The organism is Gordonia rhizosphera NBRC 16068 (genome assembly GCF_000298195.1).
GTDB classification, from domain to species: Bacteria; Actinomycetota; Actinomycetes; order Mycobacteriales; family Mycobacteriaceae; genus Gordonia; species Gordonia rhizosphera.
The window spans coordinates 1-45,062 of sequence record NZ_BAHC01000127.1 but is presented as its reverse complement, the minus strand read 5'-3'; the positions used below and the strand labels follow the sequence as shown (position 1 = coordinate 45,062).

Below are 45,062 nucleotides of genomic sequence, written 5' to 3'. Positions count from 1 at the left end.
GATCGCGCGACTTCGTGACTTTTCCTGGTGGCTCAGTTCCGGTCTTGGGCACCTTCGACGACGTCATCCAGGCTGTGCAGAAGTCGGATGCGACCACTGTCGCGGTAACTTCAGCAGAAGCGCTCGGTCACGCCGCCATGCAGAACCTCTCATGGGACCTCGAAGGCATGGACGTCGACATGCTGATCGCTCCCGGTGTCAACGACGTGGCCGGGCCCCGGATGATGGTGCGTCCCGTGGCCGGACTGCCCCTCCTGCACATTGACAAGCCACGATATGAAGGCGCCAACCAGTTCTTGAAGGCGGCCGTCGACCGCATGGGAGCGGCAGTGGCGTTGCTAGTGCTCCTTCCGGTGTTCGTAGTAGTTGCAACAGCTATCAAGGTCGATTCGCCCGGCCCGGTCTTCTACCGCGCGACCCGCGTCGGCTTGAATAACTCCGGCTTCCGTATGTGGAAATTCCGGTCTATGGCGCAAGGCGCCGACTCGCTGAGGACAAGCCTCCAGCATCGTAACGAGGGTGCGGGCATCTTGTTCAAGATCCGCGACGATCCCCGAGTGACGCGGGTGGGTGCATTCATCCGCAGGTACAGCATCGATGAGTTGCCTCAGCTATTCAACGTATTGACCGGCGAGATGAGTTTGGTGGGGCCTCGTCCGCCGCTCCCCGAAGAGGTCGGCCAGTACGACGGTCGAGTTGCTCGGCGGATGCTCGTCAAGCCTGGGATGACCGGACTGTGGCAAGTATCCGGGCGTTCTGACCTCTCGTGGGAGGAGTCCGTGCGACTCGACCTCTCGTATGTCGAGAATTGGTCGATAATGCAGGATCTGGTCATTCTGTGGCGCACGGTGAAGGCTGTGGTGGCCAAGGAGGGCGCTTACTGATGAGGACCGTCGGCCGGCTCGAGCATCCACGCGCCATGATCCCGGCGCATGCTGTTGAACTCGGGCAAAACGTTCTCGGTATTGACGTCGAGCAGATTGAGCACAGGCAACAACGGATTGCCGGAAAACTCCGAAGCTCGAAACCCGGAAGTTGTTCTGGTCTGGCGGAAGGTATACGACTCCAAGAATCGCCGCGGCGCGAGGATTTTCGAGATTGCCCAAGAGTTTGCTTGGTGCCTGCCATTGAATATTGCGACCGCACAGACATTGTCCGAGTACTCCTGGAATGAGTGAGAGGATATGGCACTCGATCCAGAGAAACCGGGCAGGCGTCGTTCGACGGCGCAACTTGTCTGATGGCCGGGTGGGGTCGAATTCGACTTTCTAGCATGGTGCTGGTTGGAACCAACGAGTATGACTCGTCAATAGGCACGTCCCTTTGCGTGTATGTGCAGCGCAACGACTAGGAAAAACAGAGGCGAGGATACAATGAAAAAAGCCTTGATTACGGGGATTACAGGTCAGGACGGCTCATATCTAGCTGAGTTACTCCTGTCCAAAGGCTACGAAGTTCACGGGCTGATTCGTCGCTCCTCATCGTTCAACACTTCGCGAATCGACCATTTGTACGTCGACCCTCACCAAGCGGATGCGCGATTGTTCTTGCACTACGGAGACCTGAGCGACGGTGCACGCCTAGTGACATTGGTGTCGTCGATTGAACCCGACGAAGTCTACAACCTGGCAGCTCAGTCGCATGTCCGGGTGAGCTTTGATGAGCCCGAGCATACTGGTAACACCACTGGCATCGGCGCGATCAGGTTGCTCGAAGCGGTGCGCCTGGCTGGCGTGAAGTGCCGTTTCTACCAGGCCTCGAGTTCGGAGATGTTCGGTGCGTCACCACCACCACAGAACGAGGAGACGTTGTTCTACCCGCGGTCACCGTACGGAGCCGCGAAGGTGTATGCATACTGGGTCACTCGCAATTACCGTGAGGCATACGGCATGTATGCGGTCAACGGGATCCTGTTCAACCACGAATCACCTCGGCGCGGTGAGACGTTCGTAACACGCAAGATCACGCGTGCGGCAGCGCGGATTAAGGCCGGGCTTGAGCAGCACGTGTACATGGGCAACCTCGATGCCGTTCGTGACTGGGGCTACGCACCTGAATACGTCGAGGGAATGTGGCGGATGCTTCAAGCCGATGAGCCGGACGACTATGTTCTGGCAACTGGCGGTAACCATTCCGTGCGCGACTTCCTGGTGGCCGCCTTCGAGCACGCAGGCTTGGATTGGGAGGAACATGTTCGCTTCGATGAGCGATACCTCCGTCCGACCGAAGTCGACGCACTGATCGGAGATGCTAGCAAGGCGGAGCGCATTCTCGGATGGCGTCCCACCGTGATGGCGCCCGGTCTTGCTCGGATTATGGTAGACGCCGACATCGCAGCTCTGGAGTGTGAAGGCAAACCATGGATCGACAGGCCGGCTCACGCGGACTGGGCCGCGTAAGGCGGGACGAGCGAGATGGATGAGACTGTTTGTCGAGTCGGACCGCTGGACAGGTCCGCGACGACCTACATTGCGGGACACCGCGGCCTTGTTGGTTCGGCGCTTTGGCGACTCTTTGAGAAGGAAGGCTTCTCCAGGCTTGCCGGCCGATCAAGTGCAGAACTAGACCTGACCGATCGTGCTGCGGTTTTTGACTTCTTTGAGGAGTTGCAGCCCGAAGTCGTCATCCTTGCGGCCGCCAAGGTTGGCGGGATCCTGGCCAACAGCACATACCCGGTCGACTTCCTCTCGCAGAACCTGCAAATCCAAACGAATGTCCTCGATGCTGCAGTCGCACAGCGAGTGCCGCGACTCCTCTTCCTCGGATCTTCGTGCATCTACCCGAAGCATGCTGAGCAACCCATTCGCGAAGACTCGCTGCTAACTGGTCCACTCGAACAGACTAACGACGCATACGCGATTGCAAAGATCACCGGAATCCTTACCGTTCAGGCCGTGCGGCGGCAGTATGGACTGCCGTGGATTTCCGCAATGCCTACTAACCTGTACGGCCCCGGTGACAACTTCTCGCCAACCGGTTCACATGTGTTGCCAGCGCTCATCCAGCGATATGATCAGGCACTCCGAAATAAGGCGGACCACGTCACCAACTGGGGGACCGGAACGCCCAGACGCGAGTTTCTCCACGTGGACGACATGGCGACAGCGTGTCTGCATCTCCTTAACTATTTCGACGGCCCACAGCAGGTCAATGTAGGAACGGGGGAAGATCATACCCTGAGCGAAATCGCCAGTCTGGTCGCCACCTCAGTCGGTTACACGGGCACGACAAGATGGGACACGAGCAAGCCAGACGGCACTCCCCAGAAGTTGCTGGACGTCTCGACGATCAGGGCAAGCGGCTGGATACCTACATGGTCGTTGTCTGAAGGGATATCGGACACCATCGAGTGGTACAGAGCGAACCAGTCGGTCATTAGACGTTGACAAGAAATAAATGCTCTCCGAGCATGCGGCCTCGGCGAGGCCGCATGCGATGCGAGATTGTGAGTCCCGGAGATGCTCCAGACCGTTTGAAACCAATACCACCTCGATGGAAAAGGAGGCTGAATCCATGACCCGCGTTTGGCGAAGCGCTCTTCAATCTAATTCCCCGCTAAACTCAGAGCGTGCACTCTCAGATGCAGATCGCACTCAAAATTCGACTTGTGCAGGCAGTATTGGCCCGGTCCGATTTCAGATGACCGATCTTCAATCTGCAGCAAAGTCTATTCTGGAAAAATGCGGTACCACGCCTGGGTATCCGATTCGATTGATCAACGCCTACTCGATATCATGTGCTGTTCGAGATCCGGAATACATGGCGGCAATGGCGGGTTATGGTCAGAATTATGCCGACGGTCTACCGCTTGCGTGCTACCTCAGCTGGACGGCAGATGGGAGACCACGAGCTAATCTCCGAGTACGCGGTCCTTCGCTCTTCGAGGCTGTACTTGAGGCAAGCCAGGGGACTGGAATTAGTCATTTCTTTTTAGGTGGATCACCAAGAACGTTGAATAAGCTCGAACAGAAAATCAAACAGCAATATCCCAATATATTAGCCGCCGGATACTATTCCCCTGGCATTTCCGAATTAGATGACGGGTTTATAGAGGAATGTCTCGAGGCGGTCAGACCTCATCCTGCGGACATCGTGTGGGTAGGTCTTGGGACGCCTAAACAGGATTTCATCTCCGCGATCTTATCGGAGCGAGTTGGGGCCACGTGTATCGGTATCGGGGCAGCTTTTGATTTTGTAGCCGAAACAACACCTCAAGCGCCGAAAGTCATTCAAGCCTCTGGTTTCGAATGGGCTTACAGACTGGCGACCGAACCCAGACGCCTCTGGCGCCGATACACGTTCGGGAGTTTTTACTTCCTAAGTTTTGTCGCACGCGATCTTGCAGCGAGGTTCCGGGTTGCGGAGACGAACGTGAATTCAGCTCACGGTAACAAGACTAAGACCTGAATCAGTGAGAGTGTACGGAAGGAGGTGGCCGGTATGTTCTTTGTAGTCACACCCGCCTTGAACTACGGACGATTTATTGCTGACTCGATCGACAGCGTACGTATGCAGGGAGTTCCAGCACGCCATCACATACAGGACGCTTGCAGTACCGATATTACGAACGAAGTAGTAGCACGTCACAGTTGGACTGGGCTGACAGTTGTGTCGGAAAATGACAACGGACAGTCCGACGCCGTAAACAGGGGAATGAGGCACCTCGGGTCTGAGAGAGTGATTTCATGGCTAAATGCCGACGAATACTACTTGCCATTTGCATTTCAGCGAGTGCAGAAGATCTTTGAGGACAACCCTGAAATAGACGTCGTTTATGGAGACTCCATTCACACTGACGCCAACGGTATCCCAATTAGATTAGTCGCGCAACACCGTTTCTCGCCGTTCGTCCTACGAACCTATGGACCGTATATTCAATCCGCATCAACTTTCTTCCGACGCGAGCTTTATGAAGAGGGACTTCTCGCCCTAGACGAAAATCTAAAGCAGGTAATGGATTTGAGCCTATATATCAAGCTAGCCGATCATGGGGCACGTTTCAGGTATTGCCGCACACCTCTGTCGGCGTTCCGACTGCATACCGGTCAGGTTACAGTCCGAAATGGCCGCGAGGTCGAGGACCTGGAGCGTGCCAAGATCGCTGGGGTGCGAAATTCCGGTACCCTGCGACTCGCCGGGCGAATAACACATGGAACCTTGAAAACGCTTAACGCCGGAATCCTGCGCGAGCGGAAGTTTCAAAGACAATATGTCCAGAAGCCCTCCAAGACTAGCGACGTGTTTGGAACAGGCGAATGACTGGTCAAATTGCAAACATAAGAGTTGCATTATTTGCGTTCGCATGCTCGCCTTCAGAGGGATCAGAACCAGGTGTTGGTTGGGAATGGCTGAAAGTCCTTTCGGAATTCGCCGATGTTGACCTCTATGTCGGACATAGCTCGACAGATTCAGATCTTGTTCGAGAAGTTGGGCGGCTCAACCATTCGATACAAATAAAGTGGGTATCTACCCCGTTTGATCGATTTGGCTACCGAAAAAGTCTGATCTACTTACAGTACGCATGGTGGCTTATCTCGCTTAGCGTGCACGTAGCTAGACACAAAGAAAATTACGATGTAGTACACCATGTCACTTATGCAAGTGATTGGTTACCGATGCCAGTTGTGAGGGGTGTACCGACTATATGGGGACCCGTGGGTGGTGCCACTTACACTCCTTCAGAACTCAAGAGATATCTCACCCTGCGGGGTAGCATCGCCGACTCGATGCGTCGTGTTATCGGAACTGGCCTTCGTTGCACCTTGACTCGGCCGACCATCAGGAGGGCTACGGTGGTCCTAGCGCTCAATTATGACACCAAGCGTGAACTTTTGAGGCTTGGCGCCCGCCGTGTCATTGTTATGCCGAATGCCATCATTAATTTTCCTGACCGAGTCGAGAGCGTTGGCATACGCTCGCCCAGTACGGTTCGAGACGGCGTATTGAATGCCATCTGGGCTGGGCGCATGCTCGACTGGAAAGGTGCGTGCATCGCAGTCGAGGCGGTTGCGGCAAACGCTATCAATGGCGGTTGGCTACTGGATCTGTACGGGGATGGACCTGAGAGGGAGCGGATTTCACGATTGATAGCGAGGCGTAACTTGCAGGGGTCGGCAACCATTCACCAACCTCTCGCCCGCGATGAGTTTGTGAAGTGTTTGGCGACTTACGACGTGCTCTTGTTCACAAGTCTGCATGACAGTTGCGGTTGGGTTGCGGCTGAGGCAGCTGCACTCGGTAAACCGGTGTTAGCGTTCGCGCATGGAGGTGCTCAGATTGTCGCCAGTTCCAACTTCCACGCTATAGATCCTTCAGATCCTTTGAAATCTATTAATCAAACGATGGCTGATATTTCGAACATAAGCGAAAACGATCGGGGCATTCGTATCGATTGGTCGTCCGATCGGATTGGCGCTGATATACGTGCCATATATGCCGAGGTGTTAAGTGACGATTCTACAAACCAGAAGTTTGTGGAACGAGAACGGCATCAAAATGATTAGGCATCACGGTAATCGAACCAGACCCCGGAGACTGCTTAGTGAGTGAGAAATTGTTGTGGCCTTCACCTCCAGGCAGTCCGCAATTCGGGTCTGGATCTGCCGATCGCAACGGCACTGCCTCTCACTTATCAGACTCTTCACTAGGCCAAGGGCAGGCGGGCCGGCTTAAGACCTTCGGAATATGCACTGGAGTCTGTGTAGCGATAGCGGGATCTTTCGTTACATACAGCCTGGGGTCTTTGCAGTGGTATGCGGCCGCGGTCGTCATGAGTGTGGTCACACTCTGGGTTCAGCGACCTTATGCGCGTCGCAAGCTGACAAGCTATCAGGTTCTAGGGATCCTGATCGTGGTGGGTTTTCTCGGATCTCTGTATGGTCGGGTCCTAGATGGGAATACTGCAAATTCTTTAGCCCTATTTGCGCCTGCGATAATCGTCGCTGTCGATTCCGTCTCACGTTGGAGCTTCGACACCTCTCGCGTGTTCGTTGCGTTCAAGGCAGCTGGAGTCGTATACGCAGTTTGCGTTATTGCGGTTCTTGGCTTTGGATTTGGACTTGCTGAAGCGGAGCATTTCAGGCACGAGAGCGCATATTTCCTCGCGCTGGGAATCGCGGGCGCGTTTGTCACTCGGGATGTTATCACCGGAGTCCTGATGGTTGTCGCTGGTTGGCTTTGCTTCGATGCGTATCCAGCGCTTACCTATGTCTTCGTGGCGATAGTCGTGGCATGCGTCCTTAGTCTTCATTATCTAAATCGCCGATTGGCGCGTGTCTTGGCAGCGATTTATGTCGTTGTCGGGCTGCTCGCTTTCGCGTTTAGGCGGATGATTTTGGCTGCTTCGTCGTCGTATTATGGCGACGTAGGAAAGGGGGACAATACACAGACTCGAGAAGTGCTCTATCGGATGGGGAGAGCTAGGGTGGCTGAGAGCCCGTGGTTTGGTTCGCTGTTTCGCGACAATATCGCTGTTCGACCGCCTGACGGCCTCACCGGTGAGTTCAAGCTGGTCCCCCTGCACGATGACTACTTGCAGCTTGCCGTCGGTGGTGGGTGGGTATTCTCGATTCTATTTGTAGGTGCAGTCTTGGTCGTAGCGGCGAGGGCAATGCTCTGGTCTATGGAGTTGAGCCCTCGGGATCCGAGACGTATGACAGTGACAGTCTGCTGCTCGGGTTTGTTGGCTATGCTCGTGACTGCAATGTTTAATCCGGTATTGTTTGTCGCCTATAATGGTTTGATATTTGGACTACTATTGATCACAATTAGGAATTTGCCTCCCGGCCAGTTCTTTGGCGTATCTTCCGAGATCGTATGAGCGCACTTCGAGCTGCTTTTCGTGTCCGCGGATCCTTTTGGGGAATCGCGGACCAGGGTGCCTACTCGGGTAATAGTTTCTTGCTCTCGATTGCCGTTGGGTACTCGTCTTCACCGTCGGAGTTTGGTGCATTCGCTATCGGTTTTTCCGTTTTTACTGTCGTTATTACAGTTTCTCGTTCGCTTCTTGTCATGCCTTATGTCCTCGAGTATCGAGCATCGACCGATAAAGGGTTGGCTGAGGGCGCCGTCGGATATCGGTGCGCTTTGAGTGCCGCCCTCGCATTTAGCTCTATATCTTTGGTCTTCGTATGGATTTCTTCATTGGTTCTGCCCGGCGATCTCTCGTCTGCCTTTGAGGTCCTCGCGGTCACCTGTTACGTTGTTGTGATTTACGACTTTTTCCGGTACACGACGTTGGTTCGATTTGGTACATACCGCATGTTCTGGATGGATTTCTTATGGTTGTGCGCCTTTGCAGTTTGCGTAGGGCTAGTGGGGCTCACGGATTCGAGTTCGATGGTTGTCGTCTTCCTTCTTTGGCCATTGACGAGCCTGGTGGGAGTTCTTGTTAGTCCGCGCGCAATATGGCTGCCTGGCCGCCTCCCATTGCGGTTTGTCTCCACTTGGCGTGAAAGGTATTGGGGGCACGGTCGAAATCTGGTGGGAGAGGCTCTTGTGACTAGCGGATCGCAAAGTCTCGTTGTGCTGCTATTATCAAGTCTATCGTCGGTGGGTTTCGCGGGCTCTATGCGTGGTGCTCAAGTCATACTCGGGCCAGTTGTGGTTGTGGAACAGGGCTTGCTTGCTTCAATCTTGCCAAAAGTGCTTGAGTGTCAGGAGTATGGAAAGTATGTGCGCATACGGGTGATGTCGATCGTGTTTTCAGCAATAATGTTCTTGGGCGTTATGATTTATTGTCTTATACTCTGTGTCGTTCCGTCCGAGTGGGTTGCCTCCCTACTCGGTGGCGTTTGGGATATTGGTAGGCAGTTTCTTATACCGATGTCATTATTGCAAGCATTTTCGGGGATTTCGCTGGGCGCGACGTTGGCTTTCAGAGGTTTGCGGAATTCGTCTAAGACGGTGGTGGTAAGATCGATTCTGGCGCCAGTTCCGTTTATTTTCAGTGTTCCGGCCCTGGTTTTGTGGGGTGAGACGGCCGCTATCTGGGCGCTTGTGTTTTCTGGGGCTCTCGGTGGAGTTTTTCTATGGGCCGTGTTCTTCTATGTTCGGGCGGACCTTGAGTCGGCAGCTTCAAGGGTTGGTACGGAGGTTCTTGACTGATGGATGATCGACACTCTCGCCAGCGGTTCATTGGTATGCTATTGCGCATCTTCGGTATGAAGTTCTCGGCAAATTCAGTCGCGCTTCAACTGTTTGGGGAGGTACTTTGGGTGCCGCTTCGCGATCCCGTAGATTGGAAGTAATTTGAACGCAACGCCCTATTCGCACCGGTCGATGGCGGCTGGTGAACGTGATATCGCTCATGAGTTGTGGTCTGTGATCCACCACCGATGGTGGTTGGTTGTACTCCTCTCCCTTCTGGGTGGTGCACTCGCGCTGTCCGCGAGTTTGATGCGGACCCCGGTGTATGCGGCGACCGCAACCCTGTACGTCACCGCTAATACAGGCCCTGGGGGAGCGCTTGAGGCATATCAGGGTTCGCTTGCCTCGCAACAGCGGGTTGAATCATATACTAAATTGGTCGAATCGGACGCGGTTCTGAATCGGGCTATTGCTGGTTCTGGTTTGCGTATTTCGGTGGATGAGGCGCGGTCCATGCTTGCGGCTTATACTACACCGGAAACTGTTCTTCTATCTATTTCTGCAAATAGTCCCGATGGCGATGGTGCGGTGGAGTTGGCGGATTCGGTAGCGGCGTCACTAGTGGACTACGTTAACACTCTTGAGACGCCGCCCGGTGGGGGTGAAGCTTCCGCTCGGTTGACGATTGTTTCGCCGGCTACTCTGAGTGAAGGTCCTATATCTCCGCGGATTACTCGGTCTACAGGTCTGGGATTCGTGTTTGGGGCGCTCGTTGGGTTGGCAGTGTGTTTTGGCTGGGAACGTTTTGATAACCGCGTTCGCTCTAAGGAGGATCTTGGGTTTGCTCTTGGATCGCCAGTGGTGGGTTCCGTGCCTGCTGATGAATCGGTTGGCAACGGGGGAGTTCTTGAATTTTCTGATAGTGGGACGGCGGCTACCGAGGCCTACAGAAAACTGCGGACAAATTTGGCTTTTGTGAATGTCGATAGTGAATTCAGTTTGTTGGGAGTCACAAGCCCTCGTCCGGGTGATGGAAAAACGTCGACCTCGTTGAATCTGGCAGCGTCGTTTGCTGAACTCGGACAGCGCGTAGTAGTCGTTGATTGCGACCTTCGTCGTCCCACTGTGGCGTTGCGAGTTGGAGCAAATGGCGGTGTTGGACTTGCGGACGTGCTCTCGGGTAGTGCAAGTCTGGTTGATGTCATTCAGCGTGACCGTATTCGGGATTTCGATCTGCTGGCTAGCGGACCGCCGGTACCGAATCCTTCGCAACTGCTGGCCTCTGAGAAGATGGGCAGAGTTCTTTCGGAGTTGCGTGAGCACTACGATTTAGTGATTTGTGATACACCGCCTGTACTCCTTGTTGCAGACGCATGTGTGGTCGGGCAGCGAGTTGACGGTTTGATTGTTGTTGCCCGCGCAGGCCGTACCTCGAGGAAGGACGTTGCTGACGTTGGCAGTCAGCTGAGTTCGGCAGGTGTGAGAGTTCTCGGTAGTGTGCTAAATAGAGTACCGGTCAATCCTGCTGAATATGGGTACGCGGGATACTCCGGCCGTGGGTATTCAGGTGACGGTATTCGGGCGCATTCTGATTTGGGCCAATTTGAGACGACCACTGAGCGTTGACGAGTCTGTTATGAAAAGGCGAGTTTTCTTAGCAGGAGGTTTGGGTACGCTTGTGATTCTGCTAGCGGTGGGAATATGGCTCTATTTTTCGGCAAGTCAGTTGCGTTCCGACTTAGCGTCTGCTCAAGCTAACGTGGTCGAAGCACAAAGGAGCCTTCTTTCTGGGGACGCTAGCTCAGCAAAGACGAGCGCGAACGGAGCGCGGGTCCAAGCACAAGTCGCGTCGGATCGCGTCCATGGTGTGGTCTGGTCTGTAGTTGCATCAATTCCATGGCTGGGGAGTCCATTGAAGTCTGCTCAGGAGATGGCTGACGCGGTCGATGATCTCGCAACGGAGGTACTTGTGCCGTCGACAGAACTGGCTTCTGTGTTTGGTTCTGGTGGAGCAGACACCGAGGGAACCGTCAGACGGTTGAATGCGATGCAGCACTCCCTTGAGGACCTGGCGGTGAGTTCGCGTCAGATCGCTGCGGAGATTGATGCAATCGCACCTAGCTGGTTCGGACCGGTCGCCGATGCACATGCCGAACTGCACTCAAAGGCCAGTCGGGCTGCCGAAATGCTTGGCAATGCTGACATTGCTGCCCGTCTCGTTCCGGACATGGTGGGCATTTCGGGCGGCCGTAGCTATTTCCTCGCAATTCAGACACCTTCTGAAGCGCGGGCCACCGGTGGCCTGCTCGGAGCATTCGCGATCGTTGATGCGCGTAATGGGCGTGTCAGCACACCGACGCTAGGCCAGAATGCAGAGCTGGAAAATCCGCGCGTTCGGCAGGTCAACTTGGGCTCTGAGTTCAACGACCTCTATACTTGGACTCACGCCTACACCGACAACCGCAACAATAATATCAGTCCGAGTTTCCCGGACGCTGCGCGTATCTGGATTGCCAACTGGAAGCACCAGACCGGTCAGCTGCTCGACGGTGCCATCGCTATCGATCCGATCGCGCTGAGTTACGTTCTCGACGTCACTGGGCCCGTGACCCTGCCGGATGGTGAGAAGATCACTGCCGACAATGTAGTACCGATCACCCTGTCCACGTCCTATGAGCGCTTTGCCGGCGACAACGCGGAGCGCAAGGCGTATCTGCAGACTATCGCCAAAGCGACCGTCGAACAGATATCCAACACGACGGCCAGCACCGGCGCGCTGCTGGAGGCGCTCGGTCATGGTGTTTCTGATCGTCGGATCATGATCTACAGCACCCGACCCGAGGAGCAAGAACTCCTCGAGAGCACCGACCTCGGTCACCAGCTACCCGACAGCATGGCGTCGTTGGCTGATGTCACAATCGGCAACGTTGCCGGCAACAAGATCGATTACTACCTGAAACGTGAAATCAGCTACGCCGCTGACGCATGCACGGGAGAAACACGAGGTAGCACGGTGACGGTTAAGCTGACCAACACCCTGACCGACCTGTCGCTCCCGAAGTACGTGATCGGTTCGATGGGTGCCCCCAGCGCAGACCTGCCACTCGGCACGAACTTCGCGAACGTGCAGTTCACTCTGACCAAAGGTGCAAACGTGCTGGACCTTACCGTCAACGGTGGCCCGGAGTTCTATTGGGAGGGATCGTTGCAAGGGCATCCGGTTGCGGTGACCCAAGTTCGCATACCCGCTGGAAAAAGCGTCGAGGTAAAACTCAGACTCAACGAACCTACATCGGCGCACGGCGATGTGCAGGTGCCGATTCAACCGCTCGTCGACACACCCACGGTCAACGTGGACGTGCCGACCTGCGGGGACGAGAAGTGAGTTCTTTTGATGAGTGTGCAATCGGAGGCTGAGGGATCTCGATACGCTTCGGGCTCGGTGCGCTCGCACGACGCTACTCGATCGGCGGGTGATGACGCTTTGGGCTCGCTGCGCTCGCGCGAAGCTACTCGATCGACGGGTGGCGACGCTTTGGGCAGGCTGCGCTCGCGCGAAGCTACTCGATCGACGGTGTTTCCCCTCAACGCGGCCCAGCGCTCCCTGTTGAACACCCAGGTCGCCCTGCCGGGACTACCGCTCAACATTGCGCAATACACCGAGCTGGTCGGGCCTGTCGACATCCCGATCTTCCTCAACGTGGTCGGCAACTACGTAGGTGACCTGCGGGCCTTTCAGGTGGAGTTCGCTCGGATCAACAACGAGGTTGTCGGGGTCTACCGGCCGGAACTGTCGAATGCCCCCGACTACGTCGACCTTCGCGGAGAACCCAACCCGGACGCGCGTGCCCACGAACTGATGGTCGACGACTACTCGTCGCCACGTGATCCCCTCACCGACCGACTCACCGTCGGGTACCTCTTCCACGTCGCCGACGAGCGGTTCCTGTTCTACATCCGCACCCACCACCTCACCGCGGATGGGGTGTCGGCGAAGGGTGGAATCGTCGGTGCCCTCGATGCGTATACCGTGGCCATCGCGGGCCAGGAGGTTGAGCCGCCGACACTGACGCCGTTCGAGGCGTCGGCCGATGCGGACCGGGACTACCGCAACTCGAGCCGTTTCGGTACAGACCGGGACCACTGGCGCGCCGCGCTGGCGGGTATGCCGATCCCTGCCTCGCTGGCCCACCGCTCGGGGCCTCCTGCAGCGGTCGCCCGATCGGAGTCCGCGTGTATCCCCGAGCCCACCCTTCTCGCGCTGAATACAGCGGCCAGGCAGGCGTCAACAACCGTGCCCGCCCTGGTGGCCACCGCATTTGCGGTGTACATGTCTCGTGTCACGGCCAGCGACGACGTCATCATCAACCTTCCCGTCGCCGCCCGCACCACCGCAGCGCTCCGTCGAACCTCGCTGCCGGTGTCCAACGTGGTGCCCTTGCGTACCCGTGTCGGGCCGACGGTTACGGTCGCTGAGGCGTTGCGCAGCACCCAGTCGGCGATGATGGGTGCACTGCGGCACCAGCGCTACCGGTATGAAGACATCCGCTCGGACCTGGCCGCCTCCGACAGCTCCGCACTCGGTACGAGCCAGTTGGGGTATCGGGGCCTCGCCGGCCCGATGCTCAACATCATGCTGTTCGACCGCGAATTCCGTTGCGGTGACGCCACCGCCACCTTTCACGTGCTCACCACCAGCCCCGTCGACGATCTCTCCGTCAATATCTATCCGTCCGCCGGCAGCGGTGATCCCGGACTCGTCGTCGATATCGAGGCCAACCCCAACCGCTACGATGGCGCAGAAGTGGCCGAGCACCACCGCCAACTCCTGGCGATGCTGCATACCTACGCCGACGCGCTGCTCACGAGGCCGGACAGCGTCGTCGACGAACTTCCGCTGGTTGTGCCGCAGCCGCCGCTGCCGACCGTGGCCGCCGTGCCGCGGACGCTCGTGGAGTTCCTGGATGATGCGGTTGCCCAGCACCCGGACTCTGCAGCCCTTGACGGGGCCGCAACGGGTCACGACATCCGGTTGACCTTCCGCGAACTCGACTTGCGAGCAAGCGAACTCGCGGACCGGCTCGGTGGGCTTGGTGCCCAGCCGGGCACTGTGGTGGCCATCATGGTGGGTCGCGGGGCCGATCAGATGTTCGCGTGGTGGGCCGTCGCCCGCACCGGCGCCACCATTCTGTTGATCGATCCCACCCAACCCCAGGCGCGGATCGACCGCATTCTCGCGGCGGCCGATCCCGTGGTCACGGTGGCCCGCGATGTTGCCGGCGTCAGTGGCGGGCGCACGGTGCTGACGCTCGAGGAGTTGTCCCGACTCGAGCCGACGGCGTTTGATCACGCACGACCCCACCTCGACGAACCTGCCTACCTCGTCTTCACCTCAGGCACCACCGGCGAACCCAAGGGCATCCCCGTCCCGCATCGAGGACTCAGCACCCTCGTCGAGGCGCTGCGTGAACCGTTCGGCGGCAACGACTCCGGGGGGCGACTGATCGGCCTCGCCTCGCCGATGTTCGACGCGGTCCATACCGAACTCCTCGCCAGTGTGACCCTCGGGTTGTGTATGGTGCCCGCGCCCGGCCCGACCCCGCACCTCGGTGACGTCCTCGCCGCTTCCGACATCACTCACATGATGGCGACGCCGTCGATCCTCGCGACGATCCCGACGGATCAACTGCCCGAGCGGGTCATCTCTACGGGGGAGGCACTACCCTCGGCGCTCGCCGCACGACTGACCGCGACGCACTCGGCCTACAATCTGTACGGTCCCGCCGAGTTCACCTTGTACGCGGTGACCGCGACCCTCGTGCCGGGCACTTCGTCGGAGCGTCAGGTCCCGATCGGACTCCCGAATCCCGGCGCCACCGTTTTGGTGCTCGATCACCGGTTGCGGCCCGTTCCGTCCGGCGTGATCGGTGAGCTCTATCTGGCCGGTCCCCAGATCGCGCTCGGCTACCTCGGTCAGACCGCAAGTACCGCAGACCATTTCGTCGCCAACCCTTGGGGCAATGGTGCCAGGATGTACCGCACCGGTGACCTGGGACGCATCGATGCCGCCGACGGATCGCTTCACTACCACGGCCGCAATGACCACCAGTTCTCCATCCGCGGTGTCCGCGTCGAACCAGCCGAGATCGAACGGGCCGGCGCTGACATCGCCGGGGTGGTCGAGGCGGTGGCGGTGCTCACCGACACGGAATTCGGCAAGGTGATCGACCTCGGGGTCACAGTCGCGGACGGTGGCGACCGCGCGTCGATCCCGCACGCCATCCGACGTCACCTCACCATGGCCCTGCCGCCGGTCATGTGGCCGCGGCGCATCGTCGTCCTCGATGCCATGCCGCTCGGCGGGACCGGGAAACTCGATCGCACCGCTGCGCGGACCGCGATCGAGAACGCACCCGACGAGCCAGCCGTGTATGTTGCGCCGCAGGACGATCTGCAACAAGCGGTTGCGGACGTGGTGAGCGACATCCTTGACGTCCGGAACCCGTCCATGACCGCCGGGTTGCTAGAGCTGGGCGCGACGTCGCTGTCGTTGCTGCACATCGCCGCTCAGCTGGGTGCCCGCGAGCACGTCGAAATCCGGCTCAATGACCTCGGCGTCGCGGCCACCCTCGCGGAGATCGCCGACGTGGTGCGCTTGGCCCGGCATCTCGCGCCGGCACAGGACATCCTGCACCGGGCCACCTTCCGGCCCACCCGCGCCCAGCGGGAGATCTGGCTGCTCAATCGCGTTGAACCCGCCTCGCCTGTCTACCATTTGCCGGTCCGGCTCACGATCGCTCCTGGCATCACCGCCGACACCGTGCGTTTGGCACTCCTTGACGTTGCAGTCAGGCACGAGGCCCTGCACACGGTGTTCCCCGCGGATGCCGAAGGCGAGCCCGTCGGACGTGTTCTCCCCGTCGAGCAGGTGACCTCCAGTCCGCCGATCAGCCTGGCCCGGCTCGACGAGGCTGGCGTTCGGGCCGCGGTGACCGCGCCGTTCGACCTCACGACTGCACCGCCGTGGCGGGCGGTTCTCGACGAGACCCTTCGAGACGCTCGCAAGCTCGCTCCTCAGGGATCAGGGGGTGCTCGCAAGCTCGCTCCTCAGGGATCAGGGGATGCTCGCAAGCTCGCTCCTCAGGGATCGGGGGGCATGACCATGGTGCTGGTCGGCCACCACGTGGCGCTGGACGCATGGTCGGTGCCGATCCTGCTCGCCGACTTCGCGACCGCGGTGCGGGCTCGCCGCGCCGGCGTCGAGCCACGATGGTCACATTCTGCGGCCCCGTTCTCGGGAGCGGTTGCCGACGACCCAGATCGGTTTGGGGGAGGGGAGTATTGGGCCGAGATTCTCGACGACGCACCTGAGCATCTCGCCCTGCCCGAACCCGCGATTCCAGGGACAACCGGACTGACCGCAGGACAGGCCGCCTACCTCGACCGCAGCATCGGCGCCGAGGTGACCCGGGCCGCGACTCAACGCGCCGGTAGCCTGGGCGTCACCCTGCATAGCGTGCTGCACGTCGCTCTCGCCGCTACGCTGGCGCAGTTCACGGGATCCGACGACACCGTCATCGCCGTTCCAATCGCCGGACGCGCCACCACCGATGCACTTGCCCAGGTGGGCATGTTCGTCCAGACCGTCCCGCTGCGGTCGACCGGCGTGCTTGATCAGACCGTCGCCGACGCGGTCGTTTCATCGACGACCGCGCTTGCCGACGCTGTCCGGCACGGTGAATCGGCACCTGCCACACTGCCCGACGTCATCCTCGCTTACACCCCCGACCGCACCGCGATCGCATCCGGGGACCCCATCGTGGCAAGTGAGCCGTTGCGGACCGGAGTCGCCCGCACCTCCCTCGAGTTCACGGTGACAGATGACGGCGCCGACGGCCTGCAGGTCGGCCTGACCGTCGCGGAATATCGCGTGGATATCCTCGGTGCGGCAAAGATTCTCGACGCCTTTGTCGAGACAATCGGGAATCTGGCCCGCGCCGAGAAGACCTGTGTTGTCGGCGACCGTCTGCCCGCAGTCGAGGCACCTGCTCCGTCGCCCCGGCGAACACAGTCCATCGATCCGATTCGCGCGCTCCTCGAACGGGCCGCCGCATGTCCGGACTCGGCGGCGGTGCTCGACGGGGACACGCGAATCACGTACGGCGAGTTGGTTGTCCGGTCTCGTCAGGTAGCCGACGAGCTGAGGGCTCAGGGCGTGCGGTACGGCGACCGCGTCGCGTTGATGATGGGCCGCAGCGCCGACACCGTCGTCGCGATGGTCAGTGTGCTGCTGGCCGAGGCCGCCTATGTGCCGATCGACCCGACCTACCCGCAGACGCGTATTGACACGCTGCTCGCCGACACCTCAGCCGCCGCGATCATCCTCGATGATCTCGTCGTCACCGTCGGTCCCGGTCTGGGCATGGGAGGCGGCCCGGTGCCCGGCGGCGCCTACGTGATCCACACCTCCGGTTCCACCGGTACGCCGAAGGGAGTGGTGATCACCCGCGACAACCTCGCCGCGATGCTTGGTGCGGGCCTGGATGTCGTCGCGGCGGGAAAGACCGACGTCTGGAGTTGGGCGCACTCCTATGCCTTCGACTTCTCGGTGTGGGAGATCTTCGGCGCGTTGGCGTCCGGTGGCGCCATCGCGGTCCTCGACCAAGCGACCGTCCGAGACCCCGCGGCGTTCGTCGCGGCGGCGGATGCACACGGCGTCACGATCCTCTCGCAGACCCCGACGTCCTTCAGTCGGTTCATCGACCCGCTCGTCCGCCGGCACATCCGCGGGGATGAATCGGCTGTGGCGGCCACGTCGCTGCGTTGCGTCGTCTTTGGCGGCGAGGCGCTGGACCCTGCGTCGCTGCGTTCCTGGGCCCACCAGAACCCCGGCGTGCGACTGATCAACATGTACGGGATCACCGAGACCACTGTGCATCTCACCTGGAGTGACGTCGACGTCGATGACGAACGCAGCATCATCGGCGTCCCACTCGACGGCATCGGCCTGCACGTGCTCGACGACCGCGGCCAGCCGGTACCGGTCGGCGGGCGTGGCGAACTGTGGGTGTCCGGGTCGCAGGTGTCGTCGGGCTACCTGCGCTCGCCGGAGCTGACTGCGGAACGCTTCGTCTCTCAACCGGATGGCACTCGCCGCTACCGGACCGGCGACATCGTGCGACGTATCGGTTCCGATCAGCTCGCCTACCTCGGGCGCGCGGACGACCAGGTGCAGATCCGCGGTCACCGCGTCGATCCGGCCGAGGTCGCGGCTGCGTTGCACGATATCGACGGGGTGAGCGACGTGCGGGTGGTCGTCGAGTCGGGTGCGCGGCGTGGGGACGAACGGCTGGTTGCGTTCGTCTTAGCGGGTGATGAGATGGTCGGGGAGACGCAACTGCTCGGTGAGTGTGCGTCGCGGCTGCCCGCGTATGCGGTGCCTTCGCGGGTTGGTGTGGTGACGCGGTGGCCCATGACCGATACCGGGAAGCTGGATCGCAGGGAGCTGTTGGCAGGGTTGTCGGCTGAGAGTGTGGTGTCGCGGCCGTTGTCCTCGGCCGAAGAGGTGGTGGCGACCGCGGTGCGGGCGGTCGTCGGTTCCGAGGTGCCGCTGACGCCCGAGACGAATTTCTTTGCCGTTGGTGGTAACTCGTTGTCGGCGGCGCGGCTCGCGGCCCGGCTCGGAGAGCACGGTGTCACGGTGGCGGGCGTGTTCGAGTATCCGACCGTGGAGGGGCTCGCCGCGCTGTTGGACGACATTCCGGCAGCCCGTGAAGGGCTGCCGTCACTGAGTGTGTGGCGGGCGGAGTCTGAGTGGCTCGCGCTGACACCCGAGCAGCAAGATCTGTGGCTGCGCTGGCGGGCGGACCCGGAGTTCACCGGCTATCTGCTCCCTGCAGCGATCCCGGTGCCGCCGGGTACTTCTATGCGGGATGCGGTTTCTGCGGTGGCCGGCCGGCACCAGGCGCTGCGGACGTCGTTCCCGCTTCATGACGGGCTGCCGTATCAACGGCTGTGGTCCCACGAGGAGGTCTCGTCGGTTCTGTCCCGGACAGGGCTCGATGAGGTCGACGTCGTGGGAGACCTTGGTGCGGCGCTTGGGGATCTGGCGACGCCGATCGACCTGGCAGCGGATCTGCCGTGGCGGATGCGTCTGGTCCAGACGGCCGATGATGCGCGGTGGCTGCTCGTCGTCGCGCATCACATCGCGATCGATGGCGAGTCTTTGGAGATTCTGCGGGCAGACTTCGCGGCGGTGCTCGCCGGTGCATCGGCTGAGGAGGGCGGCTCGAGGATCGATTACCGGCAGTATTCGCTGTGGCGCAACGCGATGCTCGAACGGCGTCGCGCGGAGTTGGCGGTATATTGGGCCGGTGTGTTCGCAAAACCGGTTGCGCCGTTGAGTCTTCCGGAGATGGACTTGCGGGCTCGCGGCACTGGACGGGTGAATCGGGTCGACGTAGCGCTGTCCAAGGCAGACACCGCGGGGCTCGACGCGCTTGCGGTGGATGCACGGTCGACGCCGTTCATCATCGTCCATGCGGTGCTGGCCGCCGTGCTGGCGCGGCAGGCAGGCGCGGAATCGGTCGTCGTCGGGGCGGCGCAGTCCGGTCGGCTCGATGCGCGGCTCGCCGGTGTTGCGGGGCTGTTCGCGCGGGCGGTCCCGCTGCGCAACGACATCGACCTCGAGCTCCCGTTCCGGGATCTGCTCTCGCAGATCACCACCGCCGATGTCGGCGCCTTCGCGCACGCCGACCTGCCGCTGGCCGAGATCGCCGCTCTCGCCGACCCCGGCCGGATCGGTGCCGGACGATCGCTCTTTGAGGTGGCGCTCGGCGAGGTTCAGGAGTCGGTGGGCCTCGGGCAACAGCTGGTGCCGCCGCCACGTCCGCTGTTCGGGCTCGATGTTTCCGTGTTCCGTTCGGGTGGACGTCTGCATCTGGCGGCGAGTTGCGTCGACGACGTGGCCGGTGCCGAGCGGCTTGCCGGGTTGGTAGCTGCCGTGGAGGCATTGCTGGTGGCCGTTGTCGAGGCGCCGGAGCAGCCGACCGTGGCGCATCTGGTGTCCTCGGTGGAGTCGGGTGTCGAGACTGCTGGAGTTGAGACGCTGTATGAGCTTCTGGCTTCGGGTTTGACCCGGTTTGTGGGCCAACCGGCGGTTGTCGACGTCGCCCACCGGTTCCCGGGCTTCGATGCTGCGCTGAGTGGTGCCGACGTCGATCAGCTGTCGACCATGCTCGCGCGGCGCATTATCGGCGCGGGTGCGGGCCCTGGAGACGTTGTTGCGCTGCATCTTCCGCGGTCGGTTTTCGGGGTTGTCGGGACCCTGGCGGTCGCCAAGAGCGGCGCGGCGTTCGTCAACGTAGACCCCGCAGACCCGGTGGAACGGCGGCGGACAGTGTTGGCGAGCGCGCGGCCGACGGTGGTGTTGACCCTGTCCGCGGATTTGGTGCCGGTTTCGGCGGGGGCCGCGGTAGTCGAGGTGGATCATCAGCCACTCGGTTCGGAGGCTTACGGGGTCGGGGTCTTCGATGTTGCCGAGCGTGTGCGCCCGCTGTCCGTCGACGACGTCGCCTACCTGGCCTTCACCTCGGGGAGCACTGGAACCCCGAAGGGCGTCGAGGTCACCCACCGCGGGTTGCGGGGGTGGGCGCGGGAGACTGCGCGGCGACTCAGACTAGGCCTCGGGGATCGGGCGATGCACACTTACGCCACCGGATTCGACGCACACCTGATGGGATTGGTGCCGGTGTGGGTGGCAGGCAGCACCATCGTCGTGTGCCCGCCCGCGGTGCTGGCCGGTGACGAGTTGCGACAGTCCGTGGTCGACAGTGATGTCGACGTGCTGCTGACCACGCCCTCGGTGCTCGGCACCCTTCGTGTTGGTGAGGTTCCTGCGGTGCGGCGTGTCGTCATCGGTGGGGAGGCACCCGGGCCCGGACTCGTCCCCGAGTGGGCGTCGTCGGCTGCGGTCACCAACGAATACGGTCCCACCGAGGCGACGGTTGCCTGTTCGAGCGCAGAACTTCGGGCTGACGATGTTGTTGGTGTCGGAACAGCGCTGCCAGGTGTGGAAATGCTTGTGCTGGATGCCAAGTTGCGGCCGGTGGCGGACTACACGGTCGGGGAGTTGTACCTGGCCGGGGCCGGGCTGGCACGCGGATATCGGGATGCTCCGGGCGTGACTTCATCGGCGTTCGTTGCCCATCCCTCCCGTTCCGGTGTGCGGATGTATCGCACTGGCGACATCGTGCACCGTCGGTCGGACGGGTCGCTCGTGATCCATGGACGCATTGATGACCAGCTCAAGGTGCGCGGTGTCCGGGTGGAACCTGGGGAGATCGACGGCGCGTTGTCGAGGGTGGCGGGGGTTGTTGCGTCGGTGACCGGGTTGCGGCGTACCCCGGCGGGCGAGAACGTGCTGGTGTCGTGGGTGGTCGTTGCTGATTCCGCTCCGTCCTCGGAAGAGATTCGGGTAGGACTCGCGGACCTGTTGCCGCGCAGTCTGATCCCGGCATCGATCGTCGTCGTCGAGGGTCTGCCGATCGGGCCGAACGGCAAGGTCCACTTTGCTTCTCTGCCTGACCCGTTGGCCTTGCCGCCCGCAGGTGGCGGTGCCTTGGGGACTGAGACGGAACGTCTGGTCGCCGATGTCTGGGCCGATGTGCTAGACGTGCCCATGGGCGCCATCGGCGCGGATACCGACTTCTTCGCGCTCGGCGGCACGTCGCTGTCAGCAACACGGGCCGTGGCGCGGCTGTCGGAGCAGACGGGCCGCGACGTGCCGCTGCGGGTGATGTTCGAAGCGCGGTCGGTGCGCGGTGTTGCCTCCTTTGTCGACTCCGTTCCCAGCGGCGTGGCCGGCCCTGTGCCGCAGCATCTGCCGGTGCCGGATAGGCTTCCTCTGTCGTATGCGCAGCGCCGCATGTGGATTCATCATCGGTACGACCCGTCGTCGACCGCGTATCACATTCCGGTGGTGCTGCGTATCGTCGGGGCGCTCGACGTCGACCGGCTGCGACGGGCCGTCGACGCGGTGGTCGCCGCGCACGACAGCCTGCAGATGACCTACCCTGACACCGAAGCCGGGCCGGTGCAGCGGGAGGCCTCGAGGTTGCCGGGGTTGGCCATCCGGCCGGATTGCTCGGAGGCCGCTGTTGCTGAGTTCGCTGCGGCGCCGTTTGAACTGACCATTGAGACTGGCTTCCGCGCAGCGCTGTTCGGTGCCGGTGATGAGCGAGTGCTGGCGCTGGTGTTCCATCACGTCGCCGTTGACGGGTGGTCGATGCGGGTTCTGCTCCAGGATCTGGTGTCTGCCTATCGCGGCGATGATTTGCCTACTGACGAGCTGACCTATGCCGACTTCACCCAGTGGCAGATCGCACGTCTCGGGGACCCCGACGATCCGTCGAGCCGCTACATGAACGACGTCGGATACTGGACCCGGGTGCTGGGGGGCGTGGGCGAGCCGCTGCGGTTGCCCGGGCGGCGTGAACGTGTGGCTCCGGGTGATCGTGGGGGTCGAGTTGCGCGGCACGTCGATGCGGATGTGGCCGCTTCGGTGGCGCAGGCGGCGGAGTCGGCATCGTCGACCGTGCTGCAGGTCGTGCATGCGGCTCTCGCCTCAGTACTGGGCCAGTGGGCGGGGCAGTTGGATCTCGTTGTTGGGACGCCGGTGTACGGACGCACTGCGTCGCAATGGGAATCGGTGGTCGGGATGTTCGTCAACACCGTCGCGCTGCGGACTCGACTGGACCCAAGGATGTCGATCCGCGAGGCGGTCGCCCACGTGCGCGACGTGTCGCTGGAGGCCGCTGAGCACAGCGACATCCCATACGAGTCAGTCGCGCGTGCAGCGCGGCCGGACGCGCAAGGCGGCGACGACCCACTGATCTCGGTGCTGCTAGTCAACCAGGATGTGCTGGGTTCGGTGAGTGGGCAGTTCTCGATGCACGCACCGGGCGGGGCGGGATCGGTGGTGGTGGAGATCGTCGGCGACTGCGGCGTTGTCGACGCGAAGTATGACGTCGAGGTCGTGTTGTCGGGGTGCGCCGACGGACTGAACATCTCGATGGTGCACTCCGCGTATGTGCCCGCCGATGTTGCCGAGGCGCTGCTCGGGGACGTCGTCGAGTTGCTCACTGCTGCGGCAGCGGGGCTGGATGTGCCGTTCCCGGCGGTTGGCCGGGACGCCGTCGGCGGGAATTCAGGTGCCGTCGGCGAAGCTCTTGTCGGTGTCCTCGGGGATCGGGGTGCTGCCGGTGAGGTCGTGGGTGCTGTCGGCGGGGTGACGGCGGAGCGAGTGGCGGTGGTGATGGCGGATGTGCTCGCGCTGAACCCAGCGTTCGTCACCGTCGATGACGACTTCTTCACGCTCGGCGGAACGTCGCTGTCGGCGACGCGGGTGGCGACCGTCCTCGGGTCATTGCTTGGGGTGCAGGTTCCGGCGAGACTCCTGTTCGACTATCCGATACCGAAACAGCTTGCTCCCGCGCTGTCGGCGTCCGCCGGATCGCAGGCGGAATTGCCGGCGCTGGAGAGCTTCCCCGACGACACCGTCGACCTCCCGCTGGCGCCGACCCAACGGCGGCTCTGGACGCACTCGATGATGTTCCCGCAGGCGGCAACCTACGTGGTGCCCGTGGTGATACCGATCGACGACACGCGCGAACTGGCCGTAAGCGTCGAGGACGTGGAACGCGCCATCGTTGAACTCGTGTCAGCACATCCGGTGTTGCGAACCCGATACGTCGACTCCGTTGGCGGGCCGCGGCAGATTGTCGAGACGGCTACGCCATCGATCATTCGGCTGCCTGGCAGCGAGGCCACATACGCGCGCGCCGCCGATGTGATGGCGACGCCGTTCGACCTCGGCTCCGAGCCGCCGATCAGGTTCATCATCCTGGTAGACGAGTCGAATGCCCCCGTCTCGGTTGCGCTGATCGCCCATCACATCGCGGTCGACGGTGAGTCAGCGGACCTCCTGCGTCGCGACCTTGGCCGACTGCTCGCCGGCGCCGGACCTGTCGCACCCGGGATCGGCTACGCGCAGGCCGTACGATGGCTCGATGCCTCCGCCGGTACACGGCATGACGCCGAGTTGGACTACTGGCGTGAGGCTCTCGCCGGCTACCCCGGTGTGCTCGAACTCGCACCCCGCCGGGCACAACGCAGCACTCTTCGGACAGCGCATCGTCGAATCCGGCTGCCCGAGAGCGCTGTTGAAGGTATTCACGACGCCATGCGCAGGTATCGCGTCACGGAATTCCATGTGCTGCATGCCGCGGTCGCGCTGGCGCTGTCGGCGCAGGCCGGCACCAATGACGTCGTGGTCGCGTCGCCGGTGTCGCTGCGACGCGACCGCCGGCTGGCGGATGTCCCCGGGATGATGGTGTCCACCGTCGCGCTGCGGACACGATTCGACTCTGGTATGTCGGTCGGCGGATTCGTCGAGTCGGTCCGCGCCGCCGACGTGGCGGCGCAAGACCACTCGTTGGTTCCGTTCGATGACGTCGTTGCGGCGCTGGGACTGCCGCGCATCCCCGCCCGGCAACCGCTCGCGCAGGTGTCGTTCGTGGTGGCCGATCCGTTGCCGTCCGATGTTGCCTTCGACGACATCGAGATTCCCTCTTCCGATAGCGAATTCGATCTCCAGATCGCCGCGGCACTGGTCGGCGGCCAATGGTCGTTTGATCTCGTCTACGCGGCTGAGTTGTTCGACGAATCCCTCATCGATCGACTCGGAGAACGTATCTCGCGCGCTGTGGAGATTGTCTCTGATGGGCATGTCTCGCGGGTCTCTGCCATGTCACTGCTGACCGAGGACGAGCGCTGCGCCGTCGAGCGCCTGTCGGCGATGCCGGGAACCGATGCGCCCGAGGAACTCCGACTGAACCTGCCGGGCGACCTCGTATCGGCCGGTGCTCCGCTCCGCGGCGTCGGTCTGCGGATTCTGGACGGACGACTGCAATCGGTCCCGCCCGGGGTCGTCGGTGAGCTGTATGTGCGCGCAACGGCTCTCGCCGTGGGCGTGCCGGGTGATGCCACGGTGACCGCGGCCCGATTCGTGGCCGGCCCGGGCGGAGAACGGTGGTATCGCACCGGCGGTCTCGCGCGCCTCGTCCCTGATGGAGTGGTCTATGTCGGTCGCACGGATCATCAGGTGACGCTGCGAGGACAGCGGTTAGAACTCGGCGAGGTGGACACGATGCTCCGCCGGTCGGGCGCGTTGCAGGCGGCGACGGTCCTGCGGTCAGGGCCTGCCGGGGCGTCGCTGGTGTCCTTTGTGGTGCTCGATGATGCGGTATCGGTGGACGACCTGATGGGAGCATGTCGTCGGGAGCTCGTGCGGCAGCGGGTGCCGGCACGGATCGTCGAGGTCGAGGAGATCCCCTGGACCGCGTCGGGCACCGTCGATGAGGGTCGGCTGCCGGAGGTCGAGTGGTCGTCGCGCCGGCGGCCCGAGACCGAGACGGAGGCCGCGGTGATCGCGGCCTTTCGCGACGTCCTCGGCGTTCGGGTCGGCCTGGACGATGACTTCTTCGCATTGGGCGGCAACTCACTGGCGCTCATCCGGCTGCAACAGGCCGTGCACCGGCGGACCGGTGTGTCGGTGCAGATGGGTGCGATGTTGCTGTCGCCGACCCCCGCCGAGGTGGCGCGGGCAGTGGAGACGGCGGCTCCCGGCGACGGCGACTGGCTCATCGAGCATGTCGTCGAGATGTCGGCGCCGGGCTCCGAGGACCGGCCGCTGCTCTGGTGTATTCACCCGGCGAGCGGGCTAGCGGTCGACTACCGCACGCTCGCCACCGAATTGCCGGATGTCCGCGTGATGGGCGTACAGATGCCCGACCTGCGTGGGCGCGCGGTATCAGTGGGTGACGTGGCCGCGGCCCACGTGGAGGCCATCCGCGCCGGACAGGCTGACGGCCCGCACCGGTTGTGCGGGTGGTCGGCCGGTGGGGTACTCGCGCACGAGATCGCTGGGCAGCTGGAGGCCGCCGGGGAACGTGTGGAGCTGCTGGTGATGCTCGACGCGCGCCGGTCCGAGGAGTTCGCCGACCTCGCTGACGAGGAACTGGCGGATCTCGATGACAATACTGTCGGGGAGTGGCTGGGCGTGGGATCGGCGGAACTGCGCGACATCAGCGGCACGATCGAGGTGCATCGTCGGGCGATCGAGCAGGTTATCGCGTCGTTCCGGCATCATCGAGGCGGTGTGGTGGCAGCCGACCGGGTGGTCTGCTTCGTGGCCGAGGACAATCCAGTGCGTGACGGCTGGGATCGATCGGTAGAGGGTGCAGTGCTGAATGTCGACGTGGCCGCCCGGCACGTCGACTTCGGCCAACCGGAGGTGATGGCGTGGATCGGGCGCCGGTTGAAGGAGATGTGGTGAGCGAGCCGCTCAGAATCCTGTTCGTCTGTACGGGCAACATTTGCCGATCGCCGATGGCGGAGCGGATCTGTGCCGGGATCGCCGCGGCGACGGGAGTGTCCGTCGAGGTGGCCAGCGCGGGCGTGGGTGCGCTGAACGGGCAGCAGATGCATCCGTACGCTGTCGACGTGCTGCGGGAACACCGCTATGACCCCGACGGGTTCGAGTCGCGGTACCTCCGTCCGTCGATGGTGTCGGATGCCGATCTGGTGCTGTGCCTCGCGCGCGAACATCGGGCGAAGGTGCAGCAGGCGGTACCGGTGCGGTGGAAGCGGGCGTTCACGCTGGTCGAGTTCGCGGAGTTGTCGTCAGTAGGCTCGCTTGACGACATCCTGGGTGCGCGCGGCCGCGTCGACACCAACGCAGAATGGCTCGACATCGCCGACCCGATCGGGCATCCGCGGGAGGATTTCGAGCGGGTGTACGCCGAGGTCGAGCCGCAAGTGCAGCGGTTGGTGGAATGGGTGGCTGTCGCAACGACTGACTAGTAGAATGTCGCATCTAAACGACCGGGTATAAGTGCCGAAGTTTGATTCGGGCGTCGGTGGTGGTGAACCGCCAGTCGACTTGGCGTTCGTCGGTGTTGGTGGCCTGGGTCCAGGCGTCGAGTTCGGTGTTGAGGGACTCGAGGTCGGCGATGCGCCGGCTGAGGCATTGTTTGGTGAGGCAGGATAGTTCGATCTCGGCGATGTTGAGCCAGGAGCCGTGTTTGGGGGTGTGGTGGATGTCGAGGCGGCTGGCCAGCTGGTAGGCCTTGTCCGGTGCGAAGGCCTCATACAGCGAGGCGATGGCATGGGTGTTGAGGTTGTCCATGACCAGCACGACCTTCTCGGCGTCGGGGTAGTCGACGGTCAGCAGGTGCTCGATGCCTCGAGCCCAGTCCAGCCGGGTGCGGGTGTTCTCGGCATAGGCGCGTCGCCACCCTTGTAGGGGTTCGGCCCAGATGAAGATCGAGCAGGTGCCGCACCGAACGTACTCGGAGTCCTCGCGGGCGATTCGGCCGGGCGCACAGGGGGTTCCCGGACGGGCGTCGTCGAGCAGTTGCAGTGGTTTTTCGTCCATCACCACCACCGGATAGCGCGGGTCATAGGGGCGGGCGTAGACGGCCAGGACGTCTTCCATCGCGGCGACGAATGCGGCGTTGGCCTTGGGTGGGATCGTCCAACACTGCTTCAGGTGGGGTTTGAGAGCCCCCTTTTTAAGACCCGCCCGATCGTGGAGTGATCCATCGGCGGCATCCCCTCGGTCAGGGCCACGTGTTTCTCCAACAAGCGCAACGTCCACCGTGACCGGCCCTCGGGTGGCTCGGTGCACGCCAGCGCGATCAACCGGGCTTCCACGTCGCCGGTGATCTTCGGCTCGATCGGCGGGGTGGCCCGCTTCTTGCGGGTGATCACCTCGTCGATGTTTCCGCCGGCGGCATCGAATTGCTTGGCGACCAAATACACTGTGCCCTCAGAGGTTCCGACACGTTCGGCGATCACCCGACGATCCGAGACCGTCCCCTGGGTCTCATCCAATGCCAGCAAGATCCGCGCCCGCACGATCATCCGGGCAGGGCGGGTTCCCGAGCGGACCACCCTGGTCAACTCGGCCCGATCCTTCTCCGTCAGCGAGACCGTGAACTGCTTGGGACGCGGCATGATCGTCACTCCTCTGGTCGATTATCAACCAGAAACAGCCGATCACAAATACCAATCAAATTAAAGGCGACACGCCACTAGAAGGTCCACCCGTTCCGTCGTACGTAGTCAAAGAACTTGATCGTCGACGCGTTGTGCTCATCGGCGATGTCGGGGCTTCTGGTTCTTGTCTTCGGTACCGGGCCCTTTGCGATCGTTTGCTCGAAGGGGATCGATGCGGTGCAGGCACTGTTGGAACACACGTGCAGAATCCGTCGAACGACCGACGGTCATTTTGCCCGCATGCGCTCGGCAAGGGTCGGGATGCCGTTGCCGGTCAGACGGGCCAGAGCATCGGGGCGTGCGGCCATTGCCATCACCAGTTCGATGGTGGGTCCGCTCACCTCCGGGCTGGCGCCGTGCTGAAGGTGCCATCGGTGGCTCTCAGAGTGAACCCCTGTGCCATGTCCTTGGACGGCACCGTGAAGTTCTTGCCCACGAAACACCCGGCGAGGTACTCGGTGGTCTCGAGGTCGGGTGTGGTGTCGATGCCCAACGGCACGCGGATGTCCATGCCGTGCACGATCACCTCACCCAGCCACGCCCAGGTCGGCTTCGACGGCTGGATCGACATCTCGGTGGCGTCCTGGAAATTGGTCAACGTCTCGTGCGGAGTCGTCCCGCGATACTCGGCCAGGCATCGCGCGTTGTGGCGGTCGAAGTTGAACCGGGCGCCGAGCACACTGCGGATCCAGCGCAGCCGGCCGGTGTTCGCGGCGGCCGTCAGGTGCGCCACGACATCCTCGACCGTCCACTCGCCGCAGAGCGACGGCGTCGCCCACGCCGCATCGTCAAGATCGGCGAGGTCGTCGGCCAGTCGACGCCGCTCGGTGTGGATCGCTGCCCACACGTGCTCATCGGACCACTCCTGCACCAACCGGTTCTCACTCATCCGCGCCTCCTCGAAACCTTGCCGGCTACTTCGACTCTGATTGTTGTTGTCGAGAATCATCGGTGCGCGGTCGAGTGGTGCTTCCCATTCAGTAAATGACCATGTTCAGTATTGTTGAACATGGTCTTCTACTGAACAGGCAGCTCTTTCGGAACCGGTTCCTCTTCCACGACACCGCAAAAGGCTCCGTGCACGCCGGACTTCCCAGGTGCGCCTGGACCTCATCTGCCACCACACCGGGTGATCGGCCAGACCCGGTGAGGCAGTGCGTTCGCTCACCGGGGTCCTTTGTCAGACTCTTCTCACGGTTTCCTCAGGAAAGTCGAGGACCGTGGGTACATGGAGGTCTTGTCCATCGCACTCATCGCCGCGACCGTGTGGGGCGTGGTGTCAGTGGTGGTCGGGCTGGTCATCGGCAGGATGATCGCGGTGCGGGATCGGCTCGAGGCGCCGCGGGCCGACGAACTCGTCATGGGTGGCAACGAACCGGGGCGGCCGCCGGAAATCTAGGCCGAGGTGCTCTGTCGTCGGCAGGATCAGATCGTCGGCAGCATCAGGCACCCGCGCAGCCGTCGTCGGCGGGGAAACAAATGGCCCATTTGTCATGGCTCGTTGGCAGGGCACCTGGGTGCCTCAGCGCCGCCGCACCCGCGCGGGCAGGCCGTCCAGACATCGTCGGGGCCTTCCGTGCCCTTCTCCCGTTCTCAGGCGACCAGAGGAACCCGATGGTCGCCTGGCACGTCCGAAGTACTGCGAGCGGACACCGCCCATAGGTGTTCGCGGTGTACGATTTTGGGGTTCAAGGTGTACATTCACCTCATGTCGAAGTCCACAGATGATCAGGTTGCAATGCTGGCCCGGGCTTTCGTCACGCGTCTGAACGACCGTCTGCGACGAGCGGAGCGCGCAGGAGTCGACCTGACGTCGGCACTCGACGATCCCGACGCCCTTGCTGATCGGATGATCGCGGCGTTGCCGCTCGGCGACCCCTTTGACGCACTGATCGGGCCGTTCTACGACATGCAGGGCGTGATCGCCTTCGTGGGAATTACCAAGACCGCCATCGTCAAAAGGCTGCGGACCGGTCGGCTGATAGGTTGTCAGCTCGCGGATGCCAGTCGTACCTGGGTGTTCCCGGCATGGCAGTTCGGCGGTGACGCCAGATTGATCGACGGGATGGCGGACGTGTGGGCGGTACTGACCGTGCATGCGGACCTCTGGACTGCCGCGGCGTGGATGCGCAGTCCCAACCGAGGTCTCGATGGTCAAACCCCGGTCAGCTGGCTGACCGAGGGGCGCCGAATCGAGGATGTCGTCGACGCGGCCCGCCGTGTCTCCGCGCGGTGGGGTGCATGAACCGTCAACGCCCCTATCAGAAGCCGCCCACGGGGCCGCTCGAGAGGTTTCCGGTTACTACGGTTGGGACCGACGTCGATCTCTATCGGTGCCATCGGGCGTCGCGTGGTCCGTGGTGGTTCAGTGGTAGCGGAGAGGGGAGGTTCGATCTCGCCCCGCCGCGCGGATCCTGCTACGTCGGGCTGAGCGAAGCAGCCGCCATACGCGTGGCGATCGGGCCCGAACTCGTCGAGTTCGGTTACCTCACTGCGGAATTCGCTGGCGATCGCCAAGTGTCGCGACTGCGGCCACCGCGTTCCCGCGACGTCGCCGATCTCACTTCGCCGGGAAGCGTAGATTTCGGGGTGACCCGAGAGCTGTGCACCATGACGCCCTACGAGGTCCCTCAACAGTGGGCCACGGCGTTGGCGGGCATCGCCGAGGGCATCTGCTACGAGACCCGATTCAGCACCGACCCAGATGCAACAGCAGTGGCCCTCTTCGGTGCGATGGGTGATCCGGGTTGGCCACCACCAGGTAGTCGGGATTCCGTCGGTCTGTCAGTTGCCGCGCGTCGGTGCGGTGTCGAGGTCCGGCAGCCGCCGTCATCGGTGACCATCGTGGCGCCGCCCACCTGACTGACACGACGACGGCGCATGTCCGTCCCGGGTAATGGCGGCCGCGGCCCGATCAGGCGGGGCCGAAGCGGTTGCGCAGTGCCCGACGATCCACCTTGCCGGGTCCTCGCGTGGGCAGCTGGTCGATCTCGATGACCTCTCTCGGCGCCGCGTAGCGGTCGAGGCGCTCAATCACCCCAGCTTTGATGCGTTCGGCGTCGACTCTCCTTGTGCCCGAAGGGACGACGAAGGCCACGACCTTCTCACCCAGCCGGTCATCGGGGAGCCCCACGACGGCGCATTCGGCGACCGCCGGGTCGTCGATGATCACGGCCTCCACCACCTGCGGAACGATGGTGAGTCCGCCGCTGCTGATGGCCTCGTCGGCGCGGCCGATGATGGACAGCACGCCGTGCTTGTCGACGCGGCCGAGGTCGTCGGTGCGGAACCAGCCTGGGTCCGCGAACGCGGGGTGGTCGGGCAGGTTGCGGTAGCCGTAGGCGACCATCGGGCCGCCGAGACGCACGCGTCCGACACCGTCGGGATTGGCGTCTTCGATGTCGATGACCACGCCGTCGAGCGGGATGCCGTCGTAGACGCAACCGCCGGCGGTCTCGCTCATGCCGTAGGTGCGGATGATCGGGACGCTGGCGTCGATGGCCTTGTGCAGCAAGGGGACCGGGGTGGCGGCACCGCCGACGAGCAGCGCGTCGGCCCCGGCCAGCGCGGCGGTGGCGCGCGGGGAGTCGAGGACCTTGATCAGCTGGGTGGGCACCAGGGAGGTGTAGCGGCGCGGACCGTCGAGGGCGTCGAGGGCGTCGGCGAAGGCATCCGGGTCGAAGCCGTCGCGGACATCGAGCACGGCGGGAGTGAAGCCGGCGGCCAACGCGCGCAGCAGGACTTGGAGCCCCGCGATGTGGTGCGGGGCGAGGGCGAGTAGCCAGTTGCCCGGGCCGCCGAGGTGCAGTGAGGTGGCCTGGGCGGAGGCGCTGAGGGTCGTCGGCGTGTGCTGGGCACCCTTGGGGATACCGGTGGTGCCCGAGGTCGAGATCACCAGGGAGATGTCGTCGTCGATGGGGTCGCCGACGCCGAGGGCGCCGATCAGGAGCTCCGCGGCCTGCGGGTCGTCGGGGACGGGGACGTAGGCGTTGGTGCCGTCGAGGATCTTGGCCAGCTCGGCGCGGCGATCGAGGAGCTCGGGGCCGGCGGGGAGTAAAAGCGCGTCTAAGGTCTTCAGGACGCGTCACCCCATCTCTGATGTCCGGACGACCAGGTCGTGGAAGGGATTGTATGTGGTGCGCGTAGCCTCGGGCGTCCAGGTCAGAGCGGCTGATCCGGGGTGTGACCGAACGCTCGTTCTGTACGGTATGGGATACCCGTCACCTGTGGAACAATCCGCTCATGACATCGATGACCCTGGGCATGCCGATCAATTACGCGGGGGACTTCCTCGAGACCATCAACAATCTCGCCGATTTCGAGTCCGTCGGAGTGGAGCGGGTCTCGGTGCCAGAGGCCTACAGCTTCGACGCGGTCAGCCAGCTCGGGTACATCGCGGCCAAGACCGAGAAGATGGAGCTGCAGACGGCGATCCTGCCGATGTATTCGCGTACGCCGTCGAATCTGGCGATGACCGCGGCCGGCCTGGACTACATCAGTGGGGGTCGCTGCGTGCTGGGCATCGGGGCGTCGGGTCCGCAGGTCATCGAGGGATTCCACGGGGTCAAGTACGACTACCCGCTCGGCCGGGCCCGCGAGCATGTGGAGATCTGCCGGATGATCTGGCGCCGCGAGAAGACCGACTACCGCGGCAAGCACTACACGATGCCGCTGACCAAGGAGGACGGCGGCACCGGGCTGGGTAAGGCGCTGAAGATCATCAACCATCCGGTCCGCGACCGCATCCCGATGCTGCTGGCGGCGATCGGCCCGAAGAATACGGAACTGGCGGCCGAACTTTTCGAGGAGTTCCAGCCGTTCCTGTTCCATCCCGAATACGTCGGCGTGGCGTTCGGTGATGCGCTGGCCGCCGGCAAGGCCAAACGCGATCCGTCGTTGCCGCCGCTGAAGATCGTGGTGATGGCATCCGCGCTCATCTCCGAAGACCCTCAGGAGATCGAGAAGGCGATGCAGGGGGTGCGTGATCACGCCGCCTTGTACATCGGCGGCATGGGGGCGCGCGGGAAGAACTTCTACAACTCGCTCGCGGTCCGCTACGGCTACGCCGACGAGGCCAAGCTGATCCAGGACCTCTACCTCGACGGGAAGAAGGCCGAGGCGGCGGCCGCGGTGCCCGACGACCTGGTGGACGCGATGTCGCTGATCGGCTCAAAGTCACACGTCGCCGAGAGGGTGGAGGCGTTCGAGAAGGCGGGGGTCGGGGTGCTGCTGGCCGCGCCGGTGGCGGCCACGCACAAGGAGCGGGTGGAGGATATGGAGCAGTTGCGGGGGATTGTCGGGGCGTGAACGGCTCGTTGAGCGGGTCTCGCAGCTGAAAGCGACTGCCCTCAGTATCTTCTCCGCGACCCTCGAGCACCACCAGATGCAGAGCGTTTGGTAGCTCCAAGTCCCGTGTCAGGGGGATGGTGGCGGTTGTTGTTGCATGCGCGATTCGAAGGCTGATGGAATCTTGTCAGGATGTGCCGACCGGTGCGTTCGAGCCGGAGAAAGAACGGTACCGCCTTGGGTGACGCGCGAAGTGTGAGCGGAGAGTTTCGGCATAGCCTCATGTGGCGCGTTTTCGCCGCGGGGGGCGGAATGGTCGCGTCCTTTCTGCTGACCGTGGTCATTGTGCGCGGCCTCGATTACCAGGACGCCGCGGTCTTCTTCGCCATTCTGGCCGCGCTGTCGATTGGTCCGCTCATAGGGCGGCTAGGGCTCGGCGCAAATGTCATCAGGCTGATCCCTGCAGAACCTGTTGCGCAGAGGCGCCGGACGATCGCGGGCACGCACCTTTTGGCCACCGCGATGCTATCGCTGATCACCGCTCCGGTTATCGCACTGGTCGGGTGTAGTGCGCTTATCGGGGATGGCGGATTTCTGCCCGTGTATCTACTGGCCAGTGCGCTGATCGCGGTCGAGTCGGTCAGGCTCATGTTGAGCGACATCTTTGCTGCCAACGGCCGTGTGTTGGCATCGGTGGCGACGATGCACTACGTCCGGTCGATCTTGGCTCTGATGGTGATTGCAGGGATCATTTATGTCGCCCGCAGCGAGTCCCTGGTCGGTGTCCTCGTGGCCTATCTTGCCGTCGCCGGGATCCAGTTCGTGATAGCCCTCGCCTATGCGCGATCCGAGATCGCCATGCCTCCGATGGGGGAGGGGGTGGCGATGGTACGTGAGGCACTCGGGCACGGGATCCGGCTGTTCGGTGTGGATGTGTCCGAATTCATGATTCTCCAGGGCACGATCTGGCTTGCCACCGCAATTCTGTCGCCACTTCTGGCTACGCAATATGCACTCGCGGTGACTCTGGGCATGCAGGTCGTGCTGTTGAACAATCTGACGTTGCTGGCTGTGGTGCCGCCCGCGGCGCGACTGTGGGCGAGCGGCGCGAAAGCCGAAGTCGTGCGACTGCTGTCGAATGCTGCGACGCTCGGGACCACAGTGGCTGTCGCGCTTGTTGTATTCATAGCCATACTCGGGCCCATGGCGATCACCTTCGCCTATGGAGCCGATATGCGGCCGACTGCGACGATGCTTCTTGTGATTGCGATCGCTGGAGCAGTTCAGTCCTGCTTCCAGGTCAGTTCCGCATTGTTGATCGTCACAGGACAGATTACCCAGGCAGCGCGCGTCGCGCTGGCGGTGCTCGGCGTCTCGGTGCCCGCCGTCGTGGCCGCAGTTTGGTGGGGGGGACCTTTCGTCCTGTCGCTCATCACAGCGATCAGTATTGTGGTGATGTACGCCAGCCAGTACGTAAACGCCAAACTGTGTTTGGGGGTCGCGCCGCACGCTGATTGGCGCCCAGTGCGGGCTACCAAAGAACTGCTCGCCGATACCTTCGTAGAGCGGACAGACGCGGCGGAATCGAGCTAATGACCGAAGACACGAGGTTGACCGGCGTGCCGGACCGCAGGCCCCCTGGATCGACTCGACGGAGCGGCAGCTCTTCATCGAGCGATGCTTCCGAACCACGTGCGGCTTGGCTCTCGCCCGTGGTTGTCACGTTGTTTGTCGCGGCGATCGCGATCACGCCCACTTTCTTCGTCACCGACGTCGAGTTCCGGGCACTCTGGCGAACTCCGAAATCGGTCACCTCCGACACCCTGCTGCTCTTCGCCTGCGGGGCGTTGGCGTTGGCGTTCGGCGCACTGGTTTCGTCGTCCGCAGGAACCCCGCGGAGACTCGCGCGTCCGTGGCCGGCCCTCGATGACCGATCAACCTCGATCTTGCGTCGGGCGAGTACGGTGCTGACCTCGTTGACGATGCTTGGCTACGTCGGTTTCGTCATAGTCATCGTGCGCGAGGGTATTTCACCCCAGCGGCTGTTCTCTGGTTCCGAGGATGTTCGATCCCAGATCGGAACGATTCCCGGCGTTACCACCTTCACCGAGTTCGGTATTGCCGCCGTGGTAGCCGCCAGTGTCCTGCTGGCAAACCGCTTCTCCAGGGTCGAGCTGCTCAAGCTGCTGACCGTCGTGGCACTCGGCGTCGTCCGTGCCTTCGTCAACAGTGAACGTCTAGCGATGCTGGAGCTGGTGGTTCCTATCGTCGTGGTCATCGCTGCCAAGCTCGCGAGCGAGCCCGGCATCCGCCGCCGCATCGCCCAGCTGATCCCTGTCGTGTTCCTATCCATGCTCGTTGTACTCTTCGGGGTTTTCGAGTACTTCCGGTCGTGGAGTTGGTATCGCGCGCATGGGTCGACGTCGTTCCCCCACTTCGTCGTTACCCGGCTGGCAGGCTACTACGCCACTTCGATGAACAACGGTCACCTCAATCTGACCCACATGGATTGGCCAAACCGGCTTCCCTTCGGCACGTTGACAGGTTTCTGGTTGGCGCCAGGAGTTCAGAACCTGAACCTCTATGAGCGGTTGGGCGGGCATCCTGTGCCAACCAGCGATATGGTCCTCCTACAGTTCGGTAACCCGGAGTTCAACAGTGAGAGTGGCTATTCTGCGGCATTCCTGGATTACGGTCACATCGGGGGCATCATCTATTTCCTGCTCGCAGGGCTTGTCGTCGGACTCCTTTACCGCGGATTCCGCAGCGCGAGGCCCTTCGGGCTGATGCTTTATCCGGTGGCCTTCATTGGATTGCTCGAGATGCCGCGGTACATGTACTGGTCCTACGGGCGGGTGGTCTACCCGTGGATCGCCCTAGGGGTGATCATCTTTCTGTTGTCGCGTCGACGGTCTGAGGTGGCGACATGAGGCCAACAGTGTCGCTGACCTCGCGCACTGTCCGGCTTCGGTTGACGGCACTGGTCGCCGCTCTCGCCGCGACCTATATCGGAATCAGTGGTTACATTCGCTCGGGTATAGGGACGGCGGCCGAGGACAGTACGCATTCGTTGCAGGCCCAACTCGACGGGTTGAAGCCCGGTGGCGTTCTCCGGCTGACGCCGCAGGACTATTACCATTCTGGCGTTCTCAAGGTGCGGGTGCCCGACGTGCACATCGATGGCAACGGTGCGACCCTGCATGCCACAAATGACGCGTCATCGTCGGTTCAACTCGAGGCTGCCGGAGTCCGCCTCACGAACATCATCCTGACAGCGCCAACACAGGGCAAGCGGTGGTCAGCGCGGGAGCAACACAAGCTCGTTATGTCCGGCACCGGCGACTCGGTGCAGAATGTAACGATCATTGGTTCCGCCGCGGCCGGGATCTTCGTCGACGGCGCGCAGGATTTCAGCATCCGTGATGTCTCTGTCAGCCACACGCGTGCCGATGGAATCCACATTACGAACGGCGCCGCGCGGGGTGTGGTGCAAGGCGTGCGTACCGAGTTGACCGGCGACGACGCGGTCGCCGTAGTCTCCTACCTCGCCGACGGTCACGTTTGCAGCGACATCCGGATCAGCGGTGTGACGGTGGAAGGCACTCGATGGGGGCGCGGAATCAGCGTGGTCGGCGGCCGGGGTGTGTCGATCAGTGACTTTGCCGTGTCGAGGACGGACTCGGCGGGGGTCTACATCGCCAGCGAGGGAGCCCCCTACTTCACAGCGTCGGTGGACGACGTGAGCGTGGCCAATGGCAGTATCAGCCGCGCCAACACCAATCCTGCCGTTGTCCAGGGGGCTGTACTCGTCTACTCCGGAAACGCCATGGCCGTTGTGCAGAATGTGCACATGTCCAACTTGAGGATCGCCTACACACCAGCAACCGCCCAGCGCGACGTCGCAATCGTCACCAGCGCGGGTGGCCGTGTCGAGGGTGTGTCATTAAGGGACTTTGATATCACGGGCTCGGTGGCGGCTCCGCTGTATTCGACAGCGGGCACCGGGGCCTATGTTGCGTCTGGATGGAGCCGCAACGGCCTTGGGATCGAAGTTCGTTGACCGGCCGTGTGAGGCCGGGGCAGGTGCACATCAACGGCAAGTGGCTCGAGCAGAATCTTTCCGGAACACAACGATATGCGACCGAGATGGTCCGAAAGATCGCGGAGACCGGTGGCCTAGACCTGGTATTGCACGTGCCCAAAGGGGCCCAACCACCTGAGTGGGCTGCTGCCTCCGGGATGAAGATCAGGTACGCGCCTGTCCATGGCTTCGTGTTTGAGCAGCTCTATCTTCCGGTGGTGACCATTGGCCGTACGCTTCTGAACTTTGCGGGGCCTGCGCCACTCGTGAAGCGCCGTCAGTACGTCACAATGCACGACGCCACCCCATTCCGGTATCCACAGACTTACCGCCGGACGTATGTATGGTTCTACTTCGTCTTGTACTTCGTCCTCGGTCGCACCGCGCAGCAACTGATCACGGTGTCGAACTTCAGCGCCCGCGATCTTGCGGATGTCCTGCGCCTTCGCCGCGACCGTTTCCTCGTTGCCGAATGTGCCGCGGACGCCTTGGTGAACGTATCTCCCAGCCCGCCGGACCTGAGCCTCCCCGATCGCTATTACCTTGTGGTCGGGACGCAGGCACGTCATAAGAATCTCGGGGCACCGATCCAGTCGGTAGCAGAGTCTGGACGCGATGTGGTCGTCGTCGGAGTCGCCGCCGGTGGGCGAGTCTACAGCCAGACCTCGTCGCTCGAACGCCACGCCATCGTGCCGGGGCGCTTGAGCGACGCCGAACTCGTATGGCTTTATCGGAACGCGCAGGCCTTGATCTTTCCTTCCAAGTACGAAGGTTTCGGGCTGCCCCCTCTCGAAGCCCAGGTTCTCGGATGTCCAGTTGTTTGCTCCAGAGCAGCCTCGCTTCCCGAGGTCTGCGGCGACGGCGCGCTGTTTTTCGATCCCGACGACCCTGAGTCACTCCTGGCCGAACTCGAGGCGATCGAGACAAAGCCCGGGCTCGTCGAATCGCTTCGGCGCCGCGGCACGGTCAATGCAGGGAGATTCTCGTGGCAGACATCGGCGTCCCGTATCGTCACCAATCTGCGCGACGGTTGAGTCATGAGTGCGGAACTCGACGACCAAATCGGTTCCCTCCCGCGAACCCTCATTGACGCCGGTCTGTGAATGCGCCGATGCCACTGTCTGCCGGGTCAGACGGTACAGGCGGTGTCAAAGACCTGATATCTCACCTGCACGAAGGTGCCAGTCCCTTGCGCATCCACAACTCGGCGGCGCCGCTCGGACTAACGCGTACGAGGTTGAATCTGCTGGACAGTTCCGCGAGTGTGGCGCGAGTTTCGGGACTCGACAGTGTCTCAGCTGTCGCGCGACTGCGGCCGTAGAGCACGATCGCGTCCAACGGAAGCCCCGCGTCGAGTGCGCGACTGATATCAAATGTCGGTGGCACCGCATCTATCGACGAGCCGGCCGGAACGAACTCGTTGGCGCGTACGAGTCCCTCCTTGAAGCCCCACAAGTAGAAGGGGTACCAGCCAGCCTCATTACCCATCTGGAGAGACTCCCGGTCGCGCGACAGGGTCCCTGTCTGTTCCGCCATCGGCTGCATGCCCCGTGCTGACAGATCCTCTCCCACCGACAGGTTGAGCTGGAGAAATCGTGAACGCTCCGGTAGGCATGCTGCAAGGGTGTTGATTTCGGTCAGCTGATCGGACACCGTGAGCATCGGCGGTATCCGAGAAATCGGCAGGATTGCGGCCATCGCCGCTGTAATGGTGAGGCTGGAAATCCAGACCTTGTGCCCGACACCAGTCAGCTGAGGGGACTCCGCACACAGCCACAGCCCTGCGAACACCCATGCGAACAGTGTGAGGCGCTCATTGGTGAAGCCCGAGCCCAACGTTGTCTTTGATGGTGCGACGATCGCTATCAGTGCCCATACCGCAGCGCTCACCAGCAAGCCGTCGTATTTCGAAATAGCGACGGGGCGGTGGGCTCTTCGCCGAATCACCATCACTGCCGCCGCGACCAGTGCCATCGCCACCAAAAGACTGACGACGACCTCGATACTGGAGTAGTACACGATTGCACCAGCCGCACTCAGCAGAATCCTCATGGTCCACAAAGGGCCGAAGCTCGTTGACGCAGATTCCTGGCCCCTGGTACTGAAAAGCCAATAGAGCGTCAAAGCGACCGGAATGGCAAAGGGGGCAATGAGGTACCGGAACGAGTACTTCAGCGATTGTAGGATCGATGAGCCATCAGAAATGCGCGCGACAACCATTATACTCAGAATCGAGGCCATCCCTATTCCTGCGGGGCCAAGGTGGGTGAGCCATGTAATGGTCAACAGAGTCGCGAGAAGCAAACGTGGAGGTCGTGTCGGGTTGGCCAGAACAACAGCAATCGCGAAAAGCATCACGTCTGTGGCCCATACGAAGCCGACGAAACCCAGCATGAAGATGGAGCTCATCTGGAAAGGGAGCAAGACGACGCCCACGACAACCGGCCGTCCGATGGCTCGCATGAGGGCGACCACGCCCCAGGCGAAGCCGAACAGACCAAGGACTGCAACCAAGCGCAATGACACATCTGCAGAAAGATAAGACGTCAGTAATGCGAGTAATGCCTCGACGGTCGTGTTCGGGGACAAGGACTGCCATTCGAGCAGATTTGGAAACCAGCCATTGATGAGGCCTCGCAAAGCGGTTGAACTGTCAATGTGAAGACCGCCGTCCTGGAGAACCAGATTGTTCGGAATCAGTACCACAATTACGGGGATCATTGCGATCATCCAGAAGATCGTGGTACCGATCCAAGCTTTGGAGAGCTTCATGCACGAATCGTGCCAGATACAGGTCATCCACGGTATTCGAAGCGGGACGAGCAGCGCGGGCCACACATTCCGGGCGCCGCCCTGCAGTTCAGAGCTCCGTGACGCAGACGGCCCGTGCCACAGAAATTGCGGGTCGCCGAGGTCGTGCGGGAGGACTTCTCGCTGTGCGGGCCGATTGGCGGCCGCACGGGTTGAACCAGTCCGGTCGTGGTTGGGAGGATTCCGTGCGAGGATGAGGTTCGCGGTTCGGGGCGAAGGCCCCTCGACGACGGGCTGGGGTACCGACATGAGACCGACGCGGGTGGCGCGCACAGTCCGGGGTCAAGCTCGGTTGGCCACTGTGGCTGTGGCAACGCTCGTCCTGGTGATGGGCGGAATCGCGTGTAATCGGCCGGCGACCGGTGCCCCGGCAGAGGACACCACCGCTTCTCTGCAGGCGCAATTCGACGCCTTGAAGCCAGGGGGCGTGCTCACACTCGAGCCGAAGGTCTACCACCATTCGGGTGTGTTGAGGATCCGTGTGCCCAATGTGCGTGTTGACGGGGACGGTGCGACGCTGGTCGCTACCAACGACGCGAGTTCGGCCGTTCAGATTCAGGCCAATGGTGTTCAGATCCGTGATGTCACGCTGTCTGCAGGTACTCAAGGCGATCGTTGGTCTGGGATTGATCAGCACAAGCTGGTTCTCGCAGGAGCGGGAGACTCGGTGCAGAACGTGAAGATTGTCGGCTCCGCCGCGGCGGGGATCTTTGTCGACGGTGCGCGGGACTTCGGTATCCGCGACGTCACCATCAGTCAGACGCGCGCCGACGGTATCCACGTAACCAACGGAAGTGCTCGTGGCGTGATCAGCGGAGTCAAGACCGACCGGACCGGCGACGACGCTGTTGCGGTCGTGTCATATCTCGCCGATCGTAGACAATCCAGTGACATCAGAATCAGCAGGGTGGACGTCAACGGGACCCGTTGGGGACGCGGGATCAGTGTGGTCGGTGGGCGCTCGGTGTCCATCCGTGACTTCCACGTGGCCAGTACCAACTCGGCAGGGATCTACATTGCAAACGAGGGAGCTCCGTACTCCACCACATCGGTCGACTCGGTGACGGTTTCGAACGGACGCGTTGTCGGGGCCAACACGAATCCGGGCATCGTTCAGGGCGCAATGCTCATCTTCTCCGGCGGACCCGGTCTCCACACCTGGGGTGTGCGGGTCTCAGGCGTCACGATCGCCGCCACACCTAGTTCCGCACGTCGCGATGTCGGCATCCTGGCCAGCGGCGGCGGCTCGGTCGGTGGGGTGGCACTACGGAACATCAGGATCACCGGTTCGTCTGGATCACCGCTTTACACCAATGTCCCGCGAAGCTCGTACACGACGTCCGGCTGGACGATTGATGGCCGCGCGATAGACGTCCGTTGATCGACAGGCCCAAGCCCGACAGGAGTTGGAGATGGTTGGGGCAACCTCGCTCGGTCATGCAGCGGTACGCAGGCGAAATGGCCAGTAGGATCGCCACCTCCCGTACAGTCGACCTCGTGCTTCACGTTTCTCGCGGCGCGACACCGCCAGAACGGGTACCCGCCCGCGCCGTAGATGTCTGGCAGGTGTCTCTTGCCCGGATCGTGTTCGAGCAACTCCATCTACCGGAGGTAGCGCTGGGCGGGGACCTTGCTTGAAGCCAACGAAGACCGGCCAGGGCTCGCGGACTCGCTTCGACGCGACCGGGTGAGCAACGCAGAACGTTTCCTCTCGGCGATATCCGCATCTCGAGTCGTGGACGGGCTCCGCGATGGGTGAATCACATCCGACAAGGAACCTGGCGGAACTCGATCAGACCGGCCCGCGGTCGACTGAACCAAGGGTCGCCCTGATTCACTACTGGCTGGTCACGATGCGCGGCGGCGAGAAGGTTCTCGAATCGCTTTGCCGGATGTTCCCGAGTGCCGACATCTTCACGCACGTCTACAACCCGAACGCGGTATCGGACGTCATTCGACGGCACAAGGTGACGACAACTGGCATCTCCAAACTGCCGAGCCCGCGCACTCGCTACAAGTCGTACCTACCGCTCATGCCATATGCGCTGGAGCAGCTCGACCTCCGAGCGTACGACCTCATCATCAGCAGCGAATCCGGTCCGTCAAAGGGCATAATCCCGCCGGGTACGGCACGTCATGTGTGCTACTGCCATTCGCCGATGCGCTACGTCTGGAACATGTACCAGGACTATCGGGAACAAGCGGGGCCCGTCAAGCGGGCTGTGATGGGTCCCTTCAGCCATTACGTGCGCAACTGGGACGCAGTCTCGGCGATGAGGGTCGATGACTTTATCGCGAACTCGGACAATGTGCGCCAGCGGATCTCCCGATACTATCGGCGCGAAGCGCAGGTCGTGCATCCCCCGGTGAGTGTCGACGACTTCGCGCCGGTTACCGGCTCCGAAGTGGGCGAGCATTACCTGATGGTGGGTGAGCTCGTGCGCTACAAACGCCCAGACCTGGCAGTCGAAGCTTTCAACCGTATGCGGCGTCCTCTCGTGGTGATCGGTGGTGGCGAGATGTTGGGCGAGATCAAGAGACTGGCTGGGCCGACTGTCACCGTACTCGGGACGCAGAGCTTCGAGAGTCTCCGATACCACTATGCGCACTGCCGGGGCCTGATCTTCCCTGGCGAGGAAGATTTCGGCATTGTCCCGGTCGAGGCGATGGCGAGTGGCCGTCCTGTTCTGGCTCTCAGACGCGGTGGAGCGCTCGAGACAGTCGTTGACGGTCTATCCGGTCTGTTCTTCGACGATCAGAATGTTGACGCCATCATCGACGGCGTCGAGCGCATGGACAAGTTCGACCTCGATGTCCCGAGTGTTGTAGCACATGCCCGATGCTTCGCCGAACCCGTGTTTCGCGACAATATGTGGGCCGTCCTGAGCCGTTATATCGAGGCTCTGAACCATGGCTGATCCCCGAATCTCCCTGGTCTGCAGCACGATCGGCCGTCCGCTCGAATTTCGCCGACTACTGGAATCGGTGCTTGAATCGGATATCGCCGATCAGGTCGAGTTCATTTTGGTGGACCAGAGTGAAGGCCAGGAGTGCGCCGCGATCCTGCGTGAGACCGCGATGCCGGGGCCGACGAAGATCTACACCAGCGGACGCGGAGCATCGACTGGGCGCAATGTCGGGACCATCGGCGCAACCTCCCCAGTGATTGCCTACCCCGACGACAACTGTTGGTACGGACCGACCACCTTGAGCGCGGCCCTGGCTCTTCTCGACGCAGATCAGAGTATCGCCGGTCTCAGCGCGAAGCAGGTGACTCGAGACGGCTCACCATCGATGCTGCGGTGGTTGCCCCATCGGACCACCGTGACCCGAACGAACTTCTTGCGCACCAGCATCTGCAGTACGTTGTTCCTGAGGCGGTTGGCGCTGCCGTCGCCGGCACCGTTCGATGAAGGCATCGGTGTGGGCTCGTCAGGCTTGCGCGGAGCGGGGGAAGAGTCGGACCTCATCCTGCGAATGCTGGCCTGTGGGGCCAGGATCGCATACTCACCCGAAATCCACGTGTACCAGGACGACGACCGCGACGATATCAGTGATGCATTCGTCGAGAAGATGTTCCGCTACGGCGTGGGCAACGGGCATCTCTGGCGTCGCCATCATCTTTCGCGAACTCTTCTGTGCTATCAGGCCGCTCGCAAGCTCGTGGGAAGCGCGGTGCGACTCGGTCGTGGAAACCGGGTCCACGCGCGCGCGGACATCGCGTATCTCCGAGGCGAGTTCATCGGGTATTTCGGGAGAGACGTATCGCGTACTGATTGTACCTACCGGGCTGGTTCGGTCGGACGAGGCTTCTCGGGTGAGCGTTCGAGGTGAGCGTCGAGGCTGCCGAGGTTGGCGGTTTCCAAATTGGGCCGTGAGATAGGTCTCTTGATACAGACCACCACGGGCCGAATGCCGCGTGCGAGCCCGGCTGCGGCCTTGACCGATCCGATGTCGTCGACACCGATTCGCGCGACCACGACAATGTGATCGGCTAATGCCGCTGCGTCGGGAAGACCAGGTGATGTGCTCAACGTATCACCATCGACAACTCGGATCACTGCGTTGTCCTGGGGTGCGTCCGCCACCTCAGTGGACCTCAACTGATCCCGCTGGATGGTTCCGTGCTCAGCGGCGGCGGAGGCGATCAGATCGGCGATCGCCTGACTGCCAGAGTTCTCGGACGCGCCGACGACCAGGATGAGGCCTGTTCGGGGCGCTGCGAGTTGTGCGTACAAGGTGCGGGCGGTCTGGATGGTCCGCTGTTCGTGGCCCGCTGCCTGGTCCGGTTTCACAACGGGTAACAGTATCTGCGAAACCGAACCGTCGGCCAATAGTGGATCGAGAGCCGATGGGGCTGAGACAATTCCGGCTCTCCTGCGCCACGCGAGTCCAGCGCTCAGGAAGATGATGCCGCCGATGAGGCCGCCGGCCACAGCCCCGAGCGCCCAGCTTGGGGCGCCGGAGGACAAATTGACTGTCGATGCCTGCACAACCTGCACGCCCGAGGGGTCAGTTGCCTGGACCTCGAGGGTCTGACGTTGCTCACGAAGCTGTGCTTTGTCTGACGTTTGCGGTTTACTCAAGACGCGGTCGATCGCCGCGATCGCGGCCTCGCTGCGTTCGAGCGTCTGGCGCTCGACGTGCTCGCCGTACACCGTCACTGCAGCGTCGACCG

29 protein-coding genes are annotated in these 45,062 nt (G+C 62.3%); 23 read left to right on the top strand and 6 right to left on the bottom strand.

Annotated features, from left to right (window positions below):
• The 12 genes from GORHZ_RS16260 to GORHZ_RS16220 all read left to right on the top strand — a co-directional run.
• On the top strand, nucleotides 1–884 hold an 884-nt coding region (locus GORHZ_RS16260), incomplete at its 5' end, for a sugar transferase (protein ID WP_006334722.1).
• A 489-nt stretch (nucleotides 885–1,373) separates the two neighbouring features.
• Entirely contained in the window at nucleotides 1,374–2,399 is a 1,026-nt protein-coding gene (gene gmd / locus GORHZ_RS16255; protein WP_006334720.1) for a GDP-mannose 4,6-dehydratase, read from the top strand.
• A gap of 15 nt (nucleotides 2,400–2,414) precedes the next feature.
• Nucleotides 2,415–3,386 carry a GDP-L-fucose synthase family protein gene (locus GORHZ_RS30125; RefSeq protein WP_006334714.1) on the top strand — a complete coding sequence of 324 codons (972 nt, stop codon included), beginning with the start codon at nucleotides 2,415–2,417 and terminating at the stop codon, nucleotides 3,384–3,386.
• Between the two features lie 10 nt (nucleotides 3,387–3,396).
• Nucleotides 3,397–4,407: a WecB/TagA/CpsF family glycosyltransferase gene (locus tag GORHZ_RS30120; protein WP_083877324.1), complete on the top strand. Its 1,011-nt coding sequence runs from the start codon at nucleotides 3,397–3,399 to the stop codon at nucleotides 4,405–4,407.
• Between the two features lie 33 nt (nucleotides 4,408–4,440).
• Nucleotides 4,441–5,259 carry a glycosyltransferase gene (locus GORHZ_RS30115; protein WP_006334711.1) on the top strand — a complete coding sequence of 273 codons (819 nt, stop codon included), beginning with the start codon at nucleotides 4,441–4,443 and terminating at the stop codon, nucleotides 5,257–5,259.
• A gap of 533 nt (nucleotides 5,260–5,792) precedes the next feature.
• Nucleotides 5,793–6,503: a glycosyltransferase gene (locus GORHZ_RS30915; RefSeq protein ID WP_157205215.1), complete on the top strand. Its 711-nt coding sequence runs from the start codon at nucleotides 5,793–5,795 to the stop codon at nucleotides 6,501–6,503.
• Nucleotides 6,504–6,769: 266 nt separating this feature from the next.
• Nucleotides 6,770–7,819 carry an O-antigen ligase family protein gene (locus tag GORHZ_RS16235; protein WP_157205214.1) on the top strand — a complete coding sequence of 350 codons (1,050 nt, stop codon included), beginning with the start codon at nucleotides 6,770–6,772 and terminating at the stop codon, nucleotides 7,817–7,819.
• A gap of 731 nt (nucleotides 7,820–8,550) precedes the next feature.
• Nucleotides 8,551–9,105 (top strand): MATE family efflux transporter, encoded by a 555-nt coding sequence (locus GORHZ_RS30910; protein ID WP_157205213.1) that lies wholly within the window; start codon nucleotides 8,551–8,553, stop codon nucleotides 9,103–9,105.
• 174 nt (nucleotides 9,106–9,279) lie between these two features.
• Entirely contained in the window at nucleotides 9,280–10,713 is a 1,434-nt protein-coding gene (locus GORHZ_RS30105; RefSeq protein ID WP_006334704.1) for a tyrosine-protein kinase domain-containing protein, read from the top strand.
• 304 nt (nucleotides 10,714–11,017) lie between these two features.
• Complete coding sequence (locus GORHZ_RS16230) at nucleotides 11,018–12,472, top strand: DUF4012 domain-containing protein (RefSeq protein WP_245551443.1); 1,455 nt, start codon at nucleotides 11,018–11,020, stop codon at nucleotides 12,470–12,472.
• Nucleotides 12,473–12,661: 189 nt separating this feature from the next.
• Nucleotides 12,662–26,482, top strand: a complete 13,821-nt coding sequence (locus tag GORHZ_RS16225) for a non-ribosomal peptide synthetase (protein WP_006334702.1) — start codon at nucleotides 12,662–12,664, stop codon at nucleotides 26,480–26,482.
• The gene (locus GORHZ_RS16220; RefSeq protein ID WP_006334700.1) at nucleotides 26,479–27,009 is read left to right on the top strand and encodes an arsenate reductase/protein-tyrosine-phosphatase family protein; all 531 of its coding nucleotides are present in this window, start codon (nucleotides 26,479–26,481) and stop codon (nucleotides 27,007–27,009) included. Before GORHZ_RS16225 ends, GORHZ_RS16220 begins: the two co-directional genes overlap by 4 nt.
• Nucleotides 27,010–27,022: 13 nt before the next feature.
• On the opposite strand, the gene GORHZ_RS30905 is transcribed toward GORHZ_RS16220, so the two are convergent.
• The 3 genes from GORHZ_RS30905 to GORHZ_RS16205 all read right to left on the bottom strand — a co-directional run bounded on the left by GORHZ_RS30905 (nucleotide 27,023) and on the right by GORHZ_RS16205 (nucleotide 29,095).
• Complete coding sequence (locus tag GORHZ_RS30905) at nucleotides 27,023–27,805, bottom strand: IS630 family transposase (RefSeq protein ID WP_169330676.1); 783 nt, start codon at nucleotides 27,803–27,805, stop codon at nucleotides 27,023–27,025.
• Complete coding sequence (locus GORHZ_RS31265) at nucleotides 27,694–28,164, bottom strand: helix-turn-helix domain-containing protein (RefSeq protein ID WP_006334698.1); 471 nt, start codon at nucleotides 28,162–28,164, stop codon at nucleotides 27,694–27,696. The genes GORHZ_RS30905 and GORHZ_RS31265 overlap by 112 nt, the downstream gene beginning before the upstream one ends.
• 379 nt (nucleotides 28,165–28,543) lie before the next feature.
• Nucleotides 28,544–29,095 carry a maleylpyruvate isomerase family mycothiol-dependent enzyme gene (locus tag GORHZ_RS16205; RefSeq protein ID WP_006334696.1) on the bottom strand — a complete coding sequence of 184 codons (552 nt, stop codon included), beginning with the start codon at nucleotides 29,093–29,095 and terminating at the stop codon, nucleotides 28,544–28,546.
• A 339-nt stretch (nucleotides 29,096–29,434) separates the two neighbouring features.
• Between GORHZ_RS16205 and GORHZ_RS30900 the strand changes: the two genes are divergently transcribed.
• From GORHZ_RS30900 to GORHZ_RS16195, 3 genes are all read left to right on the top strand, one after another.
• On the top strand, nucleotides 29,435–29,605 hold the full coding sequence (locus tag GORHZ_RS30900; protein ID WP_006334688.1) for a hypothetical protein: 171 nt from the start codon (nucleotides 29,435–29,437) through the stop codon (nucleotides 29,603–29,605).
• Between the two features lie 309 nt (nucleotides 29,606–29,914).
• Nucleotides 29,915–30,451 carry an antitoxin Xre/MbcA/ParS toxin-binding domain-containing protein gene (locus tag GORHZ_RS16200; protein ID WP_040532292.1) on the top strand — a complete coding sequence of 179 codons (537 nt, stop codon included), beginning with the start codon at nucleotides 29,915–29,917 and terminating at the stop codon, nucleotides 30,449–30,451.
• A 365-nt stretch (nucleotides 30,452–30,816) separates the two neighbouring features.
• Entirely contained in the window at nucleotides 30,817–31,068 is a 252-nt protein-coding gene (locus GORHZ_RS16195) for a hypothetical protein (RefSeq protein ID WP_217998334.1), read from the top strand.
• Between the two features lie 52 nt (nucleotides 31,069–31,120).
• Here the strand turns inward: GORHZ_RS16195 and menE are convergent, their stop codons facing one another.
• Complete coding sequence (gene menE / locus GORHZ_RS16190; RefSeq protein ID WP_217998335.1) at nucleotides 31,121–32,284, bottom strand: o-succinylbenzoate--CoA ligase; 1,164 nt, start codon at nucleotides 32,282–32,284, stop codon at nucleotides 31,121–31,123.
• Between the two features lie 164 nt (nucleotides 32,285–32,448).
• On the opposite strand from menE, the gene GORHZ_RS16185 reads away from it, so the two are divergent.
• The 5 genes from GORHZ_RS16185 (at nucleotide 32,449) to GORHZ_RS16165 (ending at nucleotide 38,607) form a co-directional block, all read left to right on the top strand.
• Entirely contained in the window at nucleotides 32,449–33,513 is a 1,065-nt protein-coding gene (locus tag GORHZ_RS16185; RefSeq protein ID WP_040532290.1) for an LLM class F420-dependent oxidoreductase, read from the top strand.
• A gap of 291 nt (nucleotides 33,514–33,804) precedes the next feature.
• The gene (locus GORHZ_RS16180) at nucleotides 33,805–35,085 is read left to right on the top strand and encodes an MATE family efflux transporter (protein ID WP_157205210.1); all 1,281 of its coding nucleotides are present in this window, start codon (nucleotides 33,805–33,807) and stop codon (nucleotides 35,083–35,085) included.
• Entirely contained in the window at nucleotides 35,085–36,422 is a 1,338-nt protein-coding gene (locus GORHZ_RS16175) for an oligosaccharide repeat unit polymerase (RefSeq protein ID WP_083877322.1), read from the top strand. The genes GORHZ_RS16180 and GORHZ_RS16175 overlap by 1 nt, the downstream gene beginning before the upstream one ends.
• A complete protein-coding gene (locus GORHZ_RS29540) occupies nucleotides 36,419–37,552 on the top strand; it encodes a right-handed parallel beta-helix repeat-containing protein (protein ID WP_157205209.1) in 1,134 nt (377 codons plus the stop codon). The genes GORHZ_RS16175 and GORHZ_RS29540 overlap by 4 nt, the downstream gene beginning before the upstream one ends.
• Before the next feature lie 23 nt (nucleotides 37,553–37,575).
• Nucleotides 37,576–38,607: a glycosyltransferase family 4 protein gene (locus tag GORHZ_RS16165; RefSeq protein ID WP_245551442.1), complete on the top strand. Its 1,032-nt coding sequence runs from the start codon at nucleotides 37,576–37,578 to the stop codon at nucleotides 38,605–38,607.
• A gap of 130 nt (nucleotides 38,608–38,737) precedes the next feature.
• Here GORHZ_RS16165 and GORHZ_RS16160 read toward each other — a convergent pair whose 3' ends face one another.
• Complete coding sequence (locus tag GORHZ_RS16160; RefSeq protein WP_006334673.1) at nucleotides 38,738–40,345, bottom strand: hypothetical protein; 1,608 nt, start codon at nucleotides 40,343–40,345, stop codon at nucleotides 38,738–38,740.
• Between the two features lie 346 nt (nucleotides 40,346–40,691).
• Here GORHZ_RS16160 and GORHZ_RS16155 point away from each other — a divergent pair, with 346 nt between their 5' ends.
• From GORHZ_RS16155 to GORHZ_RS16145, 3 genes are all read left to right on the top strand, one after another.
• Nucleotides 40,692–41,765: a right-handed parallel beta-helix repeat-containing protein gene (locus tag GORHZ_RS16155; RefSeq protein ID WP_245551441.1), complete on the top strand. Its 1,074-nt coding sequence runs from the start codon at nucleotides 40,692–40,694 to the stop codon at nucleotides 41,763–41,765.
• Between the two features lie 370 nt (nucleotides 41,766–42,135).
• On the top strand, nucleotides 42,136–43,302 hold the full coding sequence (locus GORHZ_RS16150) for a glycosyltransferase (protein ID WP_006334669.1): 1,167 nt from the start codon (nucleotides 42,136–42,138) through the stop codon (nucleotides 43,300–43,302).
• Complete coding sequence (locus GORHZ_RS16145; RefSeq protein ID WP_006334668.1) at nucleotides 43,295–44,218, top strand: glycosyltransferase family 2 protein; 924 nt, start codon at nucleotides 43,295–43,297, stop codon at nucleotides 44,216–44,218. Before GORHZ_RS16150 ends, GORHZ_RS16145 begins: the two co-directional genes overlap by 8 nt.
• Here the strand turns inward: GORHZ_RS16145 and GORHZ_RS16140 are convergent.
• On the bottom strand, nucleotides 44,167–45,062 hold an 896-nt coding region (locus tag GORHZ_RS16140; protein WP_006334667.1), incomplete at its 5' end, for a hypothetical protein. The two genes, GORHZ_RS16145 and GORHZ_RS16140, sit on opposite strands and share 52 nt — an antisense overlap.

Coding starts and splice junctions, on each gene's coding strand:
- gmd (WP_006334720.1), top strand. CDS start 1,374: ATGAAAAAAGCCTTGATTACGGGGATTACAGGTCAGGACGGCTCATAT.
- GORHZ_RS30125 (WP_006334714.1), top strand. CDS start 2,415: ATGGATGAGACTGTTTGTCGAGTCGGACCGCTGGACAGGTCCGCGACG.
- GORHZ_RS30120 (WP_083877324.1), top strand. CDS start 3,397: ATGCTCTCCGAGCATGCGGCCTCGGCGAGGCCGCATGCGATGCGAGAT.
- GORHZ_RS30115 (WP_006334711.1), top strand. CDS start 4,441: ATGTTCTTTGTAGTCACACCCGCCTTGAACTACGGACGATTTATTGCT.
- GORHZ_RS16235 (WP_157205214.1), top strand. CDS start 6,770: ATGAGTGTGGTCACACTCTGGGTTCAGCGACCTTATGCGCGTCGCAAG.
- GORHZ_RS30105 (WP_006334704.1), top strand. CDS start 9,280: ATGGCGGCTGGTGAACGTGATATCGCTCATGAGTTGTGGTCTGTGATC.
- GORHZ_RS16230 (WP_245551443.1), top strand. CDS start 11,018: ATGGCTGACGCGGTCGATGATCTCGCAACGGAGGTACTTGTGCCGTCG.
- GORHZ_RS31265 (WP_006334698.1), bottom strand. CDS start 28,164: ATGCCGCGTCCCAAGCAGTTCACGGTCTCGCTGACGGAGAAGGATCGG.
- GORHZ_RS16205 (WP_006334696.1), bottom strand. CDS start 29,095: ATGAGTGAGAACCGGTTGGTGCAGGAGTGGTCCGATGAGCACGTGTGG.
- GORHZ_RS30900 (WP_006334688.1), top strand. CDS start 29,435: ATGGAGGTCTTGTCCATCGCACTCATCGCCGCGACCGTGTGGGGCGTG.
- GORHZ_RS16200 (WP_040532292.1), top strand. CDS start 29,915: ATGTCGAAGTCCACAGATGATCAGGTTGCAATGCTGGCCCGGGCTTTC.
- GORHZ_RS16195 (WP_217998334.1), top strand. CDS start 30,817: ATGACGCCCTACGAGGTCCCTCAACAGTGGGCCACGGCGTTGGCGGGC.
- GORHZ_RS16185 (WP_040532290.1), top strand. CDS start 32,449: ATGACATCGATGACCCTGGGCATGCCGATCAATTACGCGGGGGACTTC.
- GORHZ_RS16180 (WP_157205210.1), top strand. CDS start 33,805: ATGGTCGCGTCCTTTCTGCTGACCGTGGTCATTGTGCGCGGCCTCGAT.
- GORHZ_RS16175 (WP_083877322.1), top strand. CDS start 35,085: ATGACCGAAGACACGAGGTTGACCGGCGTGCCGGACCGCAGGCCCCCT.
- GORHZ_RS29540 (WP_157205209.1), top strand. CDS start 36,419: ATGAGGCCAACAGTGTCGCTGACCTCGCGCACTGTCCGGCTTCGGTTG.
- GORHZ_RS16160 (WP_006334673.1), bottom strand. CDS start 40,345: ATGAAGCTCTCCAAAGCTTGGATCGGTACCACGATCTTCTGGATGATC.
- GORHZ_RS16150 (WP_006334669.1), top strand. CDS start 42,136: ATGGGTGAATCACATCCGACAAGGAACCTGGCGGAACTCGATCAGACC.
- GORHZ_RS16145 (WP_006334668.1), top strand. CDS start 43,295: ATGGCTGATCCCCGAATCTCCCTGGTCTGCAGCACGATCGGCCGTCCG.